Annotated in this window: 31 protein-coding genes, 1 tRNA gene, 10 pseudogenes and 2 other annotated features (1 of these 44 running past the window's edge); of the genes and pseudogenes, 6 read left to right on the forward strand and 36 right to left on the reverse strand. The window is 43.9% G+C overall.

Annotation, left to right across the window (positions count from 1 at the left end; genetic code table 11):
- From JCM21738_RS02480 to JCM21738_RS02490, 3 genes and pseudogenes are all read right to left on the reverse strand, one after another.
- Nucleotides 1-826: pseudogene (locus tag JCM21738_RS02480) on the reverse strand (GspE/PulE family protein) (it extends 838 nt beyond the left edge of the window).
- A gap of 21 nt (nt 827-847) precedes the next feature.
- The gene (locus JCM21738_RS02485; RefSeq protein ID WP_023627127.1) at nt 848-2,173 is read right to left on the reverse strand and encodes a G5 domain-containing protein; all 1,326 of its coding nucleotides are present in this window, start codon (nt 2,171-2,173) and stop codon (nt 848-850) included.
- 43 nt (nt 2,174-2,216) lie between these two features.
- Nucleotides 2,217-2,750 carry a hypothetical protein gene (locus tag JCM21738_RS02490; protein ID WP_023627126.1) on the reverse strand — a complete coding sequence of 178 codons (534 nt, stop codon included), beginning with the start codon at nt 2,748-2,750 and terminating at the stop codon, nt 2,217-2,219.
- A 146-nt stretch (nt 2,751-2,896) separates the two neighbouring features.
- Between JCM21738_RS02490 and JCM21738_RS02495 the strand changes: the two genes are divergently transcribed.
- The 4 genes from JCM21738_RS02495 to JCM21738_RS02510 are packed head-to-tail and all read left to right on the forward strand — an operon-like array spanning nt 2,897 to nt 4,678.
- Entirely contained in the window at nt 2,897-3,310 is a 414-nt protein-coding gene (locus JCM21738_RS02495) for a PulJ/GspJ family protein (RefSeq protein WP_035208822.1), read from the forward strand.
- 4 nt (nt 3,311-3,314) lie between these two features.
- A complete protein-coding gene (locus JCM21738_RS02500; protein WP_023627124.1) occupies nt 3,315-3,746 on the forward strand; it encodes a type II secretion system protein in 432 nt (143 codons plus the stop codon).
- Nucleotides 3,747-3,758: 12 nt separating this feature from the next.
- Entirely contained in the window at nt 3,759-4,322 is a 564-nt protein-coding gene (locus JCM21738_RS02505; RefSeq protein WP_035208825.1) for a hypothetical protein, read from the forward strand.
- Nucleotides 4,319-4,678: a hypothetical protein gene (locus JCM21738_RS02510; RefSeq protein WP_035208827.1), complete on the forward strand. Its 360-nt coding sequence runs from the start codon at nt 4,319-4,321 to the stop codon at nt 4,676-4,678. Before JCM21738_RS02505 ends, JCM21738_RS02510 begins: the two co-directional genes overlap by 4 nt.
- Before the next feature lie 23 nt (nt 4,679-4,701).
- Here JCM21738_RS02510 and JCM21738_RS02515 read toward each other — a convergent pair whose 3' ends face one another.
- The 3 genes from JCM21738_RS02515 to JCM21738_RS02525 form a co-directional block, all read right to left on the reverse strand.
- A complete protein-coding gene (locus JCM21738_RS02515; protein ID WP_023627122.1) occupies nt 4,702-6,417 on the reverse strand; it encodes a sensor domain-containing diguanylate cyclase in 1,716 nt (571 codons plus the stop codon).
- Between the two features lie 85 nt (nt 6,418-6,502).
- Nucleotides 6,503-7,816 carry a bifunctional folylpolyglutamate synthase/dihydrofolate synthase gene (locus JCM21738_RS02520; protein WP_023627121.1) on the reverse strand — a complete coding sequence of 438 codons (1,314 nt, stop codon included), beginning with the start codon at nt 7,814-7,816 and terminating at the stop codon, nt 6,503-6,505.
- 67 nt (nt 7,817-7,883) lie between these two features.
- The gene (locus JCM21738_RS02525) at nt 7,884-10,523 is read right to left on the reverse strand and encodes a valine--tRNA ligase (protein WP_023627120.1); all 2,640 of its coding nucleotides are present in this window, start codon (nt 10,521-10,523) and stop codon (nt 7,884-7,886) included.
- Nucleotides 10,524-10,733: 210 nt separating this feature from the next.
- Nucleotides 10,734-10,977 (reverse strand) — a binding site (T-box leader).
- A gap of 179 nt (nt 10,978-11,156) precedes the next feature.
- Between JCM21738_RS02525 and JCM21738_RS02535 the strand changes: the two genes are divergently transcribed.
- Entirely contained in the window at nt 11,157-11,351 is a 195-nt protein-coding gene (locus tag JCM21738_RS02535) for a YszA family small membrane protein (RefSeq protein WP_023627118.1), read from the forward strand.
- A gap of 18 nt (nt 11,352-11,369) precedes the next feature.
- On the opposite strand, the gene ysxE is transcribed toward JCM21738_RS02535, so the two are convergent.
- The 10 genes and pseudogenes from ysxE to hemA form a co-directional block, all read right to left on the reverse strand.
- Nucleotides 11,370-12,248, reverse strand: coding sequence for a spore coat protein YsxE (gene ysxE / locus JCM21738_RS02540; protein ID WP_369385604.1), 879 nt, complete (start codon nt 12,246-12,248; stop codon nt 11,370-11,372).
- Between the two features lie 13 nt (nt 12,249-12,261).
- Nucleotides 12,262-12,405, reverse strand: coding sequence for a hypothetical protein (locus JCM21738_RS26985; protein WP_369385599.1), 144 nt, complete (start codon nt 12,403-12,405; stop codon nt 12,262-12,264).
- A gap of 152 nt (nt 12,406-12,557) precedes the next feature.
- Entirely contained in the window at nt 12,558-13,067 is a 510-nt protein-coding gene (locus JCM21738_RS25080; protein ID WP_052019541.1) for a LysM peptidoglycan-binding domain-containing protein, read from the reverse strand.
- 284 nt (nt 13,068-13,351) lie between these two features.
- Complete coding sequence (locus JCM21738_RS25085; protein WP_052019542.1) at nt 13,352-13,732, reverse strand: hypothetical protein; 381 nt, start codon at nt 13,730-13,732, stop codon at nt 13,352-13,354.
- A gap of 355 nt (nt 13,733-14,087) precedes the next feature.
- A complete protein-coding gene (hemL, locus tag JCM21738_RS02550; protein WP_023627115.1) occupies nt 14,088-15,377 on the reverse strand; it encodes a glutamate-1-semialdehyde 2,1-aminomutase in 1,290 nt (429 codons plus the stop codon).
- A 48-nt stretch (nt 15,378-15,425) separates the two neighbouring features.
- Entirely contained in the window at nt 15,426-16,406 is a 981-nt protein-coding gene (hemB, locus tag JCM21738_RS02555; protein ID WP_023627114.1) for a porphobilinogen synthase, read from the reverse strand.
- A gap of 3 nt (nt 16,407-16,409) precedes the next feature.
- A complete protein-coding gene (locus JCM21738_RS02560) occupies nt 16,410-17,186 on the reverse strand; it encodes a uroporphyrinogen-III synthase (RefSeq protein WP_023627113.1) in 777 nt (258 codons plus the stop codon).
- Entirely contained in the window at nt 17,183-18,118 is a 936-nt protein-coding gene (hemC, locus tag JCM21738_RS02565; RefSeq protein ID WP_023627112.1) for a hydroxymethylbilane synthase, read from the reverse strand. Before hemC ends, JCM21738_RS02560 begins: the two co-directional genes overlap by 4 nt.
- A gap of 12 nt (nt 18,119-18,130) precedes the next feature.
- Nucleotides 18,131-18,964 (reverse strand): cytochrome C assembly family protein, encoded by an 834-nt coding sequence (locus JCM21738_RS02570; protein ID WP_023627111.1) that lies wholly within the window; start codon nt 18,962-18,964, stop codon nt 18,131-18,133.
- Between the two features lie 14 nt (nt 18,965-18,978).
- Nucleotides 18,979-20,324: pseudogene (hemA, locus tag JCM21738_RS02575) on the reverse strand (glutamyl-tRNA reductase).
- Between the two features lie 256 nt (nt 20,325-20,580).
- Here hemA and JCM21738_RS02580 point away from each other — a divergent pair.
- The gene (locus tag JCM21738_RS02580; RefSeq protein ID WP_023627109.1) at nt 20,581-21,066 is read left to right on the forward strand and encodes a LiaI-LiaF-like domain-containing protein; all 486 of its coding nucleotides are present in this window, start codon (nt 20,581-20,583) and stop codon (nt 21,064-21,066) included.
- Nucleotides 21,067-21,180: 114 nt separating this feature from the next.
- On the opposite strand, the pseudogene yihA reads toward JCM21738_RS02580, so the two are convergent.
- The 20 genes and pseudogenes from yihA to JCM21738_RS02680 form a co-directional block, all read right to left on the reverse strand.
- A pseudogene (gene yihA / locus JCM21738_RS02585) lies at nt 21,181-21,766 on the reverse strand (ribosome biogenesis GTP-binding protein YihA/YsxC).
- The gene (gene lon, locus JCM21738_RS02590; protein WP_035208829.1) at nt 21,763-24,090 is read right to left on the reverse strand and encodes an endopeptidase La; all 2,328 of its coding nucleotides are present in this window, start codon (nt 24,088-24,090) and stop codon (nt 21,763-21,765) included. Before lon ends, yihA begins: the two are co-directional and overlap by 4 nt.
- Before the next feature lie 353 nt (nt 24,091-24,443).
- Complete coding sequence (lonB, locus tag JCM21738_RS02600) at nt 24,444-26,111, reverse strand: ATP-dependent protease LonB (RefSeq protein WP_023627105.1); 1,668 nt, start codon at nt 26,109-26,111, stop codon at nt 24,444-24,446.
- A gap of 286 nt (nt 26,112-26,397) precedes the next feature.
- Nucleotides 26,398-27,660: an ATP-dependent protease ATP-binding subunit ClpX gene (gene clpX, locus JCM21738_RS02605; RefSeq protein ID WP_023627104.1), complete on the reverse strand. Its 1,263-nt coding sequence runs from the start codon at nt 27,658-27,660 to the stop codon at nt 26,398-26,400.
- A gap of 414 nt (nt 27,661-28,074) precedes the next feature.
- Nucleotides 28,075-29,363, reverse strand: a pseudogene (tig, locus tag JCM21738_RS02610) (trigger factor).
- Nucleotides 29,364-29,520: 157 nt separating this feature from the next.
- Entirely contained in the window at nt 29,521-30,030 is a 510-nt protein-coding gene (locus tag JCM21738_RS25090) for a hypothetical protein (protein WP_243462855.1), read from the reverse strand.
- Entirely contained in the window at nt 30,030-30,542 is a 513-nt protein-coding gene (locus tag JCM21738_RS25095; RefSeq protein ID WP_243462856.1) for a tetratricopeptide repeat protein, read from the reverse strand. Before JCM21738_RS25095 ends, JCM21738_RS25090 begins: the two co-directional genes overlap by 1 nt.
- A gap of 152 nt (nt 30,543-30,694) precedes the next feature.
- Nucleotides 30,695-31,291 (reverse strand): 3-isopropylmalate dehydratase small subunit, encoded by a 597-nt coding sequence (gene leuD, locus JCM21738_RS02620; RefSeq protein WP_023627101.1) that lies wholly within the window; start codon nt 31,289-31,291, stop codon nt 30,695-30,697.
- A gap of 252 nt (nt 31,292-31,543) precedes the next feature.
- Nucleotides 31,544-32,953: pseudogene (leuC, locus tag JCM21738_RS02625) on the reverse strand (3-isopropylmalate dehydratase large subunit).
- 94 nt (nt 32,954-33,047) lie between these two features.
- Nucleotides 33,048-34,160 carry a 3-isopropylmalate dehydrogenase gene (leuB, locus tag JCM21738_RS02630; RefSeq protein ID WP_023627099.1) on the reverse strand — a complete coding sequence of 371 codons (1,113 nt, stop codon included), beginning with the start codon at nt 34,158-34,160 and terminating at the stop codon, nt 33,048-33,050.
- Between the two features lie 32 nt (nt 34,161-34,192).
- A pseudogene (locus JCM21738_RS02635) lies at nt 34,193-35,730 on the reverse strand (2-isopropylmalate synthase).
- A complete protein-coding gene (ilvC, locus tag JCM21738_RS02640) occupies nt 35,717-36,739 on the reverse strand; it encodes a ketol-acid reductoisomerase (protein ID WP_023627097.1) in 1,023 nt (340 codons plus the stop codon). The pseudogene JCM21738_RS02635 and the gene ilvC overlap by 14 nt, the downstream one beginning before the upstream one ends.
- Nucleotides 36,740-36,774: 35 nt before the next feature.
- The gene (ilvN, locus tag JCM21738_RS02645; RefSeq protein WP_023627096.1) at nt 36,775-37,290 is read right to left on the reverse strand and encodes an acetolactate synthase small subunit; all 516 of its coding nucleotides are present in this window, start codon (nt 37,288-37,290) and stop codon (nt 36,775-36,777) included.
- Nucleotides 37,287-38,994 (reverse strand): annotated as a pseudogene (gene ilvB, locus JCM21738_RS02650) (acetolactate synthase large subunit). Before ilvB ends, ilvN begins: the two are co-directional and overlap by 4 nt.
- A gap of 84 nt (nt 38,995-39,078) precedes the next feature.
- Nucleotides 39,079-39,330: a binding site (T-box leader), on the reverse strand.
- Between the two features lie 38 nt (nt 39,331-39,368).
- A pseudogene (ilvE, locus tag JCM21738_RS02655) lies at nt 39,369-40,270 on the reverse strand (branched-chain-amino-acid transaminase).
- 357 nt (nt 40,271-40,627) lie between these two features.
- Nucleotides 40,628-40,704 (reverse strand) — tRNA-Arg (locus JCM21738_RS02660).
- A 120-nt stretch (nt 40,705-40,824) separates the two neighbouring features.
- The gene (locus JCM21738_RS25100; RefSeq protein ID WP_023627093.1) at nt 40,825-41,349 is read right to left on the reverse strand and encodes a metallophosphoesterase; all 525 of its coding nucleotides are present in this window, start codon (nt 41,347-41,349) and stop codon (nt 40,825-40,827) included.
- An 18-nt stretch (nt 41,350-41,367) separates the two neighbouring features.
- Nucleotides 41,368-41,944: pseudogene (locus JCM21738_RS25105) on the reverse strand (XTP/dITP diphosphatase); the annotation flags it as partial.
- Between the two features lie 14 nt (nt 41,945-41,958).
- The gene (gene rph / locus JCM21738_RS02675) at nt 41,959-42,714 is read right to left on the reverse strand and encodes a ribonuclease PH (protein WP_023627091.1); all 756 of its coding nucleotides are present in this window, start codon (nt 42,712-42,714) and stop codon (nt 41,959-41,961) included.
- Between the two features lie 129 nt (nt 42,715-42,843).
- Nucleotides 42,844-43,915: pseudogene (locus JCM21738_RS02680) on the reverse strand (GerMN domain-containing protein).
- Nucleotides 43,916-44,248 lie beyond the last annotated feature (333 nt).

A 44,248-nucleotide genomic window follows, 5' to 3' on the forward strand; every position in this document is an offset into this window, starting at 1 on the left:
ATACGCATGACGACCTTCTCGCCAAAAACGGTTGGCAGAGTAGAAACACGAAGGTCAATAGGATGAAAATCAAGATTGGCTTGATTCTTCCATCCTGAGGAGTTCTGTTCTCCGTAATATCAAGATTCGCCATAATCTTGATCCGGGCGGTCAGCACATTTTGCATGTGCTTCGGCAGAACCCGTTCCACTCTTAAGATTCCGTCAATACGGTAGCGGATAACTACCTTCGTTTCCTGTGGGTCGATATGAATATCACTCGCCTTGTTGGCAGAAGCATTGGATAGCAATTGATTGACCAGTCTGATGACCGGAGAATCCGCCTCTTTCAAACTCTCTTCCTGCACAGTTTCCATTACTGGGGTGCTGATGCCAATTAAATCATCAAGTCCATCATTATTATCGTAGTATTTATTAATCGCTCGAATGATATCGTCCTTGGTCGCTATCGCAGTTTCAATATGAAAGCCTGTCGACAACCTGAGATCATCCACCGTGAAAAAATCCATCGGATCCGCCATTGCAACAAATAGCTTTTCTCCTTCTTTTTTCAGCGGAATAACTAAATTACGTTTAGCCGTTTCTTTTGGGATAAGTGTAAAAAGCTTCGTATCAAATGGATAGCGATACAAACTGATATGCGGGATTCCCAGCTGGAACTCGAGAACTTCAATCAGCTGCTGCTCTGTTATAAGCCCTCTTTGCAGGAGTGCATCTCCAAGCTTTTGGCCGGCAGCTTTCTCAGCTAATGTGGCTTGCAGTTGATCTTCTGATAGCAGACCTGTTTCGACTAACAGGTCGCCAAGCCGTCTTCTCATTTGTTTCATATTCCTCACTCCTGAATTGGCTTACTTTGGTTCTTCATTCGGTTTGCCAAATAGACCGTCCTCTTCCATGTCAGCTTCTTTATCAGTTGCATCTTCGCCTTCATCTTGTCCAGGTGAAGTTTCTCCTGTGGACTGGTCTGGCTGTGCGTTCAAATCTCCAGCTCCTGGTAATACTGCAGTATCCTCCCCGGCAGCAGTGCCTGATTCAGGTACAGTGGGAGCTGCTTCTAATGGGTGGACTTCTATACGATGAACGGGAGGATAAAAATCTTCTGACAATACCTCTGTTTTCACTAATTCTCCCTCTTCAGTATGAGTTTCACGAACGACCTTCACTATCACACCAGGACTTCCTTCCACTATTACAGACTTTTGTCCAGCCTTTAATAGTGGAGAGAATTGCTTAATCGTCCTCGGTTTGAATTCCTGCTTGTCCAAAGTATGAATACTGTATTTATATAAGAAGGGCTCTCCTTTAACCGTAACTTCCAGGTATGGGCTATTCCAGTTGAAGTCAATTGTATATGTCGAAGCATTAGGGTTATAAACTCTAAAATCCATTCTCTTATTAAATTGAACCTTTGCTTCTGAACCCGGTTCAATATTCTCTGAAAGCTCCCTGCTTATATGCCTTTCCGATATAAGAAAGTTCGTGGGCAGGATGGCTTGATAGATTGCAGTTGCTATTTGGCTGTAAGTATGGTCCGATAGCTCGGGTAATTCATTTTCCTTTACGAAGGATTCCAGCGAAAACTGTGATTCAGCTTCAAGATCGATAGTCGGGAAGGATTTTATAAAACTCAAAAACTCTTCATTATTTTCACTTAATTTTATAGATACAGATGAAACTTCGATTGGTTCTTCTTGAGGAAGATACCTGCCCAACTCGATGACAATATTCTCATTGAAACCTTGAATAGCTTCAGTTAGACCGTTTTCCAGCCCTTCCACGTTCAAACGGTTACTGATTGTGTCAGGCAAAATCCCAGTCAATGATTTCATTTCAACAGATAGTTCATTCTGCTGTCCGTCACTTGCAGAGCTAACTGTCTTGTCTGTTAATAAAGTCAAACTTTCCGGGCTAACCGAGTAAGCCTGCTCTTTATGTATCAATGCCACTGCAGCATTGGAAGACCATTCGTTCCAACGTGCTTCCAACAAAGCTTCCGCTTCTTCTTTTGTTTTGTTTGATACATCAATCGTCCCGATGAAAGTATGATCAGAAAATATAGGTTCCACATCTTTTTGGGTACTCAAGGCTGTAGCGCCAAAATAAGTGAAACTGTATGTAAAAAATGAAAAAACAATGACAATCATCAAGATTTTTAATATTTGGCGTTTCTTCACATATATTCCCCTCTGAAAAAAAGTTTGTCTTGTACTAAGAAGGCTAGGTTTCGTAGGCTGCATCGTCAACTTCTTCTTTTAAAGCTTCAAGGTTCAGCACAGGGATTATCTCTAATTCACTCAATTCGAATTCTTGATTGTTTCTTGGTTCTAAAAATGAGATATCCTCTGCAATTCGTATGTCTTCCTCCTTTGAGGAAACAGCATTTGATAAAGATATCTCTTTCAAAGCAGAATCAATGTTTTCATGTTCATCAATCGATTTTGGAAGATCATGATAAATGTCAAATTCCGATAAATCCCCTGTATCCATCACTCTTGATATTGCCCCATCAGATTCAAGAGTTGCTGTTGTCCTGCTGATTATTACGCATCCTGCCAAAACAGCCATCAATACCATAACCAGTAGTGACTGCCAGTGAGGGACAATCAAACTAAAAGCCAATCCCAAAGAACCAACTGCAGGAGCGGTGACAGCAATTAACTTTTTCTGCCTTTTTTCCAGGCCAAATGGAATGGCAAAAATGAGTGAAGCGCTTAAAACTGTCGATAGAAATAGAAGTAAAAGGCTTATCATTGTCTCACTCCATGCTTCGTTGTATTGGTAACTTTTTTATACATAAATCAGCAATATATCAAACTATTATCCGTTAATACGACAAATTTCACTCTCTTCTATTGTATAATAAAATTAATAGATTTAATAGACAGGGGAGCAATGACTTGGGCAAAAAGTTGGATGACCAAAAAGGAATCACTTTGCTGGAAGTCTTGCTGTCAATTGTACTGCTTGTAATAGTTCTTACTTCCTTTGCCGGTTTTTACACAATCAGCAATGTTTGTGAAAAAAATGAAGACAAAATCAGTACAACCCAGACAGCACAGCAAATTGTCAATATAATAGAATTGGAGCTTACAAGGGATATACTGAGCACCAGCACTGAATGTCCAAGTTTACCATGCACCCTAAATGAGGATAAATTGGCTGGACTGTTAGACCGTTCATTTGATAACACACAGAAGATTTTGGTTAGTTTCAATAATGGGGAAGTAGGATTAATTCGCGTGGAAGTGTCTGTGGAAGACCGAAGCAACCCAGATAGTAGTTCAAGGACTTTTACATACATAAGAAGGTGATATCTTGAAAGACCAACGTGGGTTTACATTATATGAACTGCTTGCTGCACTTTCGATTCTAATGATCGCTTCTGCTCTCATATATGGAGTATTCTTTGGCTTCAATAAAAACTATAATCAAATCTCGGCTAAAAATAATATGGATCAGACAGCGAACCTGATCATCGCAACTATCAAGCAGTATCATTTAAAATACGATGAGTATATCATCGACTACAATACGGCGGAGCAATCTGCTCAAATCGGGGTAAATACGAGCGAACAAATCCTCGGTGATAGCAGATATACACTACAAATCATAGCAGGTTCACCCGAACCAGAACCTTTCACTGGAAAAAAAGTAATCTATTCGAATAGTCCTTTATCGATTCAACTCATACTCAGGGATAATACCGGGCAAACCTATGAAATCGAAACAATGATCAAAAGATATTAGGAGGGGATCGTGATGAAAAATGAAAAAGGCTATGCACTTGTCCTGGTTTTGCTGATTATCACAATCACCTTCACCTTCGCCATATCATTAAGCGGAATGGCCCTTTCTGCCAGGAAGCAGTTCAACAAGACAGACGAGATCAACCGAGCCACCGATCTTGCTGAGATGGGAGTCGCTCATTATGAGGCGCTCTTGAATAACTTCGTCAAAGATGCCCTTTCAGAAACTAAAGATGCCATCCAAAAGGCCGAAGAAGAAGCCAAGAATAAAAACCATGCACCTCCAATCCCTGATTTCGACCAGTTATTAAAATCCACCATAGTTTCAAAGGTGTACAGCGTTAATAAAATTTCTGAAAACGTAAAAGAAAGCAACACTTACCAAATCGATTTAATTTCAATAAAAACTGAGTCAGAAGGTCTGAACGTCTCCTTCACAAGCACTGGAATTACTGAAAACGAACCGAAAACCCTTACAGGCAGTATTGCAATTCAGAAACAGCACCAAAGTCAATTCTCGCAGGTGGTAAAGCGCCGCTGCCAGAAGAATTTGGTAAAATCATCTCTACTCCCTTGACATTGAATAAAGCTCGGACATACGGTACATCCACTTATTTTACAGAGGAAATCACATGGAACGGCGGGAACAATAAACCATTTATTGTTTACGGAAGTGCATTTTTCAATGACAAACTGACACTTCACGGCAGTGCGCGGATTGAGATCCGTGGGGATGCGATTTTTAAAGTGGAATTATCGGAGAAAGAAAAACCATATTCCTTTTGCATTACAGGCACACCTTACCTGGTTAATCAGGAAGGCAAACTTGAGGTCTATGAAAACTTCCCTGCAGGAAGAACTGAAGCATGCCCACCTTCTAAAAATAATAAATGGGCAATCGATCCAGACAAAGGTATCACAGTCAAATACTAAAGGCTAACCTTGGTTAGCCTTTTTCATTTCACATACTCCGCAACCCGATTCCGTCCCGATCGCTTCGCACCAACATATAATGCCCTATCAGCATGTCTGATCAATGCGAGTGAATCTTCGGCATCCTGCGGGGCGGTGGCCACACCGATTGACGCGGTGATATCGATCAGGATCTGCTTTCCTTCTTCATCCATAGATTGCAAGAGAGTGAAAGGCTCGTTGGCAATCAGCAGCCGGATTTGTTCTGCCAGTTTCAGGGCATCGCCTTTCATCATGTCAGGCAGAAGGAGCACAAACTCTTCCCCCCCATAGCGGGCAACAGTGCCAATATCTCCGATTCTATTCCTAAGCCGTTCAGCAAGTTCGATTAAAATCTCATTTCCGCTTTGGTGTCCATATGTATCATTGACGGATTTGAAGTGGTCGATATCGAGCAGTATCAGGGAAAGAAGACCCCTTTTGCCTTTTTGTAATTTTCCAAATTCTGAGGATAGCATGTTTTCAAAGTAGCGATAATTGTACAAGCCGGTCAGTGCGCAATGCTCGCTGTTCTTCTTTGCTTTTTCGTGGTGCCTTGCGTTTTCAACCGCGACCGCAAAGTGCGAACAAAGGATGTCGACAATCATCAGCTGTGATTTTTCAAATGCCCTTTTTTTGTTTGCTGCCAGGACGAGGACACCGATAACCTGGTTATTCCTGACGATCGGTACACTGAGGATACTTTCTGCAACTGTCGGAATATAGCCTGAATTAATATGCTTCCATTGTTTTTTCGAATGGAAAAGAACAGGCTTTTTCTCTGCCCATACAAGCCCGCTAATTCCTTGCCCTCTTTCAAGAGGCTCGGCAACCGGCTCAAGGACTTCCCCAAACTCCACCTTATGGATGAGTTTTAATTCTCTTTCTTCTTCTACATCCAAAATGTAAGCATAGTCAACCGGCAGCATCTCAATCAGTTTTTGCACAAAAAGGTCAAGTACATCATCAGACCTTAGCCTTTCAGCCAACTGGTGCCCAATCTCAGCGGCACTTTGTAAATATTGGTTTACCTTTCCGCTTGAATAATAGAGACTGAGAATGATAGATAGACTCGCGAAAGGAATCCCAACAAACAGTAATGAGTAGATCCCCATCTCACTCTGGTATAGTTCATAAAGTATGAAGCCTACAGGGAATGTAATCAAGGTCGTAACTGTTTCCCAGATGAAGTCTTTTCCGAAATAAGGCCCCTTAAGTTTTAGTACGACTGCTTGCAGCAATACCAGGAATAAAGTATTCACTCCATAATTGCTAATGCCGTAGACCGTTCCTAAAATATAAGTATATTGATCGTCGGCCAAATGAGCACCGTGGGTTCCTCCGAGAGCATAAAATACTAGCCCACTCACTAATGATACGATGAAGAACATCAATGAGTTCAGGGGGAATCTGTGTAAATCGGACTTTTGTACACGAAGCCTCATTAAAAGAATTAGTACGGAAATTTGCATCAAGACCATTTCAACAAAAATACCGTAAGTCAGGAATACTGCGAGCGATACCCACTGTATAAGAAAAATTGGCGTATTGTTGACGACCATTGGCATAGCAGCCACCACGGACATCAATAAGAGGAAGGTAAATACTTCCCACAATGATAAATCACCAGGAGGCGGAAAGACTTGATAGGTCAGCCAGAGACCAACCGGGACGATCAGTAACCAACTGAACCAAATTGATTTTTTTACGATTGAAGTCATCTTTATCTACCCGCCTCCTTTTTAGGTAAAAAGTCACACTTTTTCTAATAGTTTAGCAAACTTTCTATACAATGTCATAATTTTCTTATTTATTTTCCAACACATTCACGATATAAGGCTTTGCTTCTGATAAAAAATAAAGAGAGCCCGTTACAATTAAAATTTCATCTTTGTTCAATTCATTTATTTTCTTATCGAGATAGTCCTTATAATTAACTGCGATGTTTTTATTCCCGCTGTTGCTTCCTGCTTCCATTAGTTCTTCCGCAGAAGCTGCCCGCGGAAAGTCGAATGTTGTGAAAGTCAGTTGATCAGCAGCGCCTTCAAGAGTCCCGATCATCTTGTCCAATTTCTTGTCTTTTAGAGCAGCAAAAAGGATGCTAATCTTTTTATCGGCATATCGGGAATTTATTTCACGTGCCAGCGCAATTATTCCTTCTTCATTATGCGCGCCATCGATCAGGACTAAAGGATTTTCATTTAAGATTTCAAGCCGGCCGGGCCAGTATGCTTGAGTCAGTCCATCCCTGATATGCTCTTCCTCAATCATAAACGAATAGTAGTTTGCAAGGATCTGGCTTGCCATTACAGCACAGGCAGCATTGTCTACCTGATGGGAACCGATCATCGAGGTTTCCAGGTTATCAAACCCTACGAACATGCTGGAAAAAGAAAATTTTTCTCCCCGATTTAAAGACTCTCTTGAACTTGTTGAAAATTCATCGCCCAGATGATACAGCGGAGAGTTGCTTTCAAGTGCTTTACTTCTAATTACATCCAATGCTCCTGGCTGCTTTACTCCCGTAATCACACTTACCCCGTTCTTGATGATACCTGCTTTTTCAAAAGCAATTTCTTCATATGTATCACCAAGGATCGCCGTGTGATCCAGACCAATACTGGTGATGATTGAAACTAGCGGATGGATGACATTCGTCGAATCGAAGCGGCCGCCAAGACCTACCTCGTAAATGACAACATCCACAGGAGACATTTTTGCAAAGTAGTATAAAGACATCGCCGTGATGACTTCGAATTCGGTCGGTCCGCCGAGTTCAGTCTGATCCAATTCATCTGCCAGCGGCTTGACCACATTTGTCAGCTCAATCAGTTCCTGATCATGGATTGGCTTGCCATTGATGCTGATTCTTTCATTGAATTGCTCAAAGTATGGTGAAGTAAAAGTTCCAACTCTATATCCTGCCGCTTGCAGGATATAACGAAGGAAGGTGACGGTGGAGCCTTTTCCATTCGTACCGCCAATGTGGATAGTTTTAATCCTTCTTTCAGGATGGTCCAGCCTTTCAAGCATCCATTCCATCCTTGAAAGTCCCGGTTTGATTCCAAGTCTCAGTCTTGCATGGATCCAATCAATTGCCTGTTCATATGTATTAAACATGTAACACACCTCAATTCAAGATGAAGACGAACCAATATTGGTTCGCCTTCAAATTTTTGATCTTTAACTAGTTTCTCAATTCATTGATGCGTGCTTCGACTGCTGCACGTTTTTCCAGATAGTCTTTTTCCTTCGCGCGCTCTTCGTCAATGACCTTTTCAGGAGCTTTTTTGACAAAACCTTCGTTTGCCAGCTTCTTCTGGACGCGTTCTACCTCTTTATCAAGCTTCTCTTTTTCCTTTTGAAGGCGGGCGATTTCTTCATCGATATTGATCAGCCCTTCAAGTGGCATGATGATTTCAAGTCCTGTAGCGACTGCTGTCATTGCTTTTTCAGGAGCGTTGACTTCAAGTCCGACTTCAAGGTTCTCTGGATTACAGAATCGAACGATATAGCCACGGTTATTTTCAAGCATGCTTAATGTCTTTTCATCCTTCACCTTCAGGAACATATCAACCTTCTTGCTAAGTGGTGTGTTCACTTCAGAGCGTATGTTTCGTACAGAACGGATGACTTCAACAAGAAGCTTCATATCGTCTGCTGCCTCTTTATCAGTAAGTTTAGTGTCAACCTGCGGCCAGCTTGCGATCGTAATGGACTCACCTTCATGAGGAAGGTTCTGCCAGATTTCTTCCGTGATGAATGGCATGAATGGGTGAAGCAGGCGCATTGTGTTATCAAGAACGTATGCAAGAATCGATCTCGTCGTCTTCTTGGCAGCCTCATCTTCACCGTATAGTGGAAGCTTCGCCATTTCAATATACCAGTCACAGAAATCATCCCAGATGAAGTTGTAAAGAGCCCTGCCGACTTCACCGAACTCATAGCGGTCTGACAGCCTTGTCACTGTTTCAATCGTTTCATTCAGCCTTGTTAAAATCCACTTATCGGCTACAGATTTTTCACCGCTTAAATCGATTTCTTCGTACTTCATGCCGTTCATGTTCATTAAAGCAAAACGGGATGCGTTCCAGATTTTATTGGCGAAGTTCCATGTCGCTTCTACCTTCTCCGTGCTGTAGCGAAGGTCCTGCCCCGGTGAGCTTCCTGTTGTAAGGAAGTAGCGGAGTGAGTCGGCACCGTATTGGCCGATGACATCCATCGGATCAACACCATTACCTAGTGACTTACTCATCTTGCGGCCATCTTCTGCACGAACGAGCCCGTGGATCAGTACATCCTTGAATGGTCGCTGGCCAGTGAACTCTAGGCCCTGGAAGATCATCCTTGATACCCAGAAAGCGATGATATCATAACCAGTTACAAGGGCATCGGTTGGATAGTAACGCTTAAAATCTGCAGCTTCTTCATTCGGCCAGCCCATTGTTGAGAAAGGCCATAGTGCTGAACTAAACCACGTGTCAAGAACGTCATTGTCCTGTTCCCAATTTTCAGCGTCTGCAGGTGGCTCGTGGTCAACGTATACCTCGCCTGTTTCTTTATGGTACCAGGCAGGAATTCGGTGGCCCCACCATAATTGACGGGAAATACACCAGTCACGGATGTTTTCCATCCAGCGCATATAGGTGTTTTCAAAGCGCTCAGGTACGAAGTTAACTTTCTCTTCTTTGCTCTGAAGGGCGATTGCTTCATCAGCAAGCGGCTGCATTTTAACGAACCATTGAGTCGATAGATATGGCTCGACTACTGCTCCGCTTCGCTCAGAGTGTCCAACTGAATGCATATGCTCTTCAATTTTAAACAGTACGCCTTCATCCTGAAGGTCCTTGACGATTTGCTTGCGGCACTCGAAACGGTCCATACCCTGGTACTTGCCTGCTTTGGCATTCATTGAACCATCTTCGTTCATGACTAGGACTCTTTCAAGATTATGGCGGTTACCGATTTCAAAGTCGTTAGGGTCATGTGCAGGAGTGATTTTTACGGCACCAGAACCGAATTCCATATCGACATAATCGTCACCGACAATTGGAATCTCACGGCCGACGATTGGCAGGGTTACGGTCTTGCCAATCATATGCTTGTAGCGGTCATCTTCTGGATGAACAGCAACCGCAGTATCACCGAGCATCGTTTCCGGTCTTGTTGTTGCGACTTCGATGTGACCGCTGCCGTCTGCCAGAGGATATCTCATATGGTAGAAAGCACCCTGGACATCTTTATGGATAACCTCAATATCAGATAGGGCCGTTTTTGCTGCAGGGTCCCAGTTGATGATGTATTCGCCGCGGTAAATCAATCCTTTACGGTAAAGAGAAACAAAAACTTCTTTTACTGCCTTGGATAAGCCTTCATCCAATGTGAAGCGCTCGCGGCTATAGTCAAGTCCCAGTCCTAGCTTTGACCATTGAGTGCGGATATGCTGTGCGTATTCCTCTTTCCATTTCCATGATTCCTCTAGGAACTTTTCACGGCCAAGTTCATAGCGGTTGATGCCCTGGCTGCGAAGTTTTTCGTCAACCTTCGCCTGTGTCGCGATTCCCGCATGGTCCATTCCCGGAAGCCATAGAACATCGTAACCCTGCATACGCTTCATTCGTGTCAGGATGTCCTGAAGCGCTGTGTCCCACGCATGGCCCAGGTGCAGCTTTCCCGTTACGTTTGGCGGCGGAATGACGATTGTATATGGCTCTTTCGTTTCATCATCCTTCGCTTCGAAAAACTTCCCTTTGATCCACCATTCATAGCGTCCCTGCTCAATCGAAGACGGATCGTATTTAGTCGGCATAGACAAATTCTCTTCCATCAGTTTTCCTCCATTCAAATGCATTTCCTTGTCAGAAAAGCGTAAGCGCCTTGTTCAGCCCCGACAAGCGCTGGAGGGCCGACCAGTGAAGTCGTTCTTTGACTTCATTTGGCGGACCGAAGCGACTCGAGGGGCTAGGCGCTGAAGCTAGACAATTCTCGAAGTGAAAATTGTACTTTCTTACCTTAAAATAAAAAACTCCATTCGCCTTAAAAGGACGAATGGAGTTTGTTCGCGGTACCACCTTTTTTCCCAGCAACGGTAAAAACACCTCAGTTGCTGGCTCAAATCTGGATAACGGCTCTTCACCGTCGCCTGTTACTGGGAGTATTTCCGTTCCCAGGCGATGCTCAAGGGCGACATTCCATGGTTCCGGCTTAGAAGTCCTCTCAGCTAATGGACTTCCTCTCTTCAAGCTGGCTTCTCATGTACTCTTCCCTGTCAAAGCTTTGCTTTATTTAGTGTTTTGTATATTAGATATACTACCCAAAAAAGTGGATTGACGTCAATCATCATTTCCTGTTTTTTATTATTTTATACTTTTTCCGCCTTCATGTGCGAACAATTAGCACATTTTAGGCCAATCATACATAGGATGAAAGAAGGGATACCTGATTGTTTGGAGGGATGGCGATGAAGAGACGAAGGTATAATCCTTATACACTCCCGAGGTGGGCGAGGACAGCGCGTGCAGTGTGTGCTCAGCTCATTATTCCTTTTTGCGTGTTCCAGGGGATCCGCACACTTTTCTTTCCGACAACATTTGATGTCTTTCTGTTATCGATATTTATCTTGATTGCACTGGCGATCAAATTCGAAATTATTTAAGGAGCCAAAGAGCATTATTCAGCTCTGGGCTCCTTCTTGTTTTGCCTGTTCTTTTTGCTTTTCCAGTTCGTCTATTTTAGTCACTACATAACCCGTATTGCTCAAGAGCCAGTACTGACGCTGCAGCTTTTGGACAAACTTCCTCTCATCCACTTCGGCTTTGCGCTGATGGTACGTTTCCGCGACACGGATAATCCCCGATGGAAAAGCCAGATAACTCATGAATAACTGCATTTCATCCTCACGGAATGGAAAGTACTTCAGATAGACATAAATCCAGTCGATGATTTCATCTCCATATTTTGGCTGTGTCTTCAGCGACCTTGCTAAAAACGGCAGCAAATCCTGGATTGGCGAACCCTGCCGCGCCTTCTCGAAATTGATGAAATATCCGTATCCTCTTTCATCGAACAGGAAGTGTTCTGGAGAGACTTTTCCGTGAAGCGTTACGGTCCTCGTTTTCTTTTGCTCCTTCGTTTTTTCATTCCAAGTCTCAAGTTTCTGCTTGGCGAACTGGATTGCCTGGCTAATTTGTATATAATACAGGCAGAATGTCAGTTCAAACGGTGACATATATACTCTGTTCTCACAGCTTTCAAGGAATCCATTAATGAATTCTTCTTCCTTTTCCCATTCTTTTACCGTCTTTTCGTAATGCTCTTGCTTAACTTCCGTGCTGATTTCCATTTCCTTTACTGACAAGGTATGCATCCTCGCCAGTTCCCTGAAGAACTGTTGGTGCCTTTGTGATTGGTCCTCCCTTGTCTCATTCGGCATCCACGGCATTAAATAATACAGCGACTTATTATGCAATACTGCATATCGTCCGTCGTTTGCCGGATAGACTGGAACAATCCTGTTATAGCCTTTTTGATAAAGGTGCTGGATATGCTTGATAAAATCCGTCCCCTTATAAGTGGATTTTTTTCAGAGCGAATGTCCCTGACTTTGTATAGACCTTTTTCACTTTGCCAAAATCCTCTGCAAAATACGGATCGATAGGGTATTGCTTTAACACTGCGGATTCTTCTTTTAAAAAATTGCGATCATCCATGGAATCTCGCCTGCTTTCTCGACTTTATATCGATAATAGAGCAGGGCAGGTGTCAGACACCTGCCCATACTAAAAGCTATAGCAATCCCAGCCAGCAGCCAAGCCAGCCCTGACAACCAGCCTAGTTTGGACAAGGTACTATTTGTAAAACTTTAAGAATTGTGAATTGCTACTCCAGGAACATATAGCACCTGGCCTTCATGGACCTCATGGTCGATGCTCAGATGATTCACCCGCAGAAGCTGCTGCACTGGCACATCATAGCGTTCAGAGATTGATTGTAGAGAGTCGCCTTGCTGGACAATGCAAACTCTAATTTTGGCAACCTCTGTTTCTTCTTCCTTCCTCGCCAAAAATTCGGCGATTGAAATACCTTGCTTCATGTTCGGCTTTTTCTTTTTCAATAATGGAGAAGATGAGCTTTCCGTAGATTCCTCCATTTCAGCAGGCATATTTTCTGCCTCTGGCTGGTCTTCCATCTCCAGTTCAACTTCTTCTTCCTGCTCAACTTCGGCCTCTTCAACAGGCTCCGGCTCGCCTCTGAAGTCACTTAAAGCATATTCCGGAACTGGTTGGTGTTCTCTTTGCTCCTGCAGTTCTGGTTGGGATAATTCTTCGGTATTTGCCTCTTTCTTCGCTTCTGCCCTGAATGGAGCATACAATTCTTCCTCATAGGAATCTTGATCTTCCTCTTGATTTAATGCTTCATTTTGCTGAACAAATGAATAGGCCGGAGCTTCCGGGAAGTCTGGTTCAGCATCATCTTCTGTTCTATGGCTAACTGCATCTGCAACGTATTCTATTTCAACCTTTACATCTACTTCTGCATTAGCCTCCTCACGGTAGCTGACCTCCAGTTCCTCCGCTCCCTCACTGTCAACCTCCTGATCGGCTTCATGCTGCTGTTCGCCGTATAATCCAGTGATGGCAAGATTAGCATTCAGCTTCAGACGGTCTTCCGGAAAACATAATCAAATCCTTCCACTTGAATATCAATGTCATAAATACTTTCAATCCGATTTTTTGGAATTGTGATATCCACCGGGAAACGGTGTAGGAATTCATAGACACCTTCTTCCCTCTCCATGACAGAATGGACATACTTAAGAGCAGAGAGCTGTTCATCATTCTCTTGCTGCTGTTCATGACATGTATATTCCCCAGTCAACTCCAGCGATCCGCGAATGGATACGTATTGTTCATTTTCCTGGATGGTTATGTTCGGATCGAGTGAAATCGAGACAAGCTCAGCGACTTCCTGTCCTCTTTGAAACCACACTGATTCTTCTAGTGAAAATCGCAGGCACGATTGATTCCCCTGAGACAAAGCGACTCCTCCTTTCATTCCTTAAACGTAAAATCACTATGTCATTAACACTTTATGAGTCTATATTTACTTTTATGTTAATTTAGAACATAAAAAGGAAGTTGGTAATTCTTGTTCGAAGTGAATCTGTCTGAGCATAGGTCTAGATCGGACAAAGTTAAAGGGCTACGTCTGCCTTTTGTCCGAACCTGAGGCTAGTTCGGACAAAGTTCAGAGATTTCGACCGCCTTTTGTCCGAACACGGGACTACTTAGAACAAAGTTAAGAAATTCGACTGCTCATTCTATCCGCCTCCGCCCCCTTATACCTTCACAAAACAAAAGACACTCCCCAATAGGAGAGTGTCTTATCATTATTATTCCGCAAGCTTCGCAAATGCCTTCTCAGCTGCTTCAATTGTTTTTTGCAGGTCTTCGTCTGTGTGTGCTGTTGATAGGAATAATCCTTCGAACTGTGATGGAGGCAGGAATACTCCTTCGTTCGCCATTTCACGGTAGTATGCTGCAAAGAATTCAAGGTTTGATTGTTTGGCTACTTCATAGTTGATAACATTTTCATTTGTGAAGAAGATGCCGATCATTGAGCCTGCGCGGTTGATTGTGTGCGGTATCCCATATTTCTCAGCCGCTGCTCTCAGTCCTTTTTCAAGGATAACAGCTTTGCGCTCAAACTCTTTGTATGATTCTGGTGTTAACTGCTTCAATGTTTCCAGGCCGGCTGTCATCGCAAGCGGGTTTCCGGATAGCGTTCCAGCCTGGTAAATCGGACCGCTTGGAGCGATTTGCTCCATGATCTCTCTTTGACCGCCGTAAGCTCCTACTGGAAGTCCTCCGCCTATTACCTTGCCAAGGCAAGTAAGGTCAGGAGTTACATTGTAATATCCCTGAGCACAGTTATAGTCTACGCGGAAACCTGTCATGACCTCATCAAAAATCAAGACGGTGCCATACTGGCTAGTGATTTCACGAAGTCCCTCCAGGAATCCTTCAACAGGTGGTACGACACCCATATTCCCGGCTACTGGTTCAACGATCACACCTGCGATATCATCACCATATTGCTCGAATGCGTAACGGACACTCTTAAGATCGTTGTAAGGTACTGTAATCGTGTTCTTGGCAACTCCCTCAGGAACACCAGGGCTGTCAGGCAAACCAAGCGTGGCGACGCCTGAGCCAGCTTTTATAAGCAATGAGTCACCATGTCCATGGTAGCAGCCTTCGAATTTCAGAATCATATTCCGGCCTGTATATCCACGAGCAAGGCGCAATGCACTCATCGTCGCCTCAGTTCCGGAAGATACCATTCTTACCATCTCAATCGACGGCACGCGGTCAATGACTAATTGTGCAAGCTCGTTTTCGACAACTGTCGGTGCTCCGAAGCTTGTACCAAGCTCAGCTACTTTCTTGATCCCCTCAACAACCTTGTCATTCGTGTGGCCAAGGATCAGCGGCCCCCAAGATAATACATAATCTATATATTCATTGCCGTCGATATCATAGATTTTTGAACCCTTCCCTTTTTCCATGAAGATAGGATCCATATTGACAGATTTGAATGCGCGGACGGGGCTGTTTACTCCTCCAGGCAATAGTTCTTTCGCTTCTTTAAAAGCTTCAATCGATTTATCATATGAGCGCATACTATCCCTCATTTCTATTGAATGGCTACTCTTTTTCAAACCCGTGGATTATTGTTCCTTCAGCCAGCGTGCTGCATCCTTCGCATGGTAGGTGATGATCAGATCTGATCCGGCGCGCTTCATGCCTGTCAGCATTTCCATGACGATGCTCTTCTCGTCAACCCAGCCGTTTTGGGCTGCTGCTTTGACCATTGAATACTCACCGCTGACATTATAGATGACAACTGGCAAGTTGAAGTTGTTTTTCACATCACGGACGATGTCCAGATATGGCATGCCCGGTTTGACAATCAGGAAGTCAGCGCCTTCCATGACATCAGACTCTGCTTCGCGCATAGCTTCGATGCGATTTGCAGGATCCATCTGGTAGGATTTGCGATCGCCAAACTTCGGCGTGCTTTCTGCTGCTTCGCGGAAAGGACCGTAAAACGCAGAAGAATATTTTACCGCATAGGACATGATTGGAACATCATCGAATCCTGCTTCATCCAGAGCAAAACGGATCGCTGTAACAAAACCGTCCATCATGTTTGATGGAGCAATGATATCAGCGCCGGCTTGTGCCTGGCTCACGGCCGTCTTTCCTAACAGCTCAAGAGAAGGGTCATTAAGAACCTTGCCATCCTCAATTACGCCGCAGTGGCCATGGCTTGTGTATTCACAAAGGCAAGTATCGGCAATGACAACCATATCAGGAAAATCCCTTTTGATGACTCGAATCGCTTCCTGCAAAATTCCGTGGTCATGATAAGCCTGACAGCCTACTTCATCTTTTTCGTTCGGAACGCCGAATAGCAGCACAGATTTAATGCCCAGCGATTCCACTTCAGTGATTTCTTCTTTTAGGTTATCAAGGGATAATTGATAGACTCCCGGCATTGAAGAAACTTCGTTTTTCACATTTTCTCCTTCAACGACAAAAAGCGGGTAGATCAAGTCTTCAGGGCGAAGATAGTTTTCACGTATAAGCGCGCGCATATTCGCTGTCTGGCGAAGACGGCGGTGGCGGCTGAATTCAAGGTGTTTCATGGATTACCCTCCAATATTTATATAATTGGCAACGCTATTCAGCATCTCTTCGACGGTGTATTTTTCCGGCATGGCATGGACATTCAAGCCCCACTGCTCAGCCTTCCTTTTTGACACAGGACCGATGCAGGAAACAATGCAATGTTCCAGCTTGTCCCTTAAATGATATTCCTCGACGATTTTCATGAAATGATCAATCGTAGATGGGCTTGTAAATGTTAGTATATCAAGACTTTCTTCAGTTAGCATCTTAACGAGCTTGCTTCTGCTTTCTTCAGGCAGGAATGTCTCATAGATAATGATTTCATCAACGATGGCGCCCTTTTCCTTCAGTGCATTAGAAATATAATCCCTGGCCAGGTTCCCTTTTGGAATCAGGATTCTTTCCCCCTGATTAACATGAGGCAAGAACTCATCGATGAATCCTTCGGCAACATATTCTGCTGGAACAAAGTCTACCTTTTCTCCCATGTCTTCAAGGATTTCTTTCGTTTTCTCGCCAATCACGGCTATTTTAGGCAGAAGAGTCCGACTCTTTTTGATAAAAGAATAGAATGTTTCCACCGTCACATTGCTCGTAAAAATGATCCAATCGTAGTTATGTAAGTCCGCAAGTGTAGTGTGTAGTTTTCTAGAGGCTGTAACCGGCTGAAAGGCAATAAGAGGGATTTCCACTGGAATCCCTCCATTTCTTTTAACCAATTCGGAGAAAGGCTTGGCGTGAGCCTTTCCCCTTGGAATCATGACCGTTTTATTTTGCAGCGATTGCGCTGGAATCATTCACTATCAATCTCCTGTTTCACCTTGTCGATCAAGTCTTTAGCTCCCTGGCTGATCAACTTGTCAGCAGCAAGCTTTCCCAGCTCCTCGGGATTTGTTCCCGCAACCTGTTCCTTGAAGATTGTCTTTCCATCCGGCGAGCCGACTAGCGCTGTGAGCACGATTTCTTCCTTGTCATTAAGATAGGCATATCCGGCAATCGGCACCTGGCAGCCGCCTTCCATCTTGTGCAGGAAAGCTCTTTCGGCTTTTACTGTCACACTTGTTTCAGCGCATGTGAATTTTTCAAGCAGCTGAAGAAGCTCTTCGTCATCGCCGCGGCACTCAATCGAAAGTGCACCCTGGCCGACTGCTGGTACACAAATATCCTCATCGATGAACTCGGTTACTGTATCACTGGCCCATCCCATGCGCTTCAAACCGGCAGCAGCAAGGATAATGCCATCATAGTCTTCAGTTTCAAGCTTAGCGATCCTCGTATCAATGTTTCCGCGAATCCACTTCATTTCAAGATCAGGACGCTGAGCCAATAGCTGGGCGCTCCTGCGAAGGCTGCTTGTTCCAATTACTGAACCCGGTCTTAATTCTTTAAAAGGTACATGATCGTTGGAAATAAGCACATCACGTTGATCTTCCCTCTCCGGGATAGCCCCGATGACGAGCCCCTCTGGAAGAACTGCAGGCATATCCTTCATGCTATGGACAGCCATATCAATTTCTTTGTCGAGCATAGCCTGTTCGATTTCTTTTACGAAAAGGCCTTTTCCTCCGACCTTTGATAAAGTCACATCAAGAATCTTGTCTCCTTTTGTGACGATTTCCTTCACTTCAAACTCAAAAGGAGCACCTAATTTCTTCAGCTGCTCAATTACCCAGTTTGTTTGTGTCAATGCTAGCTTACTCCGTCTGGAGCCAACGATAATTTTTCTCATGACAGCCTCCTTTTATTGGTACCAAAAATGGAAAGATGATAATTTTCCGAAAAGGAAAAAGTTAATTAAGACAATCAGGAACGATGCAACATTCCATAGGGCGAGCGATTTTCCATACATTTCTTTGCCGACCCTTAGATAAAGATAAATGCTATAAACAGCTAGAACAATGAATGAACCGATCAGCTTGGCATCATACCATGTAAGGTCAGGAACTTTGATCCACGCCCACTGAAGCCCAAGGATCAAGCTCAGAATCAGCATCGGCACTCCGATGACATTCAATATGTATGACCAATAATCAAGTTTCGTTAAATCGGTGATCCTCCATAACAGCTTACCCCACTTTTTCCGCTTTAAAAGGTCGTATTGAATGAGATATAGCAGCGAAAAGACCACTGAAATCGAGAATGCCCCATATGAAAGGATCGCCATGGTGATATGGATGAGCAAAAGCTCTGATATCAGCTGCTCGGACATGACATTGGAGTCATATTGCACAGGTGCAAATGTATGGATCGCCATGATGATGAATCCAAGGATATTTGTAAAAAAGACAATAAAATCTACTTTTAATAGTTTGTTGATAGCCAGCGACAGCGTCACCAGCACCCACGCATAAAAGTAAAGCCCTTCAAAGAGGGTCAGGACTGGGAACCGGCCTTGATCAACCATGTAATATATCAGAAAAATCGTCTGGAATCCCCAAACAAATGCAAGTAACCAGAAAGCAACTTTGTTTGCCCTCCGGTTACTGTTAAGGAAATCGATAAAGTATAAGAGCACGCTAGCCGCATAAATCATAATGGTTATTTCATGGAGACGCGTAATATAAAGATCACCCATGGGCACTACCTCTCTTACGGCTGAAAAGAAGCCTGAGGCGAAGGAACTTTTACCTGCTTGGTTTCAGCCGTTTTCATTCCTTCTTGTTCAGCGACGAGCTGTTCAATATTGAAAATCTTCACGAATAGATCGAGTGCTTCCTCAGCATCTGGACCAGCCGCAAGCTCTTTCGCCTGCAAAATTGGATCTTTAAGAAGCTGGTTGATGATGCTCTTTGTATGCTTGTTAAGAACTTTAATATCCCGATCGGATAGATGTGGCAATTTCCGTTCAATACTGTTCATTGTTTCTTGCTGGATTGATAGGGCTTTGACCCTCAAAGCAGAGATGACCGGAACAACACCAAGGGTATTCAGCACTGTTTGAATTGGACAATCTCACTTTCAATCATGATAAGAATCTTCTCTGCTGCCTTTTGGCGTTCCTGCAGATTTGCTTCAACAATTCCCTCTAGATCATCGATATCATAAAGGAATACATTTTCCAAAGTCGCAATCTCAGGGTCCAGATCACGGGGAACAGCGATATCCACCATGAATAATGGCTTTCCTTTTCGCTTTTGCTCGACCTTTGCCATCATATCCTTTGTAACAACAAACTCCTTCGCGCCTGTAGAACTGATGAGAATATCTGCATCAACCAGCGCAGTCTGGAGCTCATCCAGTGTTTTAGCCATGCCGGAAAAACGATTAGCTAAATCCTCGGCTTTCTGGTAAGTACGATTGATGACAGTTACCTTCTTCGCTCCATTTGCATGAAGGTTCTGGATAGCCAGCTCACCCATCTTGCCTGCACCAAGAATCAGGACATGCTTTTGATCAAGAGAGCCGAAAATCTTCTTGGCAAGTTCAACAGCTGCGTAGCTGACAGAAACTGCGTTCGCGCCGATATCTGTTTCAGAATGGCCACGCTTGGCAATAGTGACTGCCTGTTTGAATAACTGGTTGAAGACCGTTCCAGTAGTGTTCTTTTCAAGGCCGAGCATGAAGCTTGAACGCACTTGCCCAAGGATTTGAGTTTCACCCAGCACCATTGAGTTCAAGCCGCAGGAAACCTTGAATAAATGTTCAATTGCCCCATCTTGTTCATAGATGAACAGGAACGGCGTAAATTCTGCCTGAGGGATTCCGAACCATTCAGATAAGAATTCTTTAATATAGTATCTGCCTGTATGGAGCTGGTCCACGACAGCGTATATTTCTGTACGGTTGCAAGTTGATACGATGACATTCTCAAGGATGCTCTTCTTTTCCTGAAGTGCACTCATCGCTTCACCAAGGTTACCCTCGTTGAATGTCAATCTTTCGCGGATTTCGACAGGGGCAGTTTTATAGTTTAGACCGACAACGATAATATGCATTATTAATTGACACCCCCACATAGAAATTGCATAATTGGCTAAGGCAATTATACATGACGTTTTTTCCGTTTTAACGTTGTAAATGTGAACAACTCTTGAAAAAATATATATAATAGCATTGATTAAATTGAACTATTTCGTCTGTGTGTTTGTTATACTTTTATACTATATTAAAAGCAAATAAACATACTCCCTAATGTACCTTATCAAAGTTTGTCCCTTAATTCAAGTGAGCCTTTCTGGAAGTGGTGAAGTAATGAAAAATCAGAGAATTATACCAGGAATGATATTAATCGGATTTGGAATCTATTTTTATCTACAGCAGGAAAATGTTTCGTTGTTCAATGAATTTTATACGTGGCCGACACTCTTGATCATTATCGGAGCTGCCTTTTTAGTTCAAGGGTACTGGGGCAGAGATTATGAAGCCCTCTTCCCAGGCGTGATCCTCGTCGGCTTCGGAATCCACTTTCATGTGGTCAATAAATTCGACCTCTGGCCAGATCACCTTGGCGCTTTTATTCTAATCATTGCCCTCGGTTTTTTGCTCCGCTATCAGAAAACAGGAAATGGCTTGTTTCATGGAGTCCTCTTTCTCATTTTAGCAGGACTGTTGCTTTTTTATGACAGAATCACCGGATGGCTTGGTTTATTGGAAAATGGAGTTTCGACAGCATGGAGATTTTGGCCGGCAGCATTGATACTAATTGGTGTTTACCTGTTGTTTATTAAAAAGAAATAAGAAAACTGACCAGGTTTAGAAGCTAGACACTAATCTTAGTATAATAAGTAAATACTTTATAAAAGGAAACCCGCACCGTATTCATCTACGGTGCGGGTTTCTAATTCCAAACGATTATTTCATGAAACTTCCTAAAACTGACCAGGCTTTGTCTTTTCCTTCTCCTGTTTCTGATGAGAAAAGAATGATCGTGTCGTCCGGATCTAAATCAAGGGTTTCTTTTGTAATCTTCAAATGCTTTTGCCACTTTTGACTTTGGAATTTTATCCGCTTTAGTCGCGATAATGATAACCGGAATTCCGTAATGCTTGAGGAAATCATACATCATTACGTCATCCTTTGATGGCGGATGCCTAAGGTCAACAATCAACAGCATCGCTTTTAATTGTTCGCGTGAGGTAATATAGGTTTCAATCATCTTGCCCCAGGCTTCACGCTCGGATTTTGATACTTTAGCGTAACCATAACCCGGAACATCTACAAAATGTAGCATTTCATTGATTAAGTAAAAATTCAGTGTTTGTGTCTTGCCAGGCTTGGAAGACGTTCTGGCAAGGCTTTTCCGGTTCAGCATTTTATTGATAAACGAAGATTTACCAACATTTGAACGGCCTGCAAGGGCGAATTCCGGAAGATTACTTTCCGGATATTGATTCGGCCTTACGGCACTGATCACGATTTCAGCACTATTTACTTTCATTGAGAATCACCGCTGGCGAGAGCGTGCTTCAATACTTCATCTAAATGAGAAACTAACACAAATTCAAGCTCCTTACGTACACTTTCTGGAATATCATCAATATCTTTTTCATTATCTTTTGGACAAATAACCTTTGTTAGGCCTGCTCTGTGGGCACTCAAAGATTTTTCCTTGAGACCGCCAATTGGCAATACGCGTCCTCTAAGCGTTATTTCCCCGGTCATTCCTACTTCCCTTCGGATCGGCTTTCCTGACAAAGCAGATACAAGCGCAGTAGCAATCGTAATACCCGCTGAAGGACCATCTTTCGGAACAGCACCCTCAGGAACATGGATATGAATATCGTTCTTTTCATGGAAGTCCGGATCAATGTCCAGATCCTTCGCCTTTGAACGCACATAACTGAAAGCAGCCTGGGCAGATTCCTTCATGACATCCCCAAGCTTGCCAGTAAGGACTAACTTGCCTTTTCCTGGCGACAGGGAAACTTCAATCTGGAGGGTATCACCGCCGACTGTTGTATAGGCGAGACCAGTGGCAACGCCTATCTGGTCGTCCAACTCAGCCTGCCCATACCTGAACTTAGTCTTTCCGAGGAAGTCCTCGACGTTCTTCTCGCTAACGATCACACGTTTTTTCTCTCCAGAAACAACGATTTTCGCTGTTTTCCTGCAGATGGATGCGAGCTGCCTTTCAAGGGAGCGCACCCCAGATTCCCGTGTATAATAACGAATTACCTTCGTAATCGCTTCATCCTTCATCTGAAGCTGTGACTTCGATAGACCATGATCCTTGATTTGTCTAGGAAGGAGATGGTCCTTGGCAATGTGCAGTTTTTCCTGCTCTGTATAGCCTGCAATATTGATGATCTCCATTCTGTCGAGCAACGGGCCAGGTACAGTTGAAAGATTATTGGCTGTTGCGATGAACATTACTTTTGAAAGGTCATATGGCTCTTCAATGTAATGATCGCTGAAATTATGGTTCTGTTCGGGATCGAGCACCTCCAGCATCGCAGAAGAAGGATCGCCGCGGAAATCATTGGACATTTTATCGATTTCATCAAGAAGAAAAACAGGATTAATCGTTCCTGCCTTTTTCATCCCCTGGATGACCCTGCCCGGCATAGCGCCGACATAAGTCCTTCTGTGGCCGCGAATTTCTGACTCATCACGAACACCGCCTAAAGATACTCTGACAAAATTGCGGTTCAAAGATTTAGCGATCGACCTGGCCAAGCTCGTTTTACCGACTCCCGGAGGTCCAGCCAGACACAGAATTGGTCCTTTTAATGAGTTTGTCAGCTTCTGGACAGCAAGATACTCAAGAACCCTCTCCTTTACTTTTTCCAGTCCGTAATGGTCTTTATCAAGGATCTTTTCAGCTTTGCTGATATCAAGGTCATCCTCTGTCGACTTTGACCATGGCAACGCTACAAGCCATTCGATATAATTTCGGATCACGGCGCTTTCTGCAGAAGTAGCGGGAACCTTCTCGTAACGGTCAAGTTCCTTCGAAGCAGTTTCCTTCACACTTTCAGGCATTCCGGCAAGCTCAACTTTTTCGGTAAGCTCAGCAATTTCTCCTGTCTTTCCTTCTTTTTCACCAAGCTCCTTCTGGATGGCCTTCATCTGTTCACGCAGATAATATTCCTTTTGCGTACGTTCCATTGAACGTTTTACACGCTGTCCGATCTTCTTCTCGAGACCCAGCACTTCTTTTTCATTATGGATGATTTCGATGACACGATTCATCCGGTCCTTGATGTCAATCGTCTCGAGAATTTCCTGCTTCTCTTTAAGCTTTAGCGGAAGATGGGAAGCGATGATATCAGCCATCCTGCCAGGCTCTTCAATATCAGAAACAGATGCATACATTTCCGCAGAGATTTTCTTGGACATTTTTATGTATTGTTCGAAATACTCAAGCATTGTCCTCATTAATGCTTCATCTTCGACATCCTTTGATTCATCATCCTCAAAGGTTCTCACTTTACAGGAATAATGGTCATTCTCATCAAAAATTTCAATGATTTCAGCTCTGGACAATCCTTCAACCAACACGCGGATCGTTCCGTTCGGGAGCTTCAGCATTTGTTTGACGCGAGTCAATGTACCCATCTGGTACAAATCCTCCTCGCCTGGTTCATCTATGGATATATCTTTTTGGGTTGTAAGATAGATTAAATGGTCATCCACCATTGCCTTCTCCAATGCTTGTACCGATTTTTCCCGTCCTACATCCAAATGCAGAACCATCGTCGGGTACACAAGCAAACCGCGCAGCGGCAGAAGTGGGACAGTGTGCTCATTCTTATTCGCCATGACATTGCACCTCCAACATGCATTGTATCAAACCATAAGTATAATATACTTTGTTGTTCAATTCTATCGTATTTATTTTCAAGTGTCTAATAACAAGAGCAGTTAGCACCGATTTGCCTCATTGATTAGTATCATGATATTCAGGTGAAAATATGTCCACATCTGAAGTTACTTTTAAGAGCGGGTTTATCCTTTTTTTTAAAAAATAGCAATTCCAGCCATTGGAACTCCCACTACACCCTCTTTCCTTTTTCAGGGAAAAATAAACCCGTATTTTCTTCTTGGTTAACTTTAGGTGAATATTCAATAAAATAGCGTAAAAAAGAACGCCGGCAAGCGTTCTTTTTTTCATTCTAGCTCGTCTCTTTTGCCGTTAAGTCACTGGCAGCCTTGATGATTTGCTCCCTCGGAAGGTCTTTTTCAAGAGCAATTTCAAACACTTCATTCAAGTGGGTGACTGGAATGATTTCTATATCTTTGATTTCATTAAGGATGGTCTGCACATTTTGCTGCGGAATGATTACCTTCTTGGCACCTGCTTTTTTCGCTGCCTTCACTTTTGGATAGACACCGCCAATCGGCTTGACATTCCCATGGATGCTGATTTCTCCGGTCATGGCAACTGTATGGTCCATCGGGATTTTATAGATTGCTGAATAAATCCCCGTCGCCATGGCGATCCCGGCAGATGGGCCATCTATTGGTGTGCCGCCTGGGAAATTGACATGGATGTCGAATTCATCAGCTGGAACACCCATTGATCGCAGAACAGTGATGACATTTTCTATCGAACCTCGTGCCATGCTCTTTCTTCGTATAGATTTTCCCTGTCCGCCGATGCTCTCTTCATCAACTATACCAGTGATATTGATTGAGCCCTTATCTTTCGCTTTAATTACAGTTACTTCAATTTCAAGAAGCGCACCAGTATTTGGTCCATACACAGCCAACCCATTGACAAGGCCGACCGCTGACTTTTCATTGATTTTTCTTTCCATCCTTGGTGTCAGCTGGCTCGAATGTACGACCCATTCAATTTCCTCTTCTTTAATGTAGGTTCGTTCGTCGGTAATGGCCAGTCCAGCGGCAATCTGGACCATATTAACGGCTTCGCGGCCATTTCGTGCATAATTTGAAAGGATCTCAATCGCTTTTTCACTCATAGTCAGTTCTACTTTTTCAGCAGCATTCCTTGCTACTTCTGAAATTTCCTCCTGGGATAACTCGCGGAAAAATACTTCCATGCATCTTGACCTGATTGCCGGAGGGATTTCGCTTGGAGTTCTCGTCGTCGCGCCTACAAGGCGGAAGTCTGCCGGGAGCCCATTTTTGAAGATGTCGTGGATATGGCTTGGTATTTGCGTGTTTTCCTCATTATAATACGCACTCTCTAAAAATACTTTCCTGTCTTCCAGTACTTTTAAAAGCTTGTTCATCTGGATTGGATGCAGCTCACCAATTTCATCGATGAATAAAACTCCTCCGTGGGCATTGGTCACAGCACCCTGTTTCGGCTGAGGAATGCCAGCCTGGCCCATCGCACCAGCCCCTTGATAAATCGGGTCATGAACAGAACCAATCAATGGGTCAGCGATTCCTCTCTCATCAAACCTGGCTGTTGTAGCATCCAGCTCAACAAATACTGAAGATTTTTTGAAGGGGGATTTTTGGTTTTGCTTTGCTTCTTCTAATACAAGCCTTGCCGCAGCCGTTTTTCCTACTCCCGGCGGCCCATAAATGATGACATGCTGCGGATTGGGCCCACACAACGCTGCTTTAAGTGCCTTGATTCCATCTTCCTGTCCGACAATATCCTTGAAGCTGGATGGCCTGACTTTTTCGGCAAGCGGTTCACTCAGGGAGACCGATCTCATCTTCCTTAACTGTTCCATTTCTTTTCGGGATTCCCGATCAATTGATACTTTTTGCGTCCGCTGATTCCTGAGTAAATTCCAGAAATACAGCCCGATGATGATTCCGAAAAACAGCTGTATAAACAAGGCGATTCCGGTCCAACTCAATTTACATTCCCTCCCGTAGGTTGATACTATTGGCTTTAACCTAGTATCCCCCTGAGAGTGTTGGAATAAACAATATTTTCAAGTGAATTTTCCCATCATTAGTGACCATAGTCTGATGCTGAATTACCGGTTTTCTTCCAATATTACCATAGGATTACAGGTTCTGACACGACCTTGTTTTGACAGCTTTTCGTTTTTTCACGTTAATCAGTCCGAGAATTCTGTATTTCAGAGAGAGGTCTTATAAACGAAAAAATCCCGGTGATGTTCACCGGGATTCAGTGTATTATGCTGAATTTCTTTCGTCTTTAATGACTGTTCCGTCCTCTAGCACTAACTTTGGAGGCATGTTGTTTTCGACTGTATCCTTAGTGATGATACATTTCACGATATCTTCACGGGATGGAAGGTCGAACATGACGTCCAGCATGATGCCTTCGATGATTGAACGAAGTCCGCGGGCACCTGTCTTGCGTTCAATTGCCTTTTTGGCAATTTCAATGAGTGCATCGTCTTCAAATTCAAGCTCGACATCATCTAGGTTTAGCATTTTTTGATACTGTTTTACAAGAGCGTTCCTCGGTTTTGTCAGGATTTCGACTAGCGCTTCTTCATCAAGCGGAGTCAGGCTGGCAATTACCGGTAGACGGCCGATGAATTCCGGGATTAACCCGAATTTAAGTAAATCTTCAGGAAGGACTTTTGACAACAATTCCTTCTTGTCCAAGTCTTCCTCTTTCTTATCAGAGCCAAAGCCGATTACTTTCTGGCCGAGGCGACGCTTAATGATTTGCTCGATACCGTCGAATGCTCCGCCGCAAATGAACAGGATATTCGTCGTATCGATCTGGATGAATTCTTGGTGTGGATGCTTTCGTCCACCTTGTGGCGGTACACTTGCAACTGTTCCTTCAAGAATTTTCAGGAGCGCCTGCTGCACACCTTCCCCGGAAACATCTCTAGTTATAGAAGGGTTTTCGGATTTTCTAGCGATTTTATCGATTTCATCGATATAAATGATTCCTTTTTCAGCCTTTTCTACATCGTAGTCAGCTGATTGGATCAATTTCAAAAGGATGTTTTCAACATCTTCACCAACATAACCTGCTTCTGTCAGTGATGTTGCATCCGCGATTGCGAATGGAACATTGAGAATACGGGCTAATGTTTGAGCAAGCAAAGTTTTACCGCTTCCTGTTGGCCCGATCATCGCAATATTACTTTTTGATAGTTCAACATCGTCAATCTTGCTGTTTGAGTTGATACGCTTATAGTGATTGTAAACGGCTACAGATAAGTTCTTCTTAGCCTGGTCCTGACCAATTACATACTCATTAAGAATATCGCGGATTTCCAGTGGTTTTGGAACATCCTTAAACTCAACTTCTTCTTCAGTGCCAAGTTCTTCTTCAACGATTTCTGTGCATAATTCAATACACTCGTCACAGATATAGACGCCTGGCCCTGCTACCAATTTGCGGACTTGATCCTGCGTCTTGCCGCAGAAGGAACATTTAAGTTGCCCTTTTTCATCATTAAATTTGAACAATGCCTTCACCCCTTGAGAACTTCTAAACATATATAAAGCTGCGATTCATAAGCAAACGATAAGTTAAGTAACAGTTTTTTCTGCTGCTTTCGAGCAGGTATGTATTGCATTGTATCACATTTTGCCAGGGGACAGGAAATAATAACCCTTAGCCAATTCAGTTCGAGCTTATGAATCGAAAAAAATATGTACTAATTCATCTTTTCCATAAATCAAGCCGTTAAATCGACTTATATGAAATTGCTAAAAAATTATGTATGTATATTGGTGTTAATTGTAGAAAACAAGGCACGATTTACTCGCGCCTTGTTTCTATATTATAAATCTAAGTATAAAATTCACTTCGAGAAATGTCTAGCTGCGGCTCCTAACTCCTCGAGACGCTTGTCTAGTTTTGCCTCCGCTTTTCTCTTATTAGGCAACAGTCTTGCTGTTTTCTACAAGGAAATCTACTGCTTTTTTAAGTTGAAGATCGCCTTTGATTCCGTCAAGCTTCCGCCTAGTACTGCCCGGATTTGGTCAGCAGACATATTGTACATTTCAGACATCTTTTGAAGCTCTGCATTTACTTCTTCATCAGTTACTTCGATGTTTTCAGCTTTTGCGATTGCTTCAAGAGTCAGGTTCACACGTACGCGTGTAGCAGCTTCTTCTTTCATTTGTTCGCGAAGGGCAGCTTCATCCTGACCTGAAAACTGGTAGTACAGGTCAAGGTTCATGCCTTGCATTTGCAAGCGTTGTTCAAACTCACTTACCATGCGGTCGATTTCAGTGTTGATCATCGATTCAGGAACTTCGATTTCAGCGTTAGCTGCTGCTTTTTCTACAACAGTGTCACGTTCGAAGTGTTCTTTTTGATGTGCTTTGTCATGTGCAAGACGATCTGTGATCTTTGTCTTAAGCTCTTCTAAAGTTTCAACTTCTTCATCAGCATCTTTAGCGAATTCATCATCTAAAGCCGGAAGTTCTTTTCCTTTGATTTCGTGAACTTTCACTTTGAAAGTTGCAGGCTTACCAGCAAGTTCAGCTGCATGGTACTCTTCAGGGAAAGTAACCTCTACATCTTTTTCTTCGCCAGTAGCTGTTCCAACTAGCTGTTCTTCGAATCCAGGAATGAATGAACCTGAACCAAGTTCAAGTGCATAGTTTTCAGCTTTGCCGCCTTCGAAAGCCTCGCCATCAACGAATCCTTCGAAATCAATGACAACACTGTCGCCATTTTCAGCAGTGCCTTCTTCTTTAACAACAAGCTCAGCCTGCTTTTCCTGCATTGCTTTCAATTCGTTTTCTACTTCTTCATCTGTTACGTTTGTGTCGAATGCTTCTACTTCAAGTCCTTTATACTCGCCAAGTTTCACTTCAGGCTTAACTGTTACGGTTGCCTTGATGATTAAGCTCTTGCCCTTTTCGATTTGTTCTATATCGATTTCCGGGCGGTCAACTGGCTCGATTCCAGTTTCATCGATTGCATTTGCATATGCTTCTGGAAGAAGAATATCAATTGCATCCTGGTATAAAGACTCTACGCCGAAACGCTTTTCGAACATTTGGCGAGGCATTTTCCCTTTACGGAATCCTGGTACGTTAATTTGCTTAACAACTTTCTTGAATGCAGCGTCAAGACCTTGGTTGACCTTTTCTGCCTCTACTTCAATTGTTAGAACCGTTTGGTTCCCTTCTCTTTTTTCTACCTTTGCAGACATACAGTTCCCTCCAACAATAATCTATTGTCATTTTCATTCGACGATGAATACCCTTGTTTACCAAGCAATATTCCAGATTAAATGTAAAATAGAATGATTTTTACATAATACAACCACTACATTATAACACAGGTTTATTTCGTTTCAACAGCTTGGACTATATTATCGGGTAAGAAATTTCTTCTAGCCTCCGGATAAAATCCAGAACCTGTTGTGTCTCCTCAATCTGGCTGTTGTATATTTCAGCAAATGACTCTAGTGGATCTTCAAATCCATAATACTCATTTGCAACGAAATGGCAGGCAGCAGCCCATGCCTCAGCTTGCCCGACTGACAGTTTGAATGGATAAACCAAAAAGTAATACCGCTCGACCAATCTTTGGACATTTTCAAATAAAACAGGATCATCATTTTCAATTTCATGGCTTAATAGCTGGATCACACCACTGTTCTCAACATAATCCTTCAGTTCCGGTAAATTTACTGGATTGAAGTCTTCTGTCCAGCCGAATTTGTATACATGTAATTCTTCATCATACTCTTGTTCTTTTAAAATATTAAGCAGCATTGTTTTTAAGAAAGGGTGGCCATCTTCTGATGCGACATACTCCCTTATTTTTATTAAATAGGGTCTTATGTTTACCTTAGCGAGGCCTGCAGCAATCATTACCTGGTCATTGGAGCTCTTATAGTCAAAAAGATTAAGCTCATCCTCTTCAGGTTCCTCTTCAAAACTCTCCGTGGCTCCATTTCTGTTTCGCCATTAAGCATCCGCCTGCCGAATTCGAGCATGGTGATGAAATGCTCATGCTTGTCTGCCGGAATTTCCCGCTCTTCCAATAGAGCTTCGATAGTCGTGACGACTTCACTGTATTCATTCAACTGGACAAGGATCATTAAATACATGTCAATTGCTTGGATGTAATCACCCAGCCCGCTCCGCAGCATCTCTGCCACGAGTTCCTTCGCCTGATGGGTATTGCCTGCTTCATAATTAGCAAGAACAAGGCCAACGAATACATCACCATTCTCAGGGTCATGCTCCAATGCCTGCTCGAGAAATTGAATCGCATCCCTGTACTTTTTCTGTTTCAAATAATCCAGGCCCTTTTCCAACAGACGCTTTTCTAGACCGGGAAACAGGATCACTTTGTCCTTTTTTGATTCCCGCTTATTCATAAACATACCGCCTTACTATTAATAGTTGCACTCTATTGATTTCCGTGATTTACACTTCATGAGTTCAGCTTTTTTAGAAAGTTTAGCACGAATCCTTGAAAAATCAAAAAGATTCACAAGCAGGGCCTGTGAATCTTCGTAATTTTTTCATATCAGATTACTTTTTCGATAAGCTTTTCTTCATATACTTTGATACTTCCTTCGAGCTGTAGCGTTAGTTCGATCTCATCCCAGCCATTAAGGAGCATATTATACCAATATGGAGTGATATCAAATTCGGCTTCGAATCCCTGGTTATCATAAACTCTCTTCTGTTCTAGTGAAACGGTCAGTTCATACGCCTGCCCGCTCGCCTTCTTAAGTAAATAGAAAACGTCTTTTTCTGGCAGTACAACCGGAAGGATTCCGTTCTTCAGGCAATTCTGTTTAAAAATATCAGCAAAAGAAGGGGCGATTATAACCTTGAATCCGTAATCAAGCAAGGCCCATGGTGCGTGCTCCCTGGATGAACCGCAGCCGAAATTTTCATTCGCTATTAAAATACTTGCCCCCTCGTTATCCGGGTGGTTGAGCTCAAAGTCGCCATTCAGCTCTCCGTTTGGTTTATAGCGCCAGTCGTAAAACAAGTACTGCCCAAAACCTGTTTTTTCGATTCTTTTCAGAAATTGCTTTGGAATGATCTGATCTGTGTCAACATTTGTCCGGTCCATCGCAGCGACTTTTCCCTTCATTTCTGTAAAACTGGACATTGCAGGCTCCTTTCATAGAAAAGTATTGTATTGTAAATACCATATTGATAGTGAACTAAGATGAAATTTACTGGTTTCGGGTTTTTGGCTCAATTCTTGCTAGAAAAAATTATTCTCTTACTAAGCGAAGATAATTGCACGAAAAACTTCGATAATTACAACATTTAAGCCATTAATTGAACCAAAAATCACATTAATTGCACCATCAAAACGATTAATTGCGCTTTCGTCCTTTATTTGGTAAAAAAGAAACTAAACAGTAATCCTGGCCATCGACCTGACATCGACAAAACGCCCGTGAAGTGCGGCAGCCGCTGCCATAGCCGGGCTGACTAGATGGGTTCGTGCCCCCGCGCCCTGTCTGCCTTCAAAGTTGCGGTTTGAAGTGGAAGCACAATGTTCCCCGGCCGCACGATGTCTGCATTCATACTCAGGCACATGCTGCAGCCGGATTCTCTCCATTCAAATCCTGCTTCTATAAATACCTGGGCAATGCCTTCTGCTTCAGCCGCCTTCTTGACCTGCTGGGAACCAGGCACGATAATTGCTTCGACTCCAGGAGCGACTTTTTTTTCCTTTGATAATCTCGGAGGCTGCCCTGAGATCCTCTATTCTTGAATTCGTGCAGGAGCCAATGAAGACCTTGGTTACATTAATATCTGTAATTGGCTGGCCTTCATCCAGCCCCATATATGATAATGCCCTTTCTAGTGACTTCCTTTCAGTATCAGTATCACAATCATTTAGGTAAGGCACTCTGTTCGTGACCGGTGAAGTCATCGATGGGTTCGTGCCCCAGCTGACCATAGGCGCTATACCATTGCCATCTACTTTAATTACGTGGTCATACACTGCATCTTCATCTGAAGAGAGCTGCTGCCATTCCAATATTTTATCGAGGAAGGCATCTCCTTGCGCAACATATTTCCTTCCATTAAGATAAGCAAAGGTTTTTTCGTCAGGGGCGACAAGAGAAGCTTTAGCTCCTCCTTCAATTGACATATTGCAAATTGTCATCCTTTCCTCCATCGACATCTTCCTGATGGCTTCGCCGCTAAATTCGATTACGTAACCAGTACCGAAGTTTACTCCGTATTTACTGATAATGAATAGGATGAAATCCTTTGCGCTCACGCCTGGTGCCAGAGAGCCAGACACTTCAACTTTCAGGGTTTTTGGTTTTGTCTGCCAGAGTGTTTGAGTCGCAAGGACATGCTCAACCTCACTCGTACCAATTCCGAATGCCAGTGCTCCGAATGCACCGTGCGTCGAAGTGTGACTGTCCCCGCAAACAATCGTCATTCCTGGCTGTGTCAAGCCCAGCTCAGGTCCGATGACATGGACAATGCCCTGTTCAGGACTGTCGAGATCAGCCAAAGGAATGCCGAATTCAAGGCAATTATCCCTTAAAGTATCCATCTGGTTTTTCGCAACAGGATCATTAATTTCACTCCGGCTGATCGTAGGTACATTGTGGTCCATCGTCGCAAATGTCAAATCCGGTCTCCGTACAGACCTATTTTTCATCCTAAGTCCCGAAAAAGCCTGCGGCGAGGTTACCTCATGGACAAGATGAAGGTCGATATACACCAGGTCTGGTTTGCCTTCTTCCTGATGTACTATATGCTTCTCCCAAATTTTTTCGATGATCGTTTTCCCCAATGATACCCTCCCCTTTTTTAAAAACACTTCTTTTTCGCCTGCCTGGCTTAGTGTTTGTTTTCACAGATTTTCAAACTGGCCGATAGTTCCGGCCTTATGTGTAAGCACTCATGATATTCAGGATCGCTTCATTGTCCAATAGAGCCGCTTTAATTTCCTCAACCATTCCCTCAGTTGTTAAGAACGGAGTGCCAAATAAGGCAATGTCGCGTGTTCTGCTGCCCGCGTCCAGCACCTGCTCTACCGCATTCTCGATTGCCTCAGCTTCGTCATCAAGGTCAAAGGATAGTCGCAGCATCATCGCAGCTGACAGTATCATCGCAATTGGATTAGCCGCGTTCATACCAGCAATATCTGGCGCAGAACCATGGATTGGCTCATACAGATATGGCCCCGCAGCCGATACACTGGCTGACGGCAGCATGCCAAGCGAGCCGGTCAGCACGGATGCTTCATCGCTTAAAATATCACCAAACATATTCTCTGTGACGAGCACATCGAACTGGCGCGGATTCTTGATTAGCTGCATCGCCGCATTATCGACCAGCATGTGGTCGAGTTGAACATCAGGATAGTCTTTCGCCACCTCTTCTGCTGTTTCGCGCCACATTCGGCTCGATTCCAGAACATTTGCTTTATCCACAGAAGTGACCTTGCCTTTTCTAATGGCAGCCAACTCAAATGCATATCGGATGACTCTCTCAATCTCGTTTTTCTGGTAAAACAATGTATCCACTACAGAAGCTTCGCCTTTCTGGACACTTCTTTCACTCGGTTTTCCAAAGTAGAGTCCGCCGGTCAATTCCCTGACCATTACCATGTCGACTCCTTCAACGACTTCCTTGCGAAGCGGTGAAATCCCTGAAATACTGGAATAGTATTGAACCGGCCGGACATTCGCATATAACCCGAGCTCTTTGCGGATTTTCAACAAGCCTTTTTCGGGGCGAATATGTCCAGGCAACTTATCCCACTTAGGACCGCCCACAGCGCCTAACAGGACAGCATCACTAGCTTTACAGAGATCTAATGTGCGCTCGGGGAGCGGGGTTCCAAACTCATCGATGGCTGCTCCGCCGATTTCTCCATAAGTAAAATGGAACTTATGATTAAAAAGCTCAGCTACTGCCTGGAGGATTGTAACCGCCCCCCTGCTTACTTCTTTGCCTACGCCATCTCCTGGCAGGATTGCGATTCTTTTTTCCATTACATTCGCCTCCGATTTCTTGATGATATTTTTTAACCGTTAACTGCTACCTTCTTCGTTTCTTCCATATAAAGAACTCTATTGACTGCATTAAGGTAGGCTTTTGCCGAAGCCTCAAGAACATCCTGTGCAAGGCCTCTTCCACTCGTCTCGACGCCGCCAAAATTCAGCTTTACATATACCTGGGCCAGGGCATCCCTGCCAGCTCCAACAGATTGAATCCTGTAATCCAGCAAGCTAGCTTTTTCTTTCATGCAATTTTCAAGCGTATTATATAAAGCTTCAATACTGCCAGAACCGGTGGAAGCTTCCTGAATCTTTTCATTTTGGCAGCCATACAGGGTGACTGTCGCGGTAGGAACCTGGTTGGTCCCATATTGAACCTGAATGGAATCGAGACGATAATATTGCTGTTCTTTTGACAGCTTCTCTTCAAGATGATCGCCACAAGGTCATCATCCGTCATTTCCTTTTTCCTGTCTGCAAGTTCCTTGAAAACAGAGAATAACTTATTGATATCCTGATCAGGAACGGTCAGTCCGATTTCACTCAGCCTGTTGCGGAATGCGTGTCGGCCGGAGTGCTTTCCGAGAACCATCGAGTTATTCTGCAGTCCAACAAGTTCCGGTGAAATGATTTCATAGGTAGTTTTCTCTTTCAAAACCCCATCTTGGTGGATTCCCGATTCATGGGCAAAAGCATTCCTTCCGACCACTGCTTTATTGGCCGGCACCGCCATACCAGTCAGCTTGCTGACAAGGCTGCTCGTTCTGCTAATCTCCTTAAGGTTCAATCTTGTTTCCGCCTGGTAAAAATCTTTGCGGATATGAAGCGCAACAGCAAATTCCTCAAGCGCAGCGTTTCCTGCCCTCTCACCTATCCCATTGATCGTTCCTTCAACCTGTGTGGCTCCTGCCGATACAGCTGCAAGTGAATTTGCGATGGACATTCCAAGGTCATCATGACAATGTGCTGAAAGTTCGACCTTACTAATAGAAGGAACATTCTCTCGCAAGTAAGTGAATATTTGGCCATATTCCTGCGGCGAAATATAACCGACAGTATCAGGAATATTGATGACCTTTGCACCGGCTTTAATAACCTCTTCAACGATTTCAGCAAGGAAATCAAGCTCGGTCCGGCAAGCATCCTCCGCAGACCATTGAATGACAGGAAACTTGGCTGCCGCATACTTCACGGTTCTGACCGCCGTTTCGACGACCTCAGCTTTTGTCTGCTTCAGCTTGTGGATCCTGTGGATTGGCGAGGTGGCGATGAACAGGTGAAGCCTCGGCTCTGCGCCTTGTCTCAATGCCTCCCATGCTGCGTCGATATCTGTTAAAACCGATCTCGCCAGCCCTGTAACCGAACACCCTTTGATCTGTCGTGCAATTTCGGCTACTGAAGCAAAGTCTCCTTTAGATGCGGCTGGGAACCCAGCTTCAATTATGTCAACATTCAGCCTCTCTAATTGCCTCGCAATCTCAAGCTTTTCGGAAAAATTAAGATTGACCCCGGCTGACTGCTCTCCATCCCTCAAAGTCGTATCAAAAATGTTAATTCTTCGCACTGGCAACCACTTCTCTCTGCTTTTGTTTATTGACAAACGGCATCATCTTTCTCAGTTCTCTCCCCACCTCTTCAATCTGGTGGGTGTTTTCTTTTTCATTGATGCTATTGAAGACCGGTCTGTTGTTTTCATTTTCCGCAATCCAGCCTTTCGCGAAAGAACCTTCCTGGATGTCGGTCAAAACTCTTTTCATTTCCTCTTTAACCTGGTCATTTACCACTCTCGGACCACTGACAAAATCACCCCATTGAGCAGTGTCAGAAATCGAATAGCGCATACCTTCGAGTCCGCCTTCATACATCAGGTCTACAATGAGCTTGAGCTCATGCATCGTTTCAAAATAAGCCAGTTCTGGCTGGTAGCCTGCCTCAACAAGGGTTTCAAAGCCTGCTTTCACGAGCGAGGTCAGCCCGCCGCATAACACTGCCTGTTCCCCGAATAGATCCGTTTCAGTTTCTTCTTTAAAGGTTGTTTCAAGTGCTCCCGCTCTCAAAGCACCGATTGCTTTCGCATATGCCAGCGCAAGTTCCCTCGCCGTCCCCGAAACATCCTGATGAATGGCGAACAGTGCTGGCACTCCTGCTCCTTCTTGATAAGTCCTTCTGACCAAATGGCCCGGCCCCTTTGGTGCGACAAGCAAGACATCGCAGCTTTCCGGCGGGACAATCTGATTAAAATGAACGTTAAATCCGTGGGCGAACATAAGCGCCTGGCCTGTCAGCTGTGGTTCAATCTCATTTTTGTAGACAGCGGTCTGTCTCTCATCCGGCAAAAGAATCATGACTACATGTGATGACGCCACAGCTTCCGCAACTGTTTTAACCTCAAAGCCATCCTGCTCCGCTTTCTCCCATGACTTCCCTTGCCTTAAGCCAACGACAACCTCAACCCCGCTGTCCCGGAGATTCTGCGCATGTGCATGGCCCTGTGAGCCGTACCCCACAACTGCCACTCTCTTTCCGTTAAAATAAGCCTCATTCGCATCTCCGTTATAGTACATCTTCGCCATATTACCTCTCCCTTTCGAATTAAAATTTAGTTTTTTCACATAAATGAAAACGATTTTTGCTGGCCGGTGCGCTGGTTTCCCCTTGGGAATGCGGTCGTTCCGGTACGAGCCAATTCTCTGATTCCATATGGTTTAATCAAATCGATAAACGCTTCAATCTTTTCCGTTTCGCCTGTCAATTGGATGATGATGCTATCCTTGCTGACGTCAATTACCGATGCCCGGAATGGCTCAATGATCGAATAAATCTCTGCCCTGTTGTGTGGAAGGACAGGCACCTTCATGAGAACAAGCTCTCGGGCGACAATCGCCTGGTCACTGATATCAGCCACCTTAAGGACATCAATCTGTTTATTAAGCTGTTTCGTGATTTGCTCGACCATCCCGTCATTCTCCACATGGACAACGCATGTAATCCGCGAAACTCCCTCTTGCTCGGTCAGGCCTACCGAAATGCTTTCAATATTGTAGTTCCTCTTTGAAAATAGATTCGTGATCCTGTTCAGTACTCCCGGCCGGTTCAAGACCGTCATCGTTATGATTCTTTTCATTTCTTCACTCCCACCATTTCGTGGATTCCTTTTCCAGGCGCGATCATCGGGTAGACATTTTCTGCACCATCGACCCTGAAATCGAGCAGCACCGGCTCCTTGTCATGCAGGACCTCATTCAGGACCAAATGTGCTTCTGCTTCAGAGTTGATTTCAAACCCTTTGATACCATAGGCCTCGGCAAGTTTTACAAAAGATGGCTGGACCGGATTTTTACTGTGGGAATATCTTTCTTTGTAAAAAATCTCCTGCCATTGTCTGACCATCCCAAGCGCTTGGTTATTGAATATCGCTATCTTGATCGGCAGCTTAAATTCAGCGATGACCGCCAGCTCCTGCGTTGACATCTGGAAGCCTCCATCTCCGAGAACGGCCACAACGCATGCAGTCGGATCTGCCAGCTGTGCTCCAATACTTGCTGGAAGCCCAAATCCCATTGTTCCGAGTCCTCCTGAGGTCACCCATCGATCAGCATGCTGGAGTTGATAATATTGTGCCGCCCACATTTGATGCTGGCCGACATCGGTAACGACAATTGCTTCACCCGCGGTTTTTTCATATAGGAGCTCCATCACCTTTTGTGGTTTTAGCACCTCGCTGTTTTCGTAATGATAAGGATGATCCTCCTTCCAGGCAGCGAGCGTTTCCGCCCATTCTTCCTGTTCAGGTGGACTGCCTGCCAGCTTCAGCAACTGTCTTAGCGCCTCTCCTGCATCACCGACGACCGGAATTTTTGTTGGCACATTTTTGCCGATTTCAGCCGGGTCGATATCTATATGGCAACCGTTGCCTTTGGAGCGAAATGCTTCAAGTTACCGGTCAGCCGGTCATCAAATCGTGCTCCGATATTGATCAGCAGGTCACAATTATAAAGCGCCATGTTCGATGCATAGCAGCCATGCATCCCAGCCATTCCAAGGAACAATTCATGGTTGGCCGGAAAGCCTCCCAACCCCAATAATGTGTGGACAACATGTAGCTTTGCTGTTCTGCGTATTCTTTTAACAGGCTCGACGCCTTCGCGTGGAGGACACCTGCCCCTGCGAGAATCACCGGCCTTTTGGCCCTGCTTACTGCTTCGGACAGTTTTCTTACCTGAAGGAAATTCGGCTCCGTAGTCGGCTGGTAACCAGGAAGATGAATTTCCTCCTCAGCTGGTTCTGCCGATACACCCGCTGCCAGGTCCTTTGGGAAATCGATGACGACTGGGCCAGGCCTTCCGCTTGTCGCAATATAAAATGCTTCCTTGATAATTCGCGGGATGTCTTTTATTTCCCTAATCTGATAGTTGTACTTCGTGATAGGAGTGGTGATGCCAAGAATGTCGGCTTCCTGGAAGGCATCTGTGCCGATCACCCCTGTCGCGACCTGGCCTGTGAATACGACCAGCGGCAAAGAGTCCATCATTGCATCCGCAATGCCGGTGATGATATTGGTCGCTCCCGGTCCAGATGTAGCAATTACCACGCCCGGTTTCCCGCTGACCCGTGCATATCCTTCCGCTGCATGGATTCCTCCCTGTTCATGCCTTGGCAGCACATGAAGAATTTTAGAATCATAGAGTTTGTCGTAAATCGGAAGGACAGCTCCTCCCGGGTAGCCAAAAATGACTTCGACATTTTCCTTTTCCAGCGCCCTAAGTAGTAAATCCGCACCGGTTACTTCATTCGTTTTAGCCTTTGTTTCCTTCAAGGCAGCTTCCATTTATCGAACCTCCCATTGTGAACTCACTGTTTTTTTCAAAATAAAAAAGCCCATCCATCTCCATATGCCTAAGGTATGCCCAGGCAAAGGGATGGAATAGGCTTTATCTCCTTTTCCACGGTACCACCCTTATTCACGCATGATGCGTGCACTCGTGACAGCTCAGCTGCCGGTTTTTATAACAAGTGCCATGCACTCGACCAGTTTTACTAGGTGTCCTTTCAAACTGGCGCTCCAGGGTGAGTTCATTTAGTGCGGCATCACCGGTTTCCAGCAACCCCGGCTCTCTGTGCATGCTGATCGCATTTAATTACTTGTCCCTGTCCTCGCTTTATCCTTATTCAATTAGATATTGAAAGTTTACCAAAAGAAAATTAACTTACTTGATGGGCTTTTTCCTGATAGACCTGGATTCCATCTGCAACGACCTTTGCCCTGAATTCGCGCAGGATATTTTGTGTATGCTGTCCTGGTACTCCATCACCGATGACTCTTCCATCTACTCTAACAACTGCGATCACTTCTGCTGCTGTCCCGGTAAGGAATACTTCATCGGCTGTGTATACATCATGGCGGGTAAATGGTTCCTCCTTGACCTCATACCCAAGATTTTTGGCGATTTCAATTACCGCATTCCTAGTGATTCCTTCAAGTGCTCCAACATAACCTGGCGGTGTGATGAATTCATTTCCCCTGACGATAAAAATATTATCCGCTGATCCTTCGGCAACATAGCCTGGTCATTCAGCATGAGCGCCTCACTTACATTTGCCAGATGCGCTTCGATTTTTACAAGTACATTATTTAAATAATTCAGTGATTTCACTTTTGGACTCAACACATCCGGCCGATTTCTCCTTGTCGCGACAGTTACAATCTCCAGTCCGCGTTCATACAATTCCTTTGGAAAAATAGACAGAGGCTCAACAATGATGACGACATTGACATTCGGGCATTTGTAAGGATCCAGCCCAAGATCTCCGACACCCCTGGAAACGACAATCCGGATATAAGCATCTCTTAGTTGATTCCGTTCCACCGTTTCAACAACCAGTCCGGTGAACTCCTCCTTAGAGTGTGGCATGTTCAGCATGATGGACTTAGCTGACCGGTAAAGCCGGTCCATATGTTCTTCCATCCTGAAAATATTGCCGCTGTATACCCGTATCCCTTCAAAAACACCGTCTCCGTATAGAAATCCATGATCATATACCGAAACCTTAGCATTTTCCTTGGTGACAAATTCACCGTTTAAGTAAATCCACTGATCGGGCACAATAAACACTCCTTTAACAAATAGACGCTTTAAATTATTAAATTATCAAGTTGAAAAAATACAGTTTTACATTATCAAAAAATTAATATAAAACCCTGGTTCAATTTAGAGGCTTTCAACTTGTTTTTTTATTTGAGGATTATCTTACGCCCAATTTTCACCCTCGTCAACACCCTTTTTCTAAATTATTTGATAATTTAGATTAGTTAGTTAATTTGTATACGCTTACATTGTTGATATATTCATATTTGCAAAAAATAAAATTTTTTTATTGGACTTCAGTTTCATAGTGGGTAGGAACGAGAGGACATAAAAAACTCACCTTTCAAAAAGGTGAGTTAAAGTATGTAGTTTAAGTGGCGTCCCAGGAGAGATTCGAACTCCCGACCGTACGCTTAGAAGGCGTATGCTCTATCCAACTGAGCTACTGGGACTTGGTTGTTTTTTAAAGACAAGATTTATTATATTAGCCAAACAACTAAATGTCAATAAAAAATTACAACTTTTTCTGAGGGAAACCTGCTGACTTCCCTCAGAAAATAATTATATTAGTTTCAATTCGTTTTGTGAAGTGAAAACTCCTGCCTTAACTCAGTCAACTCACCATTGCCATAGTCATAGATCCGCAATATAGCTTTTTCGTTCTCCAGTTCGAGGATGGCATAGCTCTTTTCAGTCCTGCTCCGTGGAAGTCTGATGCTTCCGGGATTGATAAACAGCACATCATCGACCATTTCTGCTCCTAGCAAATGTGAATGCCCAAAGCATACGATATCAGCCTGCAGTTCTTTTGCCTTATAGTATAAATTTACGAGAGTAGACTTTACTGAGTAGAGATGCCCATGCGTCACAAATATTTTCACACCACTCACGACATGGGTATCATCTTCAGGAAAGTTGCCATAAAAGTCGCAATTCCCTTTGACCGAACTGAAATTCACAATAGCAGCATCGCTTTCAGAAAGCTCTGAGTCACCGCAGTGGATCATTAGGTCGACATCATTTCCATGCAGCTTCTCAATTACCTCAAGTACCTCTGTTGACCCATGGCTGTCACTGACAATCAGCACCTTACTCATGCTGTCCTCACCCTTTTTCAGAAGGTCATCCAGTTTTCTGATCGCATTGGCCCGATGGCTGATTTTGTTTTTTCGTCTGAGGCCAATTCTGCCATTGCTTTACCCTCTTTTTCCACGAAAAAATTGGATCATAGCCAAACCCATTGGTACCGCGTCTTTCATTCAGGATTCTTCCTTCACATGTCCCGAATACAGTCAATGTCTCCTTGCCTGGCTCTGCCATTGCGAGCGCACAGCAAAATCTTGCGGTACGCTCCTTTTCTGGCACATCCTGAAGTTCCTCAAGAACTTTGTCGATGTTGTTTTCATCATTTTTTTCAGGACCTGCGTATCGTGCCGAATAGACACCTGGTCGGCCTTCCAGTGCATCAATTTCGAGTCCAGAATCATCCGCAATCACTCTGACTCCAAGATTACTAGCGATTGTCTCAGCTTTTAAGATGGCGTTCTCCTCAAAAGTTGTCCCTGTTTCTTCTACATCCTCAATATCTGGGTAATCCAGCAATGTTTTTACCGCTAACCCTTTTGGCAAAAAAAGCTTCTCGAATTCCTTTGCTTTTCCTATGTTTTTTGTCGCGATTATCACTGATTCCATCTTTGAGATCTCTCCTATCTCTGTTTTGCTCCCTGAATCTTGGCAGTCAATTCTTCTCCTAGAGCTTCCTTCTGTTTTTCGAAGAGTTCCGTTATTCCATCTTGTGCTGCCTTTAAAAGCTCCTGCAGCTGGCTGTATGAAAAAGTAGCTTCTTCTCCAGTACCCTGCAGTTCAACGAATTCTCCATTGCCTGTCATGACAACATTCATGTCGACATTGGCAGCAGAATCCTCGACATAATTCAAATCAACAACAGCCTCGCCATTCTTCAAGATACCAACACTAGTCGCAGCAAGAAAGTTCATCACAGGAAAAGCAGACAGCTTCTTTTGCTTGCTCAGCTTCTCAAGGGCCATAGTCATCGCAACAAAAGCTCCGGTGATTGAAGCAGTACGCGTGCCGCCATCTGCTTGTATGACATCACAATCGACCCAAACAGTACGCTCCCCTATAGCCTCAAGATTCACAACTGCGCGCAGCGCTCTGCCGATCAAACGCTGGATTTCCATCGTCCTTCCGCTGATCTTTCCTTTGGCCGCTTCACGAATATTCCTCTGTTCGGTAGCGCGTGGCAGCATAGAGTATTCTGCCGTAATCCATCCTTTTCCTGCGCCCCTCATAAATGGAGGAACACGGTCCTCGATACTGGCAGTACATATCACCTTCGTATCTCCAACAGAGATCAGCACAGAGCCTTCCGGATGTTTCAAGTAATCAGTTTCAATATGTATTGGTCTTAATTGCAAGGTTTCACGTCCATCAAATCTCATTTTAAAGCCCTCCTTAGCATGATAAAAGGCAGACAGCCTGCCTGGAAAACACAATAAATAAATAAGTAAAAGGCAGGATATACGCCTGCCTCTTTGAATGTCTTTATTTAGTATATCAAAATCTGGCTATTAAAAACTACCTATGTTTACTTTTTCAGGCCTTGTAACCGGCTCAGCCAATTTTTCTCCCGTTTCTGTCAGCACATCCGCCTTTCCATTCACCGTAAGGGCCACACTCTCAACGCCATTCTGTTCTGTTAGTGACAGTACAAGTGAATTCAGCAAGTGTTCAGATACCATTTTTTCTTCAAAGCTGCCGTAAATAGATTCATTGAAGTTCAATGTTACCTTTCCATCCTCAAACTTAGGTTCGTCCAGCAGCTTCACATCCGATTGGAAATCTGACAGAAGGTTGGATGCATATGCTGGCCCTTCCACTAGCTCGTTCACAATTGCGGTAATGTTATCCTTCACATCATTGCTGACGCGTTTTGTTACAGGAACATAATAATATGCGCCTTCCTCACCGCCAATATAATAAACAGTTACTGCTTTGGTATTTGTGATATCAACGACATCGGAATTGTCGATGTTGATGCCGTCTGCACGGCTTAACTCTCCCCCAATAGGAGTACCGCCTACAGGCATTGCCTCAAGTGGAGTGCCATTCATCTGAAGCTTCACATCATCAACTGTATCAAATTGTGTAAGCGTCCATGTCACAGCCTGAAGAATTTTTTTTCTCATCCTCTTTTTTATAGGTTGCAAATTCTTTTGAAAAGTCTATTGTTGCTGTTCCGTCCTTAATGTTCACTGTCATTTGTGTGTCAGCTGGAAGGACGGCCCTGAAACCATTTGGAAGCATTTGCTCAACAGGCCCATTTGCAACAAGGTATTCCAGCGCCTGCTGGGCTACACCCTCTTTTTTCGGTAGACTCATCGTCCGTGAGACGACATAACCATTTTTATCAATCAAATAAAGTTCTGTCTGAATGGACGTCTCAACTGCTTCTTTTCCATCCTCATTTGTTTCTGTAGAAACATTTTCATCAAGCGTCTCCCCATCTTCCATGGAAGTGACATCCTGGGGAGGATCGATCTTCTTCTTTTCCTCGCCCCCGAACAGCCCGCAGCCTGATAGGAATACCGTAGTTGCCAATGTAGCAGCTGTAACGACCACAGCCTTTTTATTTTTTGACATATAAATCCCTCCAAAGACAGTTTGTACTAACATGTATACGAGCCTTTGGATTTTTTAGACCGCCTTTGAGAAGATTTTTGGTCAAATAAAATACAATAATAAGCAATTAAGAAAAGCGCAAGCGCCTTGATCAGCCCCGACAAGCGCTGGAGGGACGACCGGTGAAGCCGTTCTTTGACTTCATTGGGCAGACCGAAATCGAAATGCGAAGGCGACTGTCCAAGTCCAAAGCGTCTCGAGGAGTTAGGAGCCGCAACTAGACAGGCGACTCGAGGGGCTAGCCGCTGGAGCTAGACACTAATCTAAGTAAAAAGTTTTATGCTTTCTTATAAA

This window comes from Mesobacillus boroniphilus JCM 21738 (genome assembly GCF_000517385.1).
Taxonomy (GTDB): domain Bacteria; phylum Bacillota; class Bacilli; order Bacillales; family Cytobacillaceae; genus Mesobacillus; species Mesobacillus boroniphilus.

Coding starts and splice junctions, on each gene's coding strand:
- rph (WP_023627091.1), bottom strand. CDS start 42,714: ATGAGATTTGATGGACGTGAAACCTTGCAATTAAGACCAATACATATT.
- ilvC (WP_023627097.1), bottom strand. CDS start 36,739: ATGGCGAAGATGTACTATAACGGAGATGCGAATGAGGCTTATTTTAAC.
- JCM21738_RS02520 (WP_023627121.1), bottom strand. CDS start 7,816: ATGTTTAATACATATGAACAGGCAATTGATTGGATCCATGCAAGACTG.
- lon (WP_035208829.1), bottom strand. CDS start 24,090: ATGGCGAATAAGAATGAGCACACTGTCCCACTTCTGCCGCTGCGCGGT.
- JCM21738_RS02560 (WP_023627113.1), bottom strand. CDS start 17,186: ATGATTCCAGCGCAATCGCTGCAAAATAAAACGGTCATGATTCCAAGG.
- JCM21738_RS02535 (WP_023627118.1), top strand. CDS start 11,157: ATGAAGAGACGAAGGTATAATCCTTATACACTCCCGAGGTGGGCGAGG.
- JCM21738_RS25100 (WP_023627093.1), bottom strand. CDS start 41,349: ATGAGTAAGGTGCTGATTGTCAGTGACAGCCATGGGTCAACAGAGGTA.
- ilvN (WP_023627096.1), bottom strand. CDS start 37,290: ATGAAAAGAATCATAACGATGACGGTCTTGAACCGGCCGGGAGTACTG.
- JCM21738_RS02505 (WP_035208825.1), top strand. CDS start 3,759: ATGAAAAATGAAAAAGGCTATGCACTTGTCCTGGTTTTGCTGATTATC.
- JCM21738_RS02580 (WP_023627109.1), top strand. CDS start 20,581: ATGAAAAATCAGAGAATTATACCAGGAATGATATTAATCGGATTTGGA.
- JCM21738_RS02490 (WP_023627126.1), bottom strand. CDS start 2,750: ATGATAAGCCTTTTACTTCTATTTCTATCGACAGTTTTAAGCGCTTCA.
- JCM21738_RS02570 (WP_023627111.1), bottom strand. CDS start 18,964: ATGGGTGATCTTTATATTACGCGTCTCCATGAAATAACCATTATGATT.
- leuD (WP_023627101.1), bottom strand. CDS start 31,291: ATGTCCAGTTTTACAGAAATGAAGGGAAAAGTCGCTGCGATGGACCGG.
- hemB (WP_023627114.1), bottom strand. CDS start 16,406: ATGAAACACCTTGAATTCAGCCGCCACCGCCGTCTTCGCCAGACAGCG.
- hemL (WP_023627115.1), bottom strand. CDS start 15,377: ATGCGCTCATATGATAAATCGATTGAAGCTTTTAAAGAAGCGAAAGAA.
- JCM21738_RS25095 (WP_243462856.1), bottom strand. CDS start 30,542: ATGAATAAGCGGGAATCAAAAAAGGACAAAGTGATCCTGTTTCCCGGT.
- hemC (WP_023627112.1), bottom strand. CDS start 18,118: ATGAGAAAAATTATCGTTGGCTCCAGACGGAGTAAGCTAGCATTGACA.
- JCM21738_RS02515 (WP_023627122.1), bottom strand. CDS start 6,417: ATGACTTCAATCGTAAAAAAATCAATTTGGTTCAGTTGGTTACTGATC.
- JCM21738_RS26985 (WP_369385599.1), bottom strand. CDS start 12,405: ATGGATGATCGCAATTTTTTAAAAGAAGAATCCGCAGTGTTAAAGCAA.
- JCM21738_RS02525 (WP_023627120.1), bottom strand. CDS start 10,523: ATGGAAGAGAATTTGTCTATGCCGACTAAATACGATCCGTCTTCGATT.
- leuB (WP_023627099.1), bottom strand. CDS start 34,160: ATGGAAAAAAGAATCGCAATCCTGCCAGGAGATGGCGTAGGCAAAGAA.
- JCM21738_RS25090 (WP_243462855.1), bottom strand. CDS start 30,030: ATGATTGCTGCAGGCCTCGCTAAGGTAAACATAAGACCCTATTTAATA.